This window comes from Streptomyces sp. NPDC057877, assembly GCF_042796855.1.
In the GTDB taxonomy this organism is placed as follows: domain Bacteria; phylum Actinomycetota; class Actinomycetes; order Streptomycetales; family Streptomycetaceae; genus Streptomyces.
Map to the genome: position 1 here is coordinate 511,882 of NZ_JBHVMS010000006.1, position 56,064 is coordinate 567,945.

At 71.4% G+C, this 56,064-nt stretch carries 56 protein-coding genes (1 of these 56 only partly in view); 23 read left to right on the plus strand and 33 right to left on the minus strand.

What is annotated here, in order from left to right; all coding sequences use genetic code 11:
* Positions 1-271 precede the first annotated feature (271 nt).
* Entirely contained in the window at positions 272-1,396 is a 1,125-nt protein-coding gene (locus tag ACFVQG_RS20855) for an adenylate/guanylate cyclase domain-containing protein (RefSeq protein WP_383385141.1), read from the minus strand.
* A gap of 228 nt (positions 1,397-1,624) precedes the next feature.
* Positions 1,625-2,494, minus strand: a complete 870-nt coding sequence (locus ACFVQG_RS20860) for a biotin--[acetyl-CoA-carboxylase] ligase (RefSeq protein WP_383385144.1) — start codon at positions 2,492-2,494, stop codon at positions 1,625-1,627.
* 144 nt (positions 2,495-2,638) lie between these two features.
* Here ACFVQG_RS20860 and ACFVQG_RS20865 point away from each other — a divergent pair, with 144 nt between their 5' ends.
* From ACFVQG_RS20865 to ACFVQG_RS20880, 4 genes are all read left to right on the plus strand, one after another.
* Positions 2,639-4,234 carry an acyl-CoA carboxylase subunit beta gene (locus ACFVQG_RS20865; protein ID WP_383385147.1) on the plus strand — a complete coding sequence of 532 codons (1,596 nt, stop codon included), beginning with the start codon at positions 2,639-2,641 and terminating at the stop codon, positions 4,232-4,234.
* A 10-nt stretch (positions 4,235-4,244) separates the two neighbouring features.
* Positions 4,245-4,454 carry an acyl-CoA carboxylase epsilon subunit gene (locus ACFVQG_RS20870; protein WP_383385149.1) on the plus strand — a complete coding sequence of 70 codons (210 nt, stop codon included), beginning with the start codon at positions 4,245-4,247 and terminating at the stop codon, positions 4,452-4,454.
* A 53-nt stretch (positions 4,455-4,507) separates the two neighbouring features.
* Complete coding sequence (gene mmpB / locus ACFVQG_RS20875) at positions 4,508-4,636, plus strand: morphogenic membrane protein MmpB (protein ID WP_383385152.1); 129 nt, start codon at positions 4,508-4,510, stop codon at positions 4,634-4,636.
* 92 nt (positions 4,637-4,728) lie between these two features.
* Positions 4,729-5,340 carry a Maf family protein gene (locus tag ACFVQG_RS20880; RefSeq protein WP_383385155.1) on the plus strand — a complete coding sequence of 204 codons (612 nt, stop codon included), beginning with the start codon at positions 4,729-4,731 and terminating at the stop codon, positions 5,338-5,340.
* Here the strand turns inward: ACFVQG_RS20880 and ACFVQG_RS20885 are convergent.
* Entirely contained in the window at positions 5,318-5,767 is a 450-nt protein-coding gene (locus ACFVQG_RS20885; protein WP_383385578.1) for a hypothetical protein, read from the minus strand. The genes ACFVQG_RS20880 and ACFVQG_RS20885 overlap by 23 nt on opposite strands.
* Before the next feature lie 338 nt (positions 5,768-6,105).
* Between ACFVQG_RS20885 and ACFVQG_RS20890 the strand changes: the two genes are divergently transcribed.
* Positions 6,106-7,878 carry an acetyl/propionyl/methylcrotonyl-CoA carboxylase subunit alpha gene (locus ACFVQG_RS20890; protein WP_383385158.1) on the plus strand — a complete coding sequence of 591 codons (1,773 nt, stop codon included), beginning with the start codon at positions 6,106-6,108 and terminating at the stop codon, positions 7,876-7,878.
* A 121-nt stretch (positions 7,879-7,999) separates the two neighbouring features.
* Here ACFVQG_RS20890 and ACFVQG_RS20895 read toward each other — a convergent pair whose 3' ends face one another.
* Entirely contained in the window at positions 8,000-8,965 is a 966-nt protein-coding gene (locus tag ACFVQG_RS20895; RefSeq protein ID WP_383385161.1) for a DeoR/GlpR family DNA-binding transcription regulator, read from the minus strand.
* A 166-nt stretch (positions 8,966-9,131) separates the two neighbouring features.
* A complete protein-coding gene (locus ACFVQG_RS20900) occupies positions 9,132-10,679 on the minus strand; it encodes an NAD(P)H-quinone dehydrogenase (protein ID WP_383385164.1) in 1,548 nt (515 codons plus the stop codon).
* Between ACFVQG_RS20900 and ACFVQG_RS20905 the strand changes: the two genes are divergently transcribed.
* The 3 genes from ACFVQG_RS20905 to ACFVQG_RS20915 all read left to right on the plus strand — a co-directional run bounded on the left by ACFVQG_RS20905 (position 10,678) and on the right by ACFVQG_RS20915 (position 14,047).
* The gene (locus ACFVQG_RS20905) at positions 10,678-11,118 is read left to right on the plus strand and encodes a gamma-glutamylcyclotransferase (RefSeq protein ID WP_383385167.1); all 441 of its coding nucleotides are present in this window, start codon (positions 10,678-10,680) and stop codon (positions 11,116-11,118) included. The two genes, ACFVQG_RS20900 and ACFVQG_RS20905, sit on opposite strands and share 2 nt — an antisense overlap.
* Before the next feature lie 92 nt (positions 11,119-11,210).
* Positions 11,211-12,035: a purine-nucleoside phosphorylase gene (locus tag ACFVQG_RS20910; protein ID WP_383385170.1), complete on the plus strand. Its 825-nt coding sequence runs from the start codon at positions 11,211-11,213 to the stop codon at positions 12,033-12,035.
* 374 nt (positions 12,036-12,409) lie between these two features.
* A complete protein-coding gene (locus ACFVQG_RS20915; RefSeq protein ID WP_383385173.1) occupies positions 12,410-14,047 on the plus strand; it encodes a phospho-sugar mutase in 1,638 nt (545 codons plus the stop codon).
* A 15-nt stretch (positions 14,048-14,062) separates the two neighbouring features.
* Here ACFVQG_RS20915 and ACFVQG_RS20920 read toward each other — a convergent pair whose 3' ends face one another.
* From ACFVQG_RS20920 to ACFVQG_RS20965, 10 genes are all read right to left on the minus strand, one after another.
* A complete protein-coding gene (locus tag ACFVQG_RS20920) occupies positions 14,063-15,331 on the minus strand; it encodes a lytic murein transglycosylase (protein WP_383385176.1) in 1,269 nt (422 codons plus the stop codon).
* A gap of 62 nt (positions 15,332-15,393) precedes the next feature.
* Positions 15,394-16,275: a phosphate ABC transporter ATP-binding protein gene (locus tag ACFVQG_RS20925; RefSeq protein WP_383385178.1), complete on the minus strand. Its 882-nt coding sequence runs from the start codon at positions 16,273-16,275 to the stop codon at positions 15,394-15,396.
* 29 nt (positions 16,276-16,304) lie between these two features.
* Positions 16,305-17,243 (minus strand): sortase, encoded by a 939-nt coding sequence (locus ACFVQG_RS20930; RefSeq protein ID WP_383385180.1) that lies wholly within the window; start codon positions 17,241-17,243, stop codon positions 16,305-16,307.
* A gap of 99 nt (positions 17,244-17,342) precedes the next feature.
* Positions 17,343-18,788 carry an Ig-like domain-containing protein gene (locus ACFVQG_RS20935; RefSeq protein ID WP_383385183.1) on the minus strand — a complete coding sequence of 482 codons (1,446 nt, stop codon included), beginning with the start codon at positions 18,786-18,788 and terminating at the stop codon, positions 17,343-17,345.
* A gap of 106 nt (positions 18,789-18,894) precedes the next feature.
* Entirely contained in the window at positions 18,895-19,902 is a 1,008-nt protein-coding gene (locus ACFVQG_RS20940; RefSeq protein WP_383385186.1) for a hypothetical protein, read from the minus strand.
* 168 nt (positions 19,903-20,070) lie between these two features.
* Positions 20,071-22,548: a hypothetical protein gene (locus tag ACFVQG_RS20945; protein ID WP_383385189.1), complete on the minus strand. Its 2,478-nt coding sequence runs from the start codon at positions 22,546-22,548 to the stop codon at positions 20,071-20,073.
* Entirely contained in the window at positions 22,545-24,296 is a 1,752-nt protein-coding gene (gene pstS, locus ACFVQG_RS20950; RefSeq protein WP_383385192.1) for a phosphate ABC transporter substrate-binding protein PstS, read from the minus strand. The genes ACFVQG_RS20945 and pstS overlap by 4 nt, the downstream gene beginning before the upstream one ends.
* Positions 24,293-25,672: a phosphate ABC transporter permease PstA gene (pstA, locus tag ACFVQG_RS20955; RefSeq protein ID WP_383385195.1), complete on the minus strand. Its 1,380-nt coding sequence runs from the start codon at positions 25,670-25,672 to the stop codon at positions 24,293-24,295. Before pstA ends, pstS begins: the two co-directional genes overlap by 4 nt.
* A 13-nt stretch (positions 25,673-25,685) precedes the next feature.
* On the minus strand, positions 25,686-26,705 hold the full coding sequence (gene pstC, locus ACFVQG_RS20960) for a phosphate ABC transporter permease subunit PstC (RefSeq protein ID WP_383385198.1): 1,020 nt from the start codon (positions 26,703-26,705) through the stop codon (positions 25,686-25,688).
* A 251-nt stretch (positions 26,706-26,956) separates the two neighbouring features.
* Positions 26,957-27,238 carry a hypothetical protein gene (locus tag ACFVQG_RS20965; RefSeq protein ID WP_383385201.1) on the minus strand — a complete coding sequence of 94 codons (282 nt, stop codon included), beginning with the start codon at positions 27,236-27,238 and terminating at the stop codon, positions 26,957-26,959.
* Positions 27,239-27,758: 520 nt separating this feature from the next.
* Here ACFVQG_RS20965 and ACFVQG_RS20970 point away from each other — a divergent pair.
* A complete protein-coding gene (locus ACFVQG_RS20970) occupies positions 27,759-28,523 on the plus strand; it encodes a DUF5707 domain-containing protein (protein ID WP_383385204.1) in 765 nt (254 codons plus the stop codon).
* A gap of 355 nt (positions 28,524-28,878) precedes the next feature.
* Here ACFVQG_RS20970 and ACFVQG_RS20975 read toward each other — a convergent pair whose 3' ends face one another.
* Entirely contained in the window at positions 28,879-29,577 is a 699-nt protein-coding gene (locus ACFVQG_RS20975; protein ID WP_383385207.1) for a PH domain-containing protein, read from the minus strand.
* 112 nt (positions 29,578-29,689) lie between these two features.
* On the opposite strand from ACFVQG_RS20975, the gene deoC reads away from it, so the two are divergent.
* From deoC to ACFVQG_RS20990, 3 genes are read left to right on the plus strand one after another with little or no spacing between them, the layout of a single operon-like run.
* Entirely contained in the window at positions 29,690-30,667 is a 978-nt protein-coding gene (gene deoC / locus ACFVQG_RS20980) for a deoxyribose-phosphate aldolase (protein ID WP_383385581.1), read from the plus strand.
* A gap of 3 nt (positions 30,668-30,670) precedes the next feature.
* Entirely contained in the window at positions 30,671-32,101 is a 1,431-nt protein-coding gene (locus ACFVQG_RS20985; RefSeq protein ID WP_383385210.1) for an aldehyde dehydrogenase family protein, read from the plus strand.
* Positions 32,094-32,978, plus strand: a complete 885-nt coding sequence (locus ACFVQG_RS20990; RefSeq protein ID WP_383385213.1) for an aldehyde dehydrogenase family protein — start codon at positions 32,094-32,096, stop codon at positions 32,976-32,978. The genes ACFVQG_RS20985 and ACFVQG_RS20990 overlap by 8 nt, the downstream gene beginning before the upstream one ends.
* 67 nt (positions 32,979-33,045) lie before the next feature.
* Here the strand turns inward: ACFVQG_RS20990 and ACFVQG_RS20995 are convergent, their stop codons facing one another.
* Positions 33,046-33,294, minus strand: coding sequence for a hypothetical protein (locus tag ACFVQG_RS20995; RefSeq protein WP_383385219.1), 249 nt, complete (start codon positions 33,292-33,294; stop codon positions 33,046-33,048).
* 167 nt (positions 33,295-33,461) lie between these two features.
* Between ACFVQG_RS20995 and ACFVQG_RS21000 the strand changes: the two genes are divergently transcribed.
* Both ACFVQG_RS21000 and ACFVQG_RS21005 read left to right on the plus strand, forming a co-directional pair.
* Positions 33,462-34,310: a helix-turn-helix domain-containing protein gene (locus ACFVQG_RS21000; RefSeq protein ID WP_383385222.1), complete on the plus strand. Its 849-nt coding sequence runs from the start codon at positions 33,462-33,464 to the stop codon at positions 34,308-34,310.
* A complete protein-coding gene (locus tag ACFVQG_RS21005) occupies positions 34,289-34,498 on the plus strand; it encodes a DUF397 domain-containing protein (RefSeq protein ID WP_383385225.1) in 210 nt (69 codons plus the stop codon). Before ACFVQG_RS21000 ends, ACFVQG_RS21005 begins: the two co-directional genes overlap by 22 nt.
* On the opposite strand, the gene ACFVQG_RS21010 is transcribed toward ACFVQG_RS21005, so the two are convergent.
* Positions 34,470-34,898, minus strand: coding sequence for a hypothetical protein (locus ACFVQG_RS21010; RefSeq protein WP_383385228.1), 429 nt, complete (start codon positions 34,896-34,898; stop codon positions 34,470-34,472). The two genes, ACFVQG_RS21005 and ACFVQG_RS21010, sit on opposite strands and share 29 nt — an antisense overlap.
* 125 nt (positions 34,899-35,023) lie before the next feature.
* On the opposite strand from ACFVQG_RS21010, the gene ACFVQG_RS21015 reads away from it, so the two are divergent.
* Entirely contained in the window at positions 35,024-35,659 is a 636-nt protein-coding gene (locus tag ACFVQG_RS21015) for a uridine kinase (RefSeq protein ID WP_383385231.1), read from the plus strand.
* A gap of 272 nt (positions 35,660-35,931) precedes the next feature.
* Here ACFVQG_RS21015 and ACFVQG_RS21020 read toward each other — a convergent pair whose 3' ends face one another.
* Complete coding sequence (locus ACFVQG_RS21020; protein WP_383385239.1) at positions 35,932-36,693, minus strand: SigE family RNA polymerase sigma factor; 762 nt, start codon at positions 36,691-36,693, stop codon at positions 35,932-35,934.
* Between the two features lie 183 nt (positions 36,694-36,876).
* Here ACFVQG_RS21020 and afsQ1 point away from each other — a divergent pair, with 183 nt between their 5' ends.
* The 5 genes from afsQ1 (at position 36,877) to ACFVQG_RS21045 (ending at position 40,748) form a co-directional block, all read left to right on the plus strand.
* Entirely contained in the window at positions 36,877-37,554 is a 678-nt protein-coding gene (gene afsQ1 / locus ACFVQG_RS21025) for a two-component system response regulator AfsQ1 (protein ID WP_189702231.1), read from the plus strand.
* Complete coding sequence (locus tag ACFVQG_RS21030) at positions 37,551-39,167, plus strand: ATP-binding protein (RefSeq protein ID WP_383385242.1); 1,617 nt, start codon at positions 37,551-37,553, stop codon at positions 39,165-39,167. The genes afsQ1 and ACFVQG_RS21030 overlap by 4 nt, the downstream gene beginning before the upstream one ends.
* A complete protein-coding gene (locus tag ACFVQG_RS21035; RefSeq protein ID WP_383385245.1) occupies positions 39,167-39,784 on the plus strand; it encodes a hypothetical protein in 618 nt (205 codons plus the stop codon). The genes ACFVQG_RS21030 and ACFVQG_RS21035 overlap by 1 nt, the downstream gene beginning before the upstream one ends.
* 94 nt (positions 39,785-39,878) lie before the next feature.
* On the plus strand, positions 39,879-40,442 hold the full coding sequence (locus ACFVQG_RS21040; RefSeq protein ID WP_383385247.1) for a VanZ family protein: 564 nt from the start codon (positions 39,879-39,881) through the stop codon (positions 40,440-40,442).
* A 102-nt stretch (positions 40,443-40,544) separates the two neighbouring features.
* Entirely contained in the window at positions 40,545-40,748 is a 204-nt protein-coding gene (locus ACFVQG_RS21045; protein WP_383385585.1) for a PspC domain-containing protein, read from the plus strand.
* An 82-nt stretch (positions 40,749-40,830) separates the two neighbouring features.
* Here ACFVQG_RS21045 and ACFVQG_RS21050 read toward each other — a convergent pair whose 3' ends face one another.
* Entirely contained in the window at positions 40,831-41,190 is a 360-nt protein-coding gene (locus ACFVQG_RS21050) for an ATP-binding protein (protein ID WP_383385249.1), read from the minus strand.
* Positions 41,191-41,348: 158 nt separating this feature from the next.
* The gene (locus tag ACFVQG_RS21055) at positions 41,349-42,521 is read right to left on the minus strand and encodes an adenosine deaminase (protein WP_383385252.1); all 1,173 of its coding nucleotides are present in this window, start codon (positions 42,519-42,521) and stop codon (positions 41,349-41,351) included.
* A gap of 113 nt (positions 42,522-42,634) precedes the next feature.
* Here ACFVQG_RS21055 and ACFVQG_RS21060 point away from each other — a divergent pair, with 113 nt between their 5' ends.
* Positions 42,635-43,399, plus strand: coding sequence for an alpha/beta hydrolase (locus ACFVQG_RS21060; RefSeq protein WP_383385255.1), 765 nt, complete (start codon positions 42,635-42,637; stop codon positions 43,397-43,399).
* 7 nt (positions 43,400-43,406) lie between these two features.
* Here ACFVQG_RS21060 and ACFVQG_RS21065 read toward each other — a convergent pair whose 3' ends face one another.
* The gene (locus tag ACFVQG_RS21065) at positions 43,407-44,369 is read right to left on the minus strand and encodes a LysR substrate-binding domain-containing protein (RefSeq protein WP_383385258.1); all 963 of its coding nucleotides are present in this window, start codon (positions 44,367-44,369) and stop codon (positions 43,407-43,409) included.
* A gap of 63 nt (positions 44,370-44,432) precedes the next feature.
* Between ACFVQG_RS21065 and ACFVQG_RS21070 the strand changes: the two genes are divergently transcribed.
* Together ACFVQG_RS21070 and ACFVQG_RS21075 are read left to right on the plus strand one after the other, a co-directional pair.
* Positions 44,433-45,707, plus strand: a complete 1,275-nt coding sequence (locus tag ACFVQG_RS21070) for an MFS transporter (protein ID WP_383385260.1) — start codon at positions 44,433-44,435, stop codon at positions 45,705-45,707.
* 166 nt (positions 45,708-45,873) lie between these two features.
* Positions 45,874-46,893: a sigma-70 family RNA polymerase sigma factor gene (locus ACFVQG_RS21075; RefSeq protein WP_383385263.1), complete on the plus strand. Its 1,020-nt coding sequence runs from the start codon at positions 45,874-45,876 to the stop codon at positions 46,891-46,893.
* Here the strand turns inward: ACFVQG_RS21075 and ACFVQG_RS21080 are convergent.
* The 11 genes from ACFVQG_RS21080 to ACFVQG_RS21130 form a co-directional block, all read right to left on the minus strand.
* On the minus strand, positions 46,777-47,163 hold the full coding sequence (locus tag ACFVQG_RS21080; protein WP_383385590.1) for an STAS domain-containing protein: 387 nt from the start codon (positions 47,161-47,163) through the stop codon (positions 46,777-46,779). The two genes, ACFVQG_RS21075 and ACFVQG_RS21080, sit on opposite strands and share 117 nt — an antisense overlap.
* Entirely contained in the window at positions 47,159-47,743 is a 585-nt protein-coding gene (locus tag ACFVQG_RS21085; RefSeq protein WP_383385265.1) for a Uma2 family endonuclease, read from the minus strand. The genes ACFVQG_RS21080 and ACFVQG_RS21085 overlap by 5 nt, the downstream gene beginning before the upstream one ends.
* A gap of 97 nt (positions 47,744-47,840) precedes the next feature.
* Positions 47,841-49,124 carry a thymidine phosphorylase gene (locus tag ACFVQG_RS21090; protein ID WP_383385268.1) on the minus strand — a complete coding sequence of 428 codons (1,284 nt, stop codon included), beginning with the start codon at positions 49,122-49,124 and terminating at the stop codon, positions 47,841-47,843.
* Between the two features lie 66 nt (positions 49,125-49,190).
* Positions 49,191-49,583, minus strand: coding sequence for a cytidine deaminase (locus tag ACFVQG_RS21095; protein WP_383385271.1), 393 nt, complete (start codon positions 49,581-49,583; stop codon positions 49,191-49,193).
* Entirely contained in the window at positions 49,580-50,854 is a 1,275-nt protein-coding gene (locus tag ACFVQG_RS21100; RefSeq protein WP_383385273.1) for an ABC transporter permease, read from the minus strand. Before ACFVQG_RS21100 ends, ACFVQG_RS21095 begins: the two co-directional genes overlap by 4 nt.
* Positions 50,851-51,975, minus strand: a complete 1,125-nt coding sequence (locus ACFVQG_RS21105) for an ABC transporter permease (protein ID WP_383385278.1) — start codon at positions 51,973-51,975, stop codon at positions 50,851-50,853. The genes ACFVQG_RS21100 and ACFVQG_RS21105 overlap by 4 nt, the downstream gene beginning before the upstream one ends.
* Positions 51,975-53,600, minus strand: a complete 1,626-nt coding sequence (locus ACFVQG_RS21110) for an ABC transporter ATP-binding protein (RefSeq protein ID WP_383385280.1) — start codon at positions 53,598-53,600, stop codon at positions 51,975-51,977. The genes ACFVQG_RS21105 and ACFVQG_RS21110 overlap by 1 nt, the downstream gene beginning before the upstream one ends.
* Positions 53,601-53,753: 153 nt before the next feature.
* Entirely contained in the window at positions 53,754-54,803 is a 1,050-nt protein-coding gene (locus ACFVQG_RS21115; RefSeq protein ID WP_383385282.1) for a BMP family protein, read from the minus strand.
* Between the two features lie 338 nt (positions 54,804-55,141).
* Positions 55,142-55,333: a hypothetical protein gene (locus tag ACFVQG_RS21120; protein ID WP_383385285.1), complete on the minus strand. Its 192-nt coding sequence runs from the start codon at positions 55,331-55,333 to the stop codon at positions 55,142-55,144.
* Entirely contained in the window at positions 55,330-55,563 is a 234-nt protein-coding gene (locus tag ACFVQG_RS21125; RefSeq protein WP_383385288.1) for a hypothetical protein, read from the minus strand. The genes ACFVQG_RS21120 and ACFVQG_RS21125 overlap by 4 nt, the downstream gene beginning before the upstream one ends.
* Positions 55,564-55,714: 151 nt before the next feature.
* Positions 55,715-56,064, minus strand: partial view of a helix-turn-helix domain-containing protein gene (locus ACFVQG_RS21130; RefSeq protein WP_383385291.1) — the 3' end only. Its footprint extends 856 nt past the window's final position; the window shows 350 of its 1,206 coding nt (coding positions 857-1,206); its start codon lies off the right edge, out of view — the gene reads right to left on this strand; its stop codon occupies positions 55,715-55,717.

A 56,064-nucleotide genomic window follows, 5' to 3' on the forward strand; every position in this document is an offset into this window, starting at 1 on the left:
CCACCAGAGCCCCTGCGGAAACCCGCCCATCCCCTACGGCTCGGGGGACCGAGACCAGCGCCGTTCCTTCCGCGACCGTCCCCCTGAGCACGCCTTCCCCTCAGGCACCCGCAGCCCCCACAACCCCAGCGGAAAGCCCCGCCCCGACCCGTGCACCGAGCACACCAGCCCCGGCAGCGCCCTCACCCCCCGAGACCACCCCAGACTTCTGCGTCCCCGTCATCGACCTCTGCCTGGCCCCGGACCCGCTCCTGTGAAGCGAGGCCGGGGCCTACGCTCCGCCGTCCCGCCGCATCAGCAGCCAGGGCTCCACGACACCCAGCCCGCGCACCGGCCGCTGCCACATGGGCTGAAGGGCGAAACGGTACGTCGGAGGCTCCTCGCCCTCCTTCTCCGCCGCCGCGGCGGCCTCGGCGGCCTCGGTCTCGGAGGCGGGGGCCTCCTGGGTGCGGACCAGTTCCTCGGCGAAGGCGCTGTCGACGAGCACGGCGTCGCGGGGAGCTATCGAGGTGAGCCGGGAGGCGAGGTTCACGGTGGTGCCGAAGACGTCGCCCATCCGGGTGGTGACCGTGCCGAAGGCGATACCGACGCGCAGTTCGGGCATCGTCTCGTCGTTCGCCATGGTGTCGATGAGCCGCAGCGCGATCTCGGCGGCCACCCCGGCGTCGTCGGCGCTGTAGAGCACCTCGTCGCCCAGGGTCTTGATCAGCCGTCCGCCACGGGCGGCGACGAGATCGGCGGCGGTGGTCTCGAAGGCCTCGACGAGTTCGCCGAGTTCCTCCTCCTCCAGGCGGCGGGTCAGCCGGGTGAAGCCGACGAGGTCGGCGAAGCCGACCGCGAGCCGCCGGTCGACCATCTCCTCGTCGTCCGTGGCCTGCACGACCCGGCCGGTGGCGGCGGCGAGCTGACGGCGCCAGACATAGACGAGGAACTCCTCCAGCTCCGGCAGCAACAGCTCCACCAGGGGATACGTCACCTCGGTGCGGGTCATGCCGGGCTCGGGGGGCTCGGTGAGGCCCTCCAGGAAGGAGTCGATCTGCCAGTCCGCGAGCCGGGCGGTGGTCTGCCCGGTGGACCGGGCCACCTGCACGGCCATGGCCTCGCTGAGCAGGCCCGCCTCGACCAGACCCGCGAGACGGCGCAGGGCCAGGACGTCGGCCTCCGTGAGGGCCTTGGCCTGCCCGATGTCCGCGAAGCCCATGGCCCGCCAGAAACGGGAGGCCAGTTCCATGGAGACACCGGCACTGCGGGCCGCCTGGAACGGGGTGTAGCGGCGCTCGGCGCCCAGGATGAGCTGTTCGAGACGCAGGGCGAGCGGGTCCTCGCCGGGGTCGGCGGACTTCGGCTCCAACCGGCCTTCCCCGTCCGTGCCGGAGCCCGTGTCGTCGACGGTCACGCCTGTTGCCCTTCCGATCTGCCGCGGTCAGGTACGACCGGCCTCAACTCTACGGCAGATGTGCCGCAGCTCACTCCGTGAGAAAAGCCGGATGCGCTGGTCCGCACGGGTCGCCCCACCTGCGCGCCCCTTCTCCTCAGGGGGCCCGCCGCCCGTCCGCCCGGTGCCGCGTACCCGCGGCCCACGACTCCATCCGCGCCGCTGCGTGCACTTCCCGCGCACCCTCCCCTACGCCGGGCGCAGGTGCACGATGTCCCCCGCCCCCACGGGCTCCCGCATCCCCTCCTCGGTGGCGAGCACCAGCCGTCCGTCGCCGTCCACCGCGACCGCCTCGCCGACCACCGACCGCTCCCCGGGCAGTTCGGCCCGTACCAGGCGCCCCAGGGTCGCGCAGCCCGCGGCGTAGGTCTCCTGGAGGCCGCAGGCGGCGGCGTCGCCACCGGCCGCGCGCCACTTGCCGTACCACTGCTCCAGCGCGCGCAGCACGCCCCGCAGCAGCGGGTCGCGGTCGGTGCTGACCGCTCCGGCCAGCGCGATCGACCCGGCGTGCGGGACCGGCAGTTCGTCCGCGCGGAGGGTGACGTTGACGCCCACGCCGATGACGACGCCGTCGTCCCCGGCGCGTTCGGCGAGGATGCCGCCCGCCTTGCGCTCCTCGCCGCCGACGGTGACCAGCAGGTCGTTGGGCCACTTGAGCGCCGTATCGACCCCGGCCGCGCGGGACAGCCCGGTGGCGACCGCGACGCCGGTGAGCAGGGGCAGCCAGCCCCAGTGGGCCACCGGCACGTCGGCGGGGCGCAGCAGCACGGAGAAGAAGAGGCCGGAGCGGGCCGGTGCCGTCCACTGCCGGTCGAGCCGCCCCCGTCCGGCGGTCTGCTCCTCGGCGACGAGGACGGTGCCCTCGGCCGCCTTGCCCTCGGTGGCCAGCGCGACCAGGTCACCGTTGGTGGAGCCGGTGCGCTGCACCACCTCCACCCCGGTCCAAAGGCCGCCCTCGCGGAGCAGCCCGCGGCGCAGGGCGGTGGCGTTCAGCGGCGGCCGTTCCAGGTCGGACCAGCGACTGCCGTTGTTCGCGTCTGATGCATCGTGCGGCGTCATGCAAGCCAGCCTAGGTGTGGTAAATGCCGCACTGCCGATCGGTAGGCCCCCCATTACGCTACGGATGAGTAGCCCATCCCCCTTCTGAGCACCCTTCTGAGCACACCCTCACATCCCACTGAGCAGGCAGGGAGCAGCATCCCGATGTCCGAGCCGGAAGAGCTGGCGCAGCAGCCCGACATCCACACGACCGCGGGAAAGCTCGCGGATCTACAGCGCCGTATTGACGAGGCGACGCACGCCGGCTCGGAGCGCGCCGTCGAGAAGCAGCACGCCAAGGGCAAGCTGACGGCGCGTGAGCGGATCGCCCTGCTGCTGGACGAGGACTCGTTCGTCGAGCTGGACGAGTTCGCGCGGCACCGCTCCACCAACTTCGGCCTGGAGAGGAACCGGCCGTACGGCGACGGTGTCGTGACCGGGTACGGCACGGTCGACGGCCGTCCGGTCGCCGTCTTCTCCCAGGACTTCACCGTCTTCGGCGGCGCGCTGGGTGAGGTGTACGGCCAGAAGATCGTCAAGGTGATGGACTTCGCGCTGAAGACCGGCTGCCCGGTCATCGGCATCAACGACTCCGGCGGGGCGCGGATCCAGGAGGGCGTGGCCTCGCTCGGCGCGTACGGGGAGATCTTCCGCCGCAACACCCACGCCTCGGGCGTGATCCCGCAGATCAGCCTGGTCGTCGGCCCGTGCGCGGGCGGTGCGGTGTACTCCCCCGCGATCACCGACTTCACGATCATGGTCGACCAGACCAGCCACATGTTCATCACCGGCCCGGACGTCATCAAGACGGTCACCGGTGAGGACGTCGGCTTCGAGGAGCTGGGCGGCGCCCGCACCCACAACGCCACGTCCGGGGTCGCCCACCACATGGCGGGCGACGAGAAGGACGCCATCGAGTACGTCAAGCAGCTGCTGTCCTACCTGCCGTCCAACAACCTCTCCGAGCCCCCGGCCTTCCCCGAGGAGGCGGACCTCGCGGTCACGGACGAGGACCGTGAGCTGGACGTGATCGTCCCGGACTCGGCGAACCAGCCGTACGACATGCACACGGTCATCGAACACGTCCTCGACGACGGCGAGTTCTTCGAGACGCAGGCGCTGTTCGCGCCGAACATCCTCACCGGGTACGGCCGGGTGGAAGGGCGCCCGGTCGGGATCGTCGCCAACCAGCCGATGCAGTTCGCGGGCTGTCTGGACATCACCGCGAGCGAGAAGGCCGCCCGCTTCGTGCGCACCTGCGACGCCTTCAACATCCCGGTGCTGACCTTCGTCGACGTGCCCGGCTTCCTGCCCGGCGTCGACCAGGAGCACGACGGCATCATCCGCCGCGGCGCCAAGCTGATCTACGCCTACGCCGAGGCGACCGTCCCCCTGATCACGGTCATCACCCGCAAGGCCTTCGGCGGCGCGTACGACGTCATGGGCTCCAAGCACCTGGGCGCCGACCTGAACCTGGCCTGGCCCACGGCCCAGATCGCCGTGATGGGCGCCCAGGGCGCGGTCAACATCCTGCACCGCCGCACCATCGCCGAGTCGGACGACCCGGAGGCCACCCGCGCCCGTCTGATGCGGGAGTACGAGGACGCCCTCCTCAACCCCTACACGGCCGCCGAGCGCGGGTACGTCGACGCGGTGATCATGCCGTCGGACACCCGCGCGCACATCGTCCGCGGCCTGCGCCAGCTGCGCACCAAGCGTGCCTCCCTGCCGCCGAAGAAGCACGGCAACATCCCCCTGTAAGGAGCCCGCTGTGACTATCAAGGTCGTCCGGGGCAACCCGACCCCCGAGGAGCTGGCCGCCGCCCTGGCGGTCGTCCGCGCCCGCGCCGTGGCGGCGGCGTCCGTGCCGCCCGGCGCGCCCGGCCCCCGCGACTCCTGGGCCGACCCGTCCCGCATCGCCGCCCACCACGTGCCCCACCCGGGCCCGACGTCCTGGAGCCGCACGTACTGGCCCGCCTGATTTGAGTACGCGTACTCAGGCGCCCGCCCGCCCCTCGCCGGACCATGGCAGACATGCTGTGGTCCGACCCGGAGAACGAGCCCCCCAAAGAACTGCGCGACATGCAGACCATGCTGCGCCGCTTGGGGGTCCTCCTGGCCTTGGCCATGCTGCTGGCGATGATCGTCACCGGCCTGAGATGAGGGGGGCGGCGCGGGCCGGGCGGGCCCCGGCACCCGGCACCCGGCACCCGCCCGGCGTGAGTCCCCCCGCCCCACCCCACTAACCTGGCCGTATGACTGATCAGCCGCGTCGTCGACTCGTACTCGCCTCCCAGTCACCCGCCCGGCTGGGCCTGTTGCGGCAGGCGGGGCTGGATCCCGAGGTGATCGTCAGTGGGGTCGACGAGGATGCCGTCAGCGCGCCGACCCCTGCTGAGCTGGCGCTGGCGCTGGCCGAGGCGAAGGCGTCCGTCGTGGCGGCGAAGCCGGAGGTCAAGGGGGCGTTGGTGATCGGGTGCGACTCGGTGCTGGACCTGGACGGTCAGGCGCTGGGGAAGCCCGCCGACGCCGAGGAGGCCACCGCGCGGTGGAAGGCGATGCGCGGGCGGGCGGGGACGCTGCAGACGGGGCACTGCGTCTACGACACCCTCAGCGGCCGCTACACCTCCGCCGTCGCCTCCACCGTCGTCCGCTTCGGTGAACCGACCGATGACGAGATCGCCGCGTACGTGGCCTCCGGGGAGCCCCTCTACGTCGCCGGGGCGTTCACGCTCGACGGGCGCTCGGCGCCGTTCATCGACGGCATCGACGGCGACCACGGCAATGTGATCGGCATCAGCCTGCCCCTCGTACGCCGTCTGCTGGCGGAACTGGGCGTGGGGATCACGGAGTTGTGGGCGCCGTAGGAGACGCGACGGCGTCGGCGGGCTCTCCCGGGGCGTCGTAGGTCATCAGCAGCAGGATGACGAGGGCGAGCACGGCCGCCATGAACAGGAACGCGTGCCAGCCCACCAGCCCCCAGGTGAAGGCGCCCAGCAGCCCGTGCACGACCGCCGCGCTGATCAGCAGGACGCGCCCGAACCCGGCGGGCCGCCGGTCCCGGAGGGCGACCAGGAGGGCGACCAGACCGCACAGCGCGAAGTAGAGGCCGAAGACCACTCCACCGATCTTCGAGGACGTCGACATCACGTCCGGGTCCAGGCCCGCCAGCGACATGTCCTGCCGGTCCACGACAACACCGAGGAACCAGTTCAGCGCCGCGACGCCGAGCGCCTCCGCGAACAGCACGACCGCCACCACCCACGCCACCGGCCTGCGCACCACTGCTCTCACCACCCCTGTTACCGCAAGTACCGTTCAGTCAGCGCGAGGCTACTAACGGGTAAACCCCGGGACAAGGGTTCGACGGAGGGCAAAGATTCGTTGGGCCATTCGTAGGGACTCCACAAAGAAACGGAGTGGGCCGCAGCACGCCCTCACAGAGACCTTGACCACACGGGGGGACTAGGGTTTTCCGGAGCAGTCCAGCGCACCGCGGTGCGACAAGGGATTTCGCAGGTCGAGCGAGCCTCGAATCACGCTCCGTGTGGGCAAGCTCACCATTGGGGACGGGTCGAAGTGCCGTGTCGGCAGTCCCTAAACTCGGCTTGTTTCAAGGAGGGAGCCTCATCGTGCGCAAGGTGCTCATCGCCAACCGTGGCGAAATCGCTGTCCGCGTTGCCCGGGCCTGCCGGGACGCCGGTATCGCGAGCGTGGCCGTATACGCCGACCCGGACCGGGACGCTCTGCATGTCCGCGCCGCGGATGAGGCGTTCGCCCTGGGCGGTGACACCCCGGCCACCAGCTATCTGGACATCGACAAGGTCCTGGGCGCCGCCCGCGAGTCCGGTGCGGACGCCGTCCACCCCGGTTACGGCTTCCTCTCCGAGAACGCCGAGTTCGCGCAGGCCGTGCTGGACGCCGGGCTGATCTGGATCGGCCCGCCGCCGCAGGCCATCCGCGACCTCGGCGACAAGGTGGCCGCCCGGCACATCGCCCAGCGCGCGGGCGCCCCGCTCGTCGCGGGCACCCCGGACCCGGTGTCCGGCGCGGAGGAGGTCGTGGCCTTCGCCGAGCAGCACGGGCTGCCGATCGCGATCAAGGCCGCGTTCGGCGGCGGCGGCCGTGGTCTGAAGGTCGCCCGCACCCTGGAAGAGGTGCCCGAGCTGTACGACTCGGCCGTCCGTGAGGCCGTCGCCGCCTTCGGCCGGGGCGAGTGCTTCGTGGAGCGCTACCTGGACAAGCCCCGGCACGTGGAGACGCAGTGCCTGGCGGACCAGCACGGCCACGTGGTCGTCGTGTCGACCCGTGACTGCTCGCTGCAGCGCCGCCACCAGAAGCTCGTCGAGGAGGCCCCGGCGCCCTTCCTCTCCGAGGAGCAGGTCGCGCAGCTGTACAGCGCCTCCAAGGCCATCCTGAAGGAGGCCGGGTACGTCGGCGCGGGCACGGTGGAGTTCCTCGTCGGCAACGACGGCACGATCTCCTTCCTGGAGGTCAACACCCGTCTCCAGGTGGAGCACCCGGTCACCGAGGAGGTCGCCGGGATCGACCTGGTCCGCGAGATGTTCCGCATCGCCGACGGCGAGGCGCTCGGCTACGACGACCCGCCGCTGCGCGGCCATTCCTTCGAGTTCCGCATCAACGGCGAGGACCCGGGCCGCAACTTCCTGCCCGCCCCCGGCTCGGTCACGGCCTTCGCGCCGCCGTCCGGCCCGGGTGTCCGGCTGGACGCGGGCGTGGAGAGCGGCTCGGTGATCGGCCCGGCGTGGGACTCCCTGCTGGCCAAGCTGATCGTCACCGGCCGCACCCGCAAGGAGGCGCTCCAGCGGGCGGCCCGCGCCCTGGACGAGTTCCAGGTCGAGGGCATGGCCACCGCCATCCCCTTCCACCGCGCGGTGGTCCGCGATGCCGCCTTCGCGCCCGAACTGACCGGCTCCACCGACCCCTTCACGGTCCACACCCGCTGGATCGAGACGGAGTTCGTCAACGAGATCAAGCCGTTCACGGCCGCCGTCGACACCGAGGCGGAGGAGGAGACGGGCCGCGAGACGGTCGTCGTCGAGGTCGGCGGCAAGCGTCTGGAGGTCTCGCTGCCGTCCTCGCTGGGCATGTCCCTGGCCCGCACCGGCCTGGCGGCGGGCGCCAAGCCCAAGCGGCGCGCGGCGAAGAAGTCCGGCCCCGCGGCCTCCGGCGACACCCTCGCCTCTCCGATGCAGGGCACGATCGTCAAGATCGCCGTGGAGGAGGGCCAGGAGGTCAAGGAGGGTGACCTGATCGTCGTACTCGAGGCGATGAAGATGGAGCAGCCCCTGAACGCCCACCGGTCCGGCACGGTCAAGGGCCTGGCCGCGGAGGTGGGCGCGTCCGTGACCTCCGGCGCGCCGATCTGCGAGATCAAGGACTGAGCAACGGGCACCACCCGGAAGCGCCCGGCGGCACGCTACGGCAAGCCCGCCGGGCGCTTCCCCATGTCCGCACCGGACATGACCGCACCCGACCGCTCACCCACCCGCTCCCTGTGGCGCGTCACCGCCGCCGGAGATCGGCGACCCTGGCCCCCCGCTCGCTCCCGGGCCCCTGCTCACCGAGGCTGCGGAGCGACGGTGCCGCCCCCTGGACCTGACCGCGGCGCGGGGAGGGGAGCGGCACGTCCCGGCGCTGCTGGCGTGCCGGGGCGGGCTCACCCCCCGCGACGTTTCCCGAGCCGCCCTGCGTACCGGCCACGGCGATCTGGACGCCCTGGTCGGCCAGGGCCTGCAGCTCGGTGGCGGCCCGGTCGTCATGGCCGGGGGGCTCGTCGGTCACCAGCCGGGTGATCACATCGGTGGGCACCGTCTGGAACATGGTGTCCGTGCCGAGCTTGGTGTGGTCGGCGAGGACGACGACCTCGGCGGCGGCCTGCACCAGGGCCCGGTCGACGGAGGCGGAGAGCATGTTGGAGGTGGACAGCCCGCGCTCGGCGGTCAGCCCGCTCCCGGACAGGAACGCCCGGGACACCCTGAGCCCCTGGAGCGACTGCTCGGCCCCGCTGCCCACCAGGGCGTAGTTGGAGCCGCGCAGGGTGCCCCCGGTCATCACCACCTCCACCCGGTTGGCGTGGGCCAGCGCCTGGGCCACCAGCAGGGAGTTGGTGACGACGGTCAGCCCCGGCACCCGTGCCAGCCGACGGGCCAGCTCCTGGGTGGTGGTCCCGGCCCCGACCACGATGGCCTCGCCCTCTTCGACGAAGCCCGCGGCGAGATCGGCGATGGCCGTCTTCTCGGCGGTCGCGAGATGTGACTTCTGCGGAAAGCCGGACTCCCGCGTGAACCCGCCCGGCAGTACCGCACCGCCATGTCGGCGGTCGAGGAGTCCTTCTGCCTCCAGTGCGCGCACGTCCCGCCGTACGGTCACTTCGGAGGTCTGGACGACGCGGGCCAGCTCCCGGAGCGACACGGCTCCGTTTGCTCGCACCATTTCGAGGATCAATTGGCGACGTTCTGCAGCGAACACGAAACTGACAGTAACCCCAACGACCGTCTGGTTTCAGCAGTTTGCGCCGAATAACAGAAGTTGTTCGCACGGTAGGGGCGGAAGTGGTATAGAGGTCCGGCCCGGCCGCCCCTCCCGACCCCCGCCCCGCAACTCCCCGTGACCAGGGAAGAGTTGCTTTCGGCCGTCAGGCCTCGGCGCCCGCCTTACGGGTGTGCAGCTGCCGTGCGACCTCGGCGATCGACCCCGACAGGGAGGGGTACACGGTGAACGCGTTCGCGATCTGTTCGACGGTCAGGTTGTTGTCGACAGCAATCGAGATCGGGTGGATCAGCTCGGAGGCGCGCGGCGCGACGACGACACCGCCGACCACGATCCCGGTCCCGGGCCGACAGAAGATCTTGACGAACCCGTCCCGGATGCCCTGCATCTTGGCGCGGGGGTTGCGCAGCAGCGGCAGCTTCACCACCCGGGCGTCGATCTTCCCGCCGTCGACATCGGCCTGGCTGTACCCGACGGTCGCGATCTCCGGGTCCGTGAAGACGTTCGAGGAAACGGTCTTCAGGTTCAGCGGAGCGACCGCGTCACCCAGGAAGTGGTACATGGCGATCCGCCCCTGCATGGCGGCGACGGACGCGAGGGCGAACACGCCGGTGACGTCCCCGGCCGCGTACACGCCGGGAGCGGTGGTCCGCGAGACCTTGTCGGTCCAGATGTGCCCGGAGTCCCGCAGCCTGACCCCCGCCTCCTCCAGCCCCATCCCGGCGCTGTTGGGGATGGCGCCCACGGCCATCAGACAGTGCGACCCGGCGATGACCCGCCCGTCGGCGAGGGTGACCTCGACCCGGTCCCCCACCCGCTTGGCGGACTGGGCACGGGACCGCGCCATCACGTTCATCCCCCGGCGGCGGAAGACCTCCTCGAGCACGGCGGCGGCGTCCGGGTCCTCACCCGGCAGCACCCGGTCGCGCGAGGACACCAGCGTCACCTTGGAGCCGAGCGCCTGGTAGGCACCGGCGAACTCGGCGCCGGTGACACCGGAGCCGACGACGATCAGTTCCTCGGGCAGTTCGTCGAGGTCGTAGACCTGGGTCCAGTTGAGGATCCGCTCCCCGTCCGGCCGGGCGTCCGGCAGCTCGCGGGGGTGCCCACCGGTGGCGACGAGCACCGCGTCCGCCGTGAGGGTCTCCTCGCTGCCGTCGGCGGCGGTGACGACGACCTTCCGGGACCCGTCGAGGGCCTGCATGCCCTCCAGCCGCCCCCGGCCGCGCATGACCCGCGCGCCCGCACGCGTCACGGCGGCGGTGATGTCGTGGGACTGCGCGAGCGCGAGCCGCTTCACACGCCGGTTGACCTTGCCGAGGTCGACGCCCACCACCCGGGCGGCCTGCTCGACATGGGGGGTGTCGTCGGCGACGATGATCCCCAGTTCCTCATAGGACGAATCGAAGGTGGTCATCACCTCGGCCGTGGCGATGAGGGTCTTCGACGGCACGCAGTCGGTGAGCACCGACGCCCCGCCCAGACCGTCGCAGTCGACGACGGTCACCTCCGCGCCGAGTTGCGCGGCCACCAGGGCCGCTTCGTATCCGCCGGGTCCGCCACCGATGATCACGATCCGAGTCACGTACTCCATTGTCCCGCACGCCCCACCCCGCGGCCCCCTCGGGGCCCGCCCCGCGCCCCTTCCGTTACCGGAGTGACGCACGTGCCGCCTGCCGTACCCTCTCCCCATGTCGCTCTACGCCGCGTACGCCGGCAATCTCGACGCGCGGCTGATGACGCGCCGCGCCCCGCACTCGCCGCTGCGCGCCACCGGCTGGCTGAACGGCTGGCGGCTGACGTTCGGCGGCGAGCACCTGGGCTGGGAGGGCGCGCTGGCGACGCTGGTCGAGGACCCGGTCAGCCAGGTCTTCGTCGCGCTGTACGACATCGCCCCGATGGACGAGGAGTCCCTCGACCGCTGGGAGGGCGTGGGCCTGGACATCTACCGCCGCCTGCGCAACGTACGCGTCCACACCCTGGACGGCGAGGAGCAGGCCTGGACCTACGTCCTCGACACCTACGAGGGCGGCCTGCCCTCCGCCCGCTACCTGGGCGAAATCGCCGACGCGGCGGAATCCGCGGGCGCGCCCCACGACTACGTCATGGAACTGCGCAAACGCCCCTGCTGACGGGGGTCTCGTCGAAACCGACAAAACAACAACCGGCATCCCGTGAGGTCTGTCATCTACGCGCGTAGGCCGAGACCGGCTACCCTCATCCCGTGAACGCATCTCTTCTTCCGGACGACATCCAGGGCGACCCCCACGCCGCCGCCGACGCCGCCGCAGCTCGCCTGCGCGAACTCACGGGCGCCGAGTCCCACGACGTCGCCCTCGTGATGGGCTCCGGCTGGGCCCCGGCGGTGGACGCCCTCGGCGCCCCCGAGGGCGAACTCCAGGTCACGGACCTGCCCGGCTTCCCCCCTCCGGCGGTCGCGGGCCACGGCGGCAAGGTCCGCTCGTACCGCATCGGCGACAAGCGTGCCCTGGTCTTCCTCGGCCGCACCCACTACTACGAGGGCCGGGGCGTCGCCGCGGTCGCCCACGGCGTCCGCACCGCCGTCGCCGCGGGCGCCAAGACGGTGATCCTCACCAACGGCTGCGGCGGTCTGCGCGAGGGCATGCGTCCCGGCCAGCCGGTCCTGATCAGCGACCACATCAACCTCACCGCGGTCTCCCCGATCATCGGCGCGAACTTCGTCGACCTCACCGACCTGTACTCCCCGCGCCTGCGCGCCCTGTGCAAGGAGATCGACCCCACGCTGGAGGAGGGCGTCTACGCCCAGTTCCCCGGCCCGCACTACGAGACTCCGGCGGAGATCCGCATGGCCCGGGTCATCGGCGCGGACCTGGTCGGCATGTCGACGGTCCTCGAGGCGATCGCCGCGCGCGAGGCGGGGGCGGAGGTGCTGGGCATCTCCCTGGTGACCAACCTCGCCGCCGGGATGACGGGCGAGCCCCTCAACCACGAGGAGGTCCTCCAGGCGGGCCGCGATTCGGCTACGCGGATGGGGGCGTTGCTGGGGCAGGTGCTGGGGCGCCTGTGACCCGGCGTGTCGGCTGGCCGTGGGTGGGTGCCGCTGCGCCCACCCACGACTGCCCGCAGCGACGGCGGGTACAGCGGCACTGCGACGGCCCGCAGCCAAGCGGGAGGCGGCTGCCCGTGGCTGAGCCGGACGGGCCGACGGGCCGCAGGCGCCGTACTACGGAAGGGGACGTGTCGGGGGGTGTCCGCCCGCGGTGGTTCGCGCGGGAAGCATCCTGAACGCATCCAGTCGGCAGTCCGCGCGGTTCCGAGGACGGACACCCCCCGGCGCGGCCCCGACCCGACCACCGGCGGGCAGCGCTACGCACGCCACGACGCGACCCGCGCAGGCCGCCGCCAGGCATACCCACCACACACCGAGAGGTTGGACCGAACGTGCACGACGATCTGCTCGCACGGGCCCAGGCATGGCTGGCCGAGGACCCCGACCCCGAGACCCGCGACGAGCTGGCCAAGCTCCTTGACGCGGGCGCCACCGACGACCTGGCCGCCCGCTTCAGCGGCACGCTCCAGTTCGGCACGGCGGGCCTGAGGGGCGAACTCGGCGCGGGCCCCATGCGCATGAACCGTTCCGTGGTCATCCGCGCCGCGGCCGGTCTCGCCGCGTACCTCAAGAAGCACGGCCACACCGGCGGCCTCGTCGTCATCGGCTACGACGCCCGCCACAAGTCCCTGGACTTCGCCCGCGACACCGCCGCCGTCATGACCGGCGCCGGACTCAGGGCGGCCGTGCTCCCCCGCCCCCTCCCCACGCCGGTCCTCGCCTTCGCCATAAGGCACCTCGGCGCCGTCGCGGGCGTGGAGGTCACCGCCAGCCACAACCCGCCCCGCGACAACGGCTACAAGGTCTACCTGGGCGACGGCTCGCAGATCGTCCCGCCCGCGGACGCCGACATCGCCGCCGAGATCGGCGCCATCGAGAGCCTCTCCGCCGTCCCCCGCCCCACCACCGGCTGGGACACCCTCGACGACGGCGTCCTCAACGCCTACCTCGCCCGCACGGACGCCGTCCTCACCCCCGGCACCCCCCGCACCGCCCGCACCGTCTACACCGCGATGCACGGCGTCGGCAAGGATGTCCTCCGCGCCGCCTTCGCCCGCGCGGGCTTCCCGGAACCGGCCCTCGTCGCCGAACAGGCCGAGCCCGACCCGGACTTCCCCACCGTCGCCTTCCCCAACCCGGAAGAGCCCGGAGCGATGGACCTCGCCTTCGCGAAGGCCGCCGAGACCGACCCGGACCTCGTCATCGCCAACGACCCGGACGCCGACCGCTGCGCCGTGGCCGTCAAGGACGACGGCGCCTGGCGCATGCTCCGCGGCGACGAGGTCGGCTCCCTCCTCGCCGCCCACCTGGTGAGCCAGAACGCGCGGGGCACCTTCGCGGAGTCGATCGTCTCCTCCTCCCTCCTCGGCCGCATCGCCGAGAAGGCGCACCTCCCCTACGAGGAGACCCTGACCGGCTTCAAGTGGATCGCGCGGGTCGACAACCTCCGCTACGGCTACGAGGAAGCCCTCGGCTACTGCGTCGACCCCGACGGCGTACGCGACAAGGACGGCATCACCGCGGCCCTCCTCGTCACGGAACTGGCCTCCGTCCTCAAGGAGGACGGCCGCACCCTCCTCGACCTCCTCGACGACCTCGCCGTGGAGCACGGTCTGCACGCCACGGACCAGCTCTCCGTCCGCGTCCAGGACCTGTCGGTCATCGCCGACGCCATGGCCCGCCTGCGCGAGCACCCGCCGACCCGGCTCGCGGGCCTGCCCGTCACCCGGGCCGAGGACCTCACCCGGGGCACGGCCACCCTGCCGCCCACGGACGGCCTGCGCTACACCCTCGACGGCGCCCGGGTCATCGTCCGTCCGAGCGGCACGGAGCCGAAGCTGAAGTGCTACCTGGAGGTGGTGGTCCCGGTCTCCGGCCACACCGCGCTCCCGGCGGCCCGCGCGAGGGCGACGGACCTCTTGACGGCACTCAAGCGCGACCTCGCGACGGCGGCGGGGATCCAGGGCTGACCCCGTATCAGCCGCTCACCCGGCCGTCGTACCGTCCGGGCTCTCCACCGGGGTCGGCGACACCGTGGACGGCTCGGGCACGGGGACGCTCTCCGACACGGACGGCTCGGGGTCCGGACCGGTCGGGGTGGGCGTCCCGGAGGGAGACGGCTCGGCGGACGGCCCCGCGGTCGGCTCCGTGGCGGAGGGACTCACGGTCGGCCGCGCCGACGGGGAAGAAGACGGCGAGGACGAAGGCGCGGGAGACACGGACGGAGACGGAGAGGCGGAGTGGGACGGCGACGGTGACGGAGCCCCGGGCCGATCGGCCCCACCCCGCCCCGGCTCCCCGCCTACGCTCCCGCCCCCGTCTTCGTCCCCGCCCCCGTCTTCGTCCCCGCCCCCAGGTCGGGCCGCCCCGGGACTCACCGGCACCACACCCGCCCCGTCCGGAACCGTGTGCACACCCCGCAGATAGAACTCCATCCACCCCAGCACCAGGTTCAGATAGTCGCGGGAGTGGTTGTAACTGAGGACGGCCCGCTCCAGCCCCGCCCCCGTCCGCAGATCCCGCTCACCGGCACACAGATAGTGCCCCGCGGCCAGCGCCGCGTCGTGGACGTTGTTGGGGTCGGCGGCCCCGTCGCCGTTCCCGTCCGCTCCCCACGCCTTCCAGGTGGTCGGCAGGAACTGCATGGGCCCGACGGCCCGGTCGTAGACCGCGTCACCGTCCCAGGCGCCGTCCTCGCTGTCGAGGATGAGGGCGAAGCCGTTGCCGTCGAGAGCGGGCCCGGTGATCCGGGTGAGCGTGTCACCGTTCGCCGCGACGGCGCCACCGCCCGCGTGCCCGGACTCCACCTTGCCGATCGCGGCGAGCAGTTCCCACCTCAGCCCGCACCCGGGATCCGTACGGCCGACGGACCGCGCGGCCTTCCGGTAGGCGGCGAAGACGGTCGTCGGCAACCCCGCCGCCACGGCACCCCGCCGCTCCGAGGCCGCCGAGCCGTCCGAGGCCTTCGAGAGCCCCTCACCCCACACCTTCTCCGCAGCCGTGACCCCCTCCAGCGGCGGCAGCCCGACGTGGTACGAGCCGTCACCCTGGGACGGCACGTCCGGCAAGGGGGCGTCGGGGGCCACGAACCCGCCGGGTACTCGTACCTCGTCGTCCGTCGGTGATCCCGCGACCACCGGGGACCCCGGCCCGGACGACCCAGCGGTGAGCAGTGCCGTGACGAGGGTGGCGGCCGTGGCGACGACGGTGCCCCGCACGCCACGACGGGCGGCACCGCTGAACGGACTGGGCATGGGCGGACTCCTGACGTCGGACGTTCTGGGGCGGGGACTGCACGCGGACCGGGCGGACGGGATCAGCCGAACCGCCCGTTCACGTAGTCCGCCGTGCGGGAGTCCTGCGGGCTGCCGAACATCGCGTCCGTCGGCCCGTGTTCGACGATCACGCCCGGTGTCCCCTGTTCCGCGAGGAAGAACGCGCACTGCTGGGAGACCCGGGCCGCCTGCTGCATGTTGTGGGTGACGATGACGATGGTCACCTCGCCCGACAGTTCGTGGATGGTCTCCTCGATCCGCCGTGTGGAGGTCGGGTCGAGCGCCGAGCACGGCTCGTCCATCAGCAGCACCCGGGGCCGTACCGCCAACGAACGCGCGATGCACAGGCGTTGCTGCTGGCCGCCGGAGAGGGCGCCGCCGGGCTGCCGCAGGCGGTCGCGGACCTCCTTCCACAGACCTGCCTTGGTGAGGCACTCCTCCACCAGCCAGTCCTTGTCCGCCTTGCCCGCCTTGATGCCGCCGAGCTTCAGCCCGGCGGTGACGTTGTCGTAGATGGACATCGCGGGAAAGGGGTTGGGCTTCTGGAAGACCATGCCGATCTGGCGGCGGGCGTGGGTGATGCGGCGGCCACGGTCGTAGATGTCGTCGCCGTCGAGCAGGACCCGGCCCGCGAGGGAGGCGGAGCCGACCAGTTCGTGCATGCGGTTGAGGATCCGCAGGAAGGTGGACTTGCCGCAGCCGGAGGGGCCGATGAGCGCGGTGACCATGTGGGCGGGCATGGTGAGCGAGACCCGTTCCAGGACCTTGTGGTCGCCGAACCAGGCGGAGATGGCGTCGGCCTCCAGGGTGGCCGGGTTGCCCACCGCGCCGGTGCCGCGCGGCGCCCTGTCGGCCACGGCGGCCTTCGTCCGCCGGGTGGGGTCGAGGATCTCGTCGACGAGCGTGTCGGCGGTGTCGGACATGATGGCGTGACTCCTCGTCAGAGCGGCGTTCAGATCAGGTTGGGCAGCAGCCGGGTGGCGGCGCCGGAGACGGCGAGGCCGAGGGCGGCCAGCACGGGCGCGCCGACGATCCAGGTCTGCCACCGGCCCCACACGCGGTAGGCGGCCATCGTGAGCAGCGCCGCGGCCAGCAGCGCCTGCGACCACAGGAAGACCGGCAGCCAGGCCGCGCCCTCGGTGCCCAGGGACTGCTCGGACTCGTCGATCCAGCCGGGGGCCAGCGGGCGCGGCGGGGCGGGCTGGACGTCGCTCGTCAGTTCGGCGTCGACGCGCAGGGTCCCGGACGGGGTGTAGGGGCCGCCCTCCGCGGTGATGAGGGTGAGCCTGCCCCGGCCCTCCGCCAGTACGGGAGGCAGCGGGTCGCCCTCGCGGCGGACGGCGGTGACCCGGTAGACGGCGGTGCCCTGGCCGGTGGTCACCCGGATCTCACTGCCGGGCGGTAGCTGGTGCAGGTCGTTGAAGGGGCTGCCGTACCCCCACTGACGGCCCATGATCACGCTGGTGCCCGCCTGGCCGGGCAGCGGGGTGTCCCGGCGGTGTCCGGGGCCGGACATCAGCACACCGGAGGTGGTGCCCTCGCCGACGACCTCCTTCAGGCCCAGCACCGGGATGCGCAGCAGCCCCACGGGGGCGCCGGGTGCCAGCAGGTCGCCCTCGTACGTCCGCTGGCCCACCGGGGCGATCCCGAGGGCGAGCTGGCGGCGCAGCTCGTCGTAGGCGGTCTCCTGGTCGCGGGCGTGCTGGAGGTGGCCGACGAGGGTGAGGTTGGCGGCGAAGCCGAGCAGCAGGGAGGCGAGCACGCACAGCGCGGCCCCGGCGAACGCCAGGCCGGGCCGCTCGCGCACCGTCCGCCGTGCGGTGGCGGGCGCGGGGGGCGGGGCCGGGGCCGGTGGTGCCTCGGCCGGCGGGGGCGGGGTCAGCACGGTCACGGGGTGCGCTCCTGGGAGAGGCGGGAGGGGAAGTCGTGGACGGGGAGGTGCGGGCGGCGCGGCCCGAAGCGCGCGCCGCCCGTCGCTGCCCGGGAGCCGCTACGCGCGGGGCTCGCCGAAGTGCAGCAGCCCGTTGCGGCGGCCGAACCGCACGAAGAACACACCGGCCGCGACGAGGACGATGGCGCCGATGCCGGAGATGAGCGCGAGCTGGCTGCCGGTGGAGGCGAGGCCACCGGTGGGCGAGGGGCCGCCCGTGCCGCCCGTGCCGCCGGAGTCGCCGCCGGTGCCGGACGGGTCACCGGTGGGGTCGTCGGTCGGGTCGTCCGTGGGGTCGTCGGTCGGATCGTCGGTCGGGTCGTCGGAGGGGTCGTCCGACGGGTCGTCGCTCGGCGACGGGGACTCGGACGACGACGGCTCGTCCAGGGTGAAGGTGACCACGCCGACGGAGTTCAGGCCCCCGCAGTCCGGCGCGGGGTCCCAGCCGTTCGGGCCCGCCACCGCGTCGTCGGGCACGGTCAGCTCCGGCCAGGTCACCGTTCCCTCGGCATCCGCCGTCGCGTCGGGGAACCGGGCCTCGCTGTTCTCGAGGGACATGGTGAGGGTGGCGCCCGGCTCACACCCACGGATGATGATCTTCACCGACTGGCCGCGCTCCAGCGTGGGATTGAGCGGCAGCCGCTGTCCCGACTCGTCGTGCATCTCCCAGCGCGGCAGTTGCACGGTCACGGTGTACGGCTCCAGGGACTCCGACGCCCCCCACGCGGCGCTGTCGGTGGGCGTGAAGCGGGCGACGATGTCGTGTCGTCCCACGGCCAGCGTGGACACCGTCAGTTCGGCCCTGCCACCGGAGACGGCGGCCTCGCCCAGCGAGGTGTCGCCGTCCAGGAAGGTGACGCTGCCGACCGCCTCCGCGGGCGAGACGGTGGCGCTCAGCTTGGCCGCCCCTCCGGGCTCGATCACCTGTGGTTCGGCCGCGACCGTGACACTGGTGGCCTCCGCGCCCTCACCGACCGCCCAGGTGTCGCCGGTGACGGTGATCTTCTGGGTCCAGTACGGGTCACCGGGGACGATCGAGTCCGGCGGCACGGCCCAGTCGTAGTTGTCCACGCACCGCACGCGCAGCTCGTAGGTGCCGTCGCCGGTGATGACGCCTTCCAGGGAGTTCACCGCGAGGCCCGGGTTGTCCGTGGCGGACAGTGAGATGTCCGAGGTCGTCGCCCCCGTGTACGGGCCGCCCTCGGTGATGCCGCCGAGGGCCACCGCCTCGGTGCCGTCGGCCTTCACCACGTACAGGTTGAGGACGCTGTTCCAGTTGATGTCCTCGATGGTGGCGTCGGGACACGCACCCGGAATGCCGAGGGCACCTGCCAACGGCTGCGGGTCGCTGAGCTGCCCGGTGCCGGGCGTCAGGGTGAACTCACCGAGGGACGCGGCCCGGGCAGGCTGGGACTGGGACATGGCCAGGGCCACCAGGCTCACGGCGAGCAGAGCGCAGGCGGCCAGTACGGCGGCCGTTCTTCGCAAGGGATGCGGTACTGACATTTCGTAGCCCCCCGGGGGCGGTCGACGGTCGGACAGGGACAGCACGTCGGGCCGGGCACCTGGGAGGTGCCCGGCCGTCACGCGTGGTTCACAGGACGATCACTGGTCAGCGCTCGGCCTTCAGGGTCACGGCGCCGCAGTTAGCGACGGTGCCGAAGCCGTAGTTGGTGATCGTGGTGGACGCGGCGCAGACCTTGGAGGTCGAGCCCTGGAAGGTCTCGATGATGACGGCGTTGGGGTTCGCGCCACCGGTCAGCTTCGCGGTCTCGACGACGTTGTAGACGTCACGCAGGAAGTTCGGGGTGAAGCCGGTGTTGAGCGCGAGCGCGGTGCCCGAGCCCGTGGTCGGGGCGGTGCCGTTGATGCTGCGCAGCCGCGACTCGCCGCGCCGGTTGGGGACGTCGGCGAAGCCCTTGCCCTGCGCGATCCACTGGGCGATCGAGTACGGCATGATCTGGTTGCCGTTGGCGATGGCGACGCCGTCGTGCTCCTGGACGTTGCCGTTGACGCAGGAACCCAGCTGGGCCTCGGTGACACCGATGGCCTGCAGCCAGAAGGCGCGGGTGCCGGAGCCGGACTGGGGCAGCAGCGGCTGGGCGTTCGGGTACGCCGTGGAGGTGCACTTGTAGATGTCGGCGAGCTGCGCCGTGGTCAGGTTGGTCGGCAGGGTGCTGCCCAGGTCGGTGGCGTAGGTGACACCGTCCTTGGCGAAGGGGATGAAGGTCAGGTGGTTGGTGCTGGTGTCGGCCGGACCGCGCGAGGAGCGGGCGAAGTCGACGCAGTTGACCAGGGCGTTGTCGATGTCCGCGTTCAGCGCGTTGATACCGGCGGAGGAGCCGTTGGGACGGGCCACGCTGTCGCAGCCGGTCGCCTTGGTCTTCACCGTGGCGGTGCCGGTGGCGTTCCAGGACGCGATGATCTTGCCGTTGGCGTTGGTGACGGCCTCGCCCAGGCCGTTGACGACGTACTGCGTGGTGTCGGAGCCGACGCCCGCCAGCTGACGGTAGTCAGTGACCGGGCTCGGGTCCGCCGACGCGGGAGCCGCCAGGATGCCGAGACCGAGAGCCGCGGCGCCGACAACGGCACCGATCTTGGCGCGAGACTTGACGTTCACTTCTGAACCCCTTGTTTTGGATTACTGAAAGCTGGACGTTCAAGCTGAATCCGGATTCTCTTGCTGCCGACCCGTCGACCGGCCACGCAATACATTTCCAAATTTCCTTACCGCGGCCAACCAATTCCCCAAGAGGGGAAGGTTACGAGCAAGCTTCCTAGATGTCTCCTAGGGAGTCCGCCGATGGGCGAAACGCAGCATCACCGGACCCGAAAGTCCCGCCGCCCCACCGATGAAGAGAACCACCAGAAGAATCCAGCGAATAATTCCCAGTACGTCTTTGGGGGTGAATCCGCTCGCTTCCGCGACCTTCTGCTGTGCCTCCGGGGAGGCGGACGCGTCCGCGTCGGCCGCCGCGGGACCGGATGCCGACGGATCGGCGCCCGGACCGCCGTCGCCGCCCGTGCCACCGCCCGCCGCGCCGCCGCCCGTGCCGCCCGCGGTGGCGCCGCCCGCCGCGCCGAGCCCCGCTGAGCCGCCCCCTCCGGCGCCGCCGTCCGAGCCGCCCGACCCGCCCGGTCCCGGGGGCTCGTCGCTCGTGCCCCGCTCCAGCGCGTCCGCGGCCTGCGCGGCCCGGGTGCGCAGCGCGGTCGGCAGGGGCGCGTACCCCGGTGGCAGCTCGCCCGCCGCGACGCCCGTCGTCTGGCCCGGCCCCGCGGCGTAGCGGATGAACTCCGCGTACGCCTTGCGGGTCCCGGCGCCCTGGCCGGTCGAGGCCGCCGCGTAGGCCACCGCCGTCAGCGGGTACGCCCCGCCCTTGGCGCGGGCCGGATCCGGCGCGAGGACGGCGGCGTCCACGGACGACGGCCGCAGGGCCGCGGCGCCCGCCGTGAGCGAGTCGGCCGAGGGTTCGACGAAGGTGCCGTCGGCGTTGCGCAGGGCGGCCGTGGCCAGTCCGTAGCGCTCCGCCGACACCGCGTCCACGATCGCCATCACCGCGCGGCGGCCCGACACGGGAGGGTCGTTGATGAGCTTGGCGGGCACCTGGCCATCACCCGGCGCCCACTGGATGGTGCGGTTGTTGTTGCCACGGCGGGTGCGTACGGCACCGTCGTGCAGGTCGGACGTGTAGGGGTCGAGGTCGGTGATCCCGTAGGTGAGCGGGGGCGTGCTGTTGGCCAGTGCCGGTGTCGTCGTGGGGTCCACCTTGGGGAAGTCGGCCAGCGTGGTGTTCTCCGCCAGGTTCAGGTCCTCGAAGTGCGGGTTGATCCGCGTTCCCCAGGCGTCGGGCTGTCCGGCGAGGAATTCCTTGGCCTCCTGGTCCGACTGGAGCCAGTTCCAGATCAGCCGGGTGGTGTCGGAACTCTGCAACGGCACCATCAGGGTCCGCAGCTGGCGTGCGTCCACCTCGGGGAATTCGGGGTTGACTTTCTTGAATTCCTCGTCGTCGAGGATGGACGCGGGGTTTCCCCGCACATGTTCGGGGGGCTCGGCCAGACTCACGTCGTCCGTATAGGAATGCGTGAGCATTTTCGCCACGAGCCGCGGTGTGAGTTTCATGTCCTGCACCACGCCGGACGGGGTTTCGACGAAGAACACGATCGCGAGTCCCGACACCGCCACCGGCGCGTGCACGATGTCCGGCGCGCCCTCCGCCTGGGCCACCGGGTCGACGGTGAAGCCCAGCACGGGTGTCTCCTCGGAGGTGCTCAGCACCTCGTTCCTGGCCTCTTCCTCCCCCCGCTGGGTGAAGGCGTAGGCCCGGTCCGCGACCGAGCACAGCCTCGGCTGCCAGGAGGTGACGGCGTCGGTGACCAACTCCGAGCCGGACATGGGCAGTTCCGCCTGGCCCGCGGTGCAGAACTCGCCGACCGGCTGGAAGTCGAGCGGTACGACCATCCGCTGCGCCCAGTTCGTCGTGGACAGCGGCGAGGACGACAGGTGCGGGGACCGGCCGTCACCCGGGTTCGTGACGTCCGTCCCGTCGGCCTCGTGGACCCCGCGGGGCACGATGACCAGCCAGCACCGCCGGGGGTCGGGGGCGCCACCGGCGCGGGCGGTGTCCGTGCCGCAGCCGAGGTGGGGCGCTTCGATGCCGTCCTGCACCTCGAAGGTGACCTCGCCGCGGCCGTTGCCGAAGGTCCGGTTGGCGACCTGCTCGTTGGTGTCCAGCGGACCGAAGTAGGTGGGGTCCCGCTCGGAGGTGGTGGCCGGGAGACCGCCGACCGGCTGGAACGGGACGAACGCGCGGGAACCGGTGTACTCCGTCTCGTCCGGGTCGTTGCCGTAGGTGTCCTGGTCCGTGTTGACGCCCCGGGAGGTGGTGAAGGCGCCCGGGACCGACCCCGTGCCGGTGCCGCCGAGGACGCACTGCTCCCGGTCCGGCCCGTCCGGGTCGTCCCCCCAGCACTGCATGATCTGGAGGAAGTTGTAGTTGAAGGTGCCCGCCGGAGTGGGCTCCCCGCCCTCCCAGGTGATCCGCACGCCCTGCGAGCGCAGCTCCCGGGTCTGGTGGACGGTCACCTTCAGGTCGGAGAAGTCGTCGTACTCGCCCTTCTTCCCGGTCACCGTGACCGCGGAGCCGTCGGCCGCCTGGGCGGTCGTGGTCGCGGACGGCAGCGGCAGCAGGGCCACCACGAGCCCGGCCAGCAGACAGGCCACCCCGCCGCGCACACGCGGCCGGGCCCGGGTCCCCGCGCCCGTCATGCCGCACCCCCGCCGCGCCGGGCCCGGCCCGCCATCAGCCGGGCGACCAGCGGTGGCCCGATCACGATGCCGACCAGCAGGACGGCCGACAGTGCCATCAGGGCGGTGCGCAGTCCGAGGGCGTCGCCGGAACCGAGGGTGACCGGGTTGGCGACGACGGAGCTGTCCCCGGCGGCCTGTTCGGCGTTGAGCACCTCACCGGTGTCGGGGTCGACGACCGTCCCGCCGGTGGTGTCGCCGGTGCCGCCGCTCGATCCCGCCCCGCCGGTGTCACCGGCGCCGCCGGTCGTGCCGTCGCCTCCCGTCGCGCCGGAACCTCCCGTCGTACCGGAGCCGCCGGTCGACCCGCCGCCGCCCGAACCCGAGCCGGAGCCCGAACCGGAGCCCGAGCCGGAGCCGCCACCACCGCCGCTGCCGCCGCTCGGCGAGGTGGGCTGCTTGGCACCGCCGGTGCCGGTGGCGCACTGGTCCGCGCCCTTCTTGTCGCACGCCTGCGGATACGGGGCGTTCCTGGCGAGCACGTTCGTCCCGTCGGAGGAGAACGTCGGGTTGTTGCACTTGCGGATGTTGATGTTCTCGGTCTCCGCGCCGGGGATCTTGCGCACCTGCTCCATGGCCGCTTCCACCAGGTTGATCGGCAGCGGTGAGTAGCCGAGCCGGTCGGCCTGCTGCTGGCCCTCGCAGAGGAAGTAGTTGCTGAACGCGCTCAGCGAGGCGCCCTTGGCCTTGGTGAAGCCCATCTCCTCCCTGGTCGGGATGATCATGTAGCTGTAGCTGGAGAGGGGGTAGGTGCGCCGGTCGGAGTAGGAGTAGACGCCGTCGAGGTTCTGCGTCAGATAGCTCGCGGAGCGCGGGTCGTTGTTGATGCGGGCCTTGGTGAGCGCGACGGCCACACTGGAGGCGGTCGGCTCGACGTAGTAGCCCGACCGGTTGAGGACCTTGGCGACGGGGAAGCCCGCGTTCCTGGCGTAGGAGTACTCGACGTAGGTGATGGCGCCCTCGGCCTGCGGCTGCTTGGTGTAGCCCGCGACGCCGAGCGAGCCGGACTGGGCGACGAAGCCGGAGCCGGGGATGTTGGGGAAGTACGACGTCAGACCGCACGGCGTGGGCTTGTTGGCGCGGCGGCAGTAGTCGTTCCACAGGCTGCCGTACTGCTTGGACATCCACAGCGTGAACTGGGCGGTCGTACCGGAGCCGTCGGAGCGCACGACCGGCACGATCCGGCGGGCCGGGAGGGCCAGCTTGGGGTTGTCCGCCCTGATCTCCGGCGCGTTCCACATGGTGAGCTTGCCGGTGAAGATCTTGGTGAGGACCTCGCCGGAGAGCCGCAGGTTGGTGACCTGCCTGCCGCCGATCTTCAGGTTGTACATGAACGACGTACCACCGGCCACGATCGGCATGTACGCGTACTTGCGCCGGGGCGGGGTGTCCGTGGTGCCGAACTCGGTGAGCCCGTACGGGATCTCGGAGACGCCGAAGTCGGAGGTCCCGTTGGCGAACTGGTTGCGGCCGACCGTGGAGCCGACCGAGGAGTAGTTGACCGTGATGCCCAACTGCTTGGAGTTGCGGCGCCACTGCTCGATGGCGTTGGCGCTCCAGGTCGAGCCGGAGCCGCTGATCTTGACGTAGGTGGCCGCGAAGGCGCCCGGCGGATGGACGGCCAGCAGCACGCACACCAGGGCGACGAGCAGCGCCAGCCCCTGGGACACGCGCACGGCGCGCGGGCAACGGACAGGTGCGGGTATCACGGGGTGCTCCTCGTCGGTGCGGGACTCGTCGGTGCGGAACTCGTCGGTGCGGAACTCATCGGTGCGGAGCGGTCTGACGGCTGGCCCGCGGTGGCGCGCGCCGCGAAGCGCCGGGCGTCCCGGCGCGAGGCCCGGACCCGGCGGTGCTCCTGGCGGCGGGTCAGCTGGCCCGGTCCCCGGCCGCCGATGACACGGGCGATGACGAACAGGATCAGCACCAGCACCAGCAGCACCGACCCGGTGCCGAAGCCGCGGGCGATGTAGGTCGGCTCGGGGGACTTGACGAGTTCGAAGGTCGCGAGCGGCAGCGACACCATCGGGCCCTCGAACGGGTTGGTGTTCATCTCCGCGGTGAACCCGGCGGTCAGCAGCACCGGCGAGGTCTCCCCGATGCCGCGGGCCGTGCCGAGGATGACCGCCGTGGTCAGTCCGGACCGGGAGGTGGGCAGCACCACGTGCCACACGGTGCGCCACCGCGAGGTGCCGAGCGCGTACGACGCCTCGCGCAGGGTGCCGGGCACCAGCCGGATCACCACGTCCGCCGCGCGGATGATGATCGGCAGCATCATCACCGAGATCGCGAGCGCCGCGGCGAGCCCGGACCGTTCGAAGCCGAGGCCCAGGATGAAGGTGGCGTAGATGAACAGACCGGCCACGATGGACGGCAGCGCGGTCATCGCCTCGACGATGGTGCGGACGAACCGGCTGAACGGGCCCGGCACCTCGTTGAGGAAGACCGCGCAGATCAGCCCGACCGGGATGCAGAGCGCCAGGGCGATGCCGATCTGCCACAGCGTGCCGACGACGGCGTGCAGGATGCCACCGACGCTGAGCGGCTCGACCGGGCCCGCGTCGGACATCGACTGGGTGTAGAAGTTCAGGTGTGGCAGCGCCTCGCGGCCCTCGTAGAAGGTGTAGACGACCGCGAAGACGAGCGAGGCCAGCATCACCAGCCCGATGCCCCGGATGATCCCCGCGGCCACCCGGTCCCGGACCGCGGGACCGTCCTCGTCGAACGAGACCAGCAGCGCGTAGGTGCCGAGGAAGAGCACGGCCGCGATGACGACGAACCCGAGCGTGCCGTTGAACGGCAGCAGCCGTTCGTAGATCACTAAGGTCACCGCGAGGGCGGCGGCGCCCGCGCCGAGCATCGCGTAGACGTCGGTGGCCCGCAGCAGGGACAGGTTGCGGCGGGACTCGCTGGGTGCGGCGGGGCCGAGGGTGCTGCGGGGTGCGGGCAGGGTGGTCGCGGGGGGCGTGGTGGTCACGGTGCCCGTGGTGCTGGGCGCGGGCGGTCGGGCGTGGTCCTGGCGGCCGGGCCCGGTGCCCGGCCCCGGCTCCCCCGGCGGTGGGCTCTGTGCGGCGGTGACGGTCATCTGGCTCGTCTCCTCAGGAGTCGCTCGCCGCGCCGGAACGGCTGCGGGCGACGATCGACGATGCGGCGAAGTTGACGACGAGGGTCATCAGGAAGAGCGCGAGGCCCGCGGCCATCAGCGCCGACATGCCGCGTTCGGTCGCCTCGCCGTAGCGCAGGGCGATCAGGGAGGAGACCGAGCTGGTGCCGTTCTGGAGGATGTGCGGCTGGATCACGAAGACCGGCGAGATGATCAGGTAGACGGCGATGGTCTCGCCGAGCGCCCGGCCGAGGCCGAGCATCGTGCCGCCGATCATGCCGCCCTTGCCGAAGGGGAGGACGACGCTGCGGATCATGCCCCAGCGGTTGGCGCCGAGCGCGTACGCGCCCTCCCGCTCACCCACCGGCGCCTGTGAGAACACCTCACGCATCACCGAGCAGATGATCGGCGCGACCATCAGGGACACCACCATGCCCGCGATGAAGGTCGAGGAGGTGAAGACGGTCGCGGTGGCGAGCGGGTCCGTCGGATCGGCGCCGTCGACCGCGAAGAGGGGGATCCAGCCGAAGTAGGTGGAGATCCAGCGGGAGAGGGTGACCACCTCGCCCTGGAGGTAGAACAGCCCCCACAGGCCGTAGACCACCGACGGCACGGCGGCCATCAGGTCCACCACGCTGATCAGGCTCTGCCGGATCCGCGGCGGGGCGTACTCCGAGATGTACAGGGCCGTCCCGAGCGCGAGCGGCACGGCGAACACGATGGCGACCAGCGCGATCAGCACCGTCCCCACGAGCACCGCGGCGATGCCGAAGTTGCCGCCGTCCGGCTCCCAGGCCTCGGTCGTGATGAACCCCCACCTCGCGACCGACAGCGCCTGCCAGGCCCGGTACGTCAGGAAGCCCCCGACAAGGAGCATGATCGCCAGCACGAGGGCACCGCCGCCGCGCAGGACGCCCCGGAACACCCGGTCGGGCATCCCGGAGTCGGCGTACAGGCGTCTCGGAGGGTCGTCCGCCGGGGGTACGGCGGACAGCTCATGGATTCGGGTCGTCACATGGAACGACGCTCCTGAGGTGTCATGGACGCCCGCGCACATGGATGTGAACGAGGCACCCCTGAGGGGCAACTTCCATGGTTGGCGTGAACGCGGCGACTGGAACACACCCAGGAGGCACACCGAAGACGCAGGTCACACGGGCACACAAAAAGGGGCCTGGGCCCGCCCTGGTCGGCGGGTCCGGCCCCCGGGCCTGTCCGGCCCCTGTGCTCACGCCCCCGTTCGCGCGTCCTCGCCCACGCCCGTCCTCACGGCGCCTCGTCCCACGGAATCGCCTCGGCCGCCCCCAGATCGGCCAGCAGCGCACGGAACCGGTCGTAGGCGGACTGGCACGTGGAGTGCCGCTCATAGGCGCGCGCCGACACCGCCAGCGCGCCCCCGCCCGGATCACGCAGCCGCCAGACCCAGCCGTTGCCCCCCGAGGTGTGGTGCACACCCCCGGGCAGCCGCCCGACCTCGGCGCACAGCCACTCGAACGCCGTCCGGCACTCGTCGTGACCCGGATAACTACGCGCGGCGATGGCCACCACGCGCCCGTTCGGAGCCGTGAGGCGCCATGAGTAAGTCCCGTCCCCGCCAATGTCTATGTGACAGCGCGTGCCGGATACGGCCGCGCCCCCCTGTCTTGCCGTCATCCATCCCCACCCCTTGTTCGCCGTTCAAGCAGCATCCGCAGATTAGTGAACCGGATGTGAAACGCGATCCTGATGGTTAAGTGCCTTCGACATGCTTCATGTGGAAGTTGCCCCTTGTTCATGGAGTCGGACCAAGGCGAACGGCGGCCCCACACGGGCCCGTTGGGCACGGCACGGTCCGCCCAGGTGGTCGCCAGGTCCGCTGAAATTTGCACCGAATTTCCCCCTCGGTTTTCCGCCGAAACGACCCGCCGGATATTCACGCGCGTTTCTCTGTGAACCGGAATCCGTAACCCTGATAAACCAGCACTCCGCACATTCCAAAATCCCCACGCCGTGAGTACGCTGCACTCGTCAATTCGGGCCGGACCGGTCACAAATGGCCGGGCCGTGGCATTCACATTGGGGAATTCTCATGCGCATGAACTCCGCCGTCGCCGTCGCCTGCGGCGTCGTGGCCCTGTCCGCCCTCGCCGTTCCGGCCGCGTCCGCGGACGAGCGGTTCGGCGACACCGACATCACCGCCGTCGTCGTGAACGACGGCGCCCCCGTGGTCCTCGGCACCACCGCGAGAACCGTCACCGTCGAGGTCACCGCGTCCGACCCGTCCGGGCTCGAGCAGATCAACGCCACCCTCTACCGCGGCTCCTACGACGCCCCGACGGCCGCCGTCGCCTCGGACGCCGCCTGCGGCCCCACCGCCGCCACCAGCACGACCTGCACCCTGACCTTCACCCTGACCCCCGGCACCGCCCCGGCCGACGGCTCGCAGGCGGGCACCTGGAACGTCAGCGCCTACGCGATCGCGCCGGACAGCGACGCCGTGTTCCTGGACAGCGCCGCCACCTTCCCCCTCCAGCGCGCCAGCTCGCTCACCGTCGACGCCACCCCGGAGCCGGTGAAGCGGGGCAGGACCCTCACCGTCAAGGGCGACGTGCGGCACGCCGACTGGGCCACCGGGACGTCCGTGGCCGCCGCGGCCGGGGAGCCGGTGCGGCTTCAGTTCCGCAAAGCGGGCAGCTCCACCTATTGCACCGTACGCACCGTCCTGACCGCCGCCGACGGCACCGTCTCCACCACCGTCCGCGCGGGCACCGACGGCACCTATCGCTGGTCGTACGCCGGTACGAACGAGACCGCCGGGGCGGTTTCCGAGGGCGACTTCGTCGACGTGCGCTGACCCCGGACGACAGCCGCCGGGCGGCCCCGCGAACGGCCGTCCGGCGCAGCCCCCGCCCGGTCACCCGGACCGTTCCCACCGACCGCGGCGCCCTCTGACCCACGACTGGCTCCCAGGCGCCCGCCGACCCCAGGAACCGACCGGTCACCCCGTAGCTTCGGCCCCCGGCAACCGGACCCACCATCTCCGGAAACCCCGGTCTGTCAACGCGGCGCCCGGCCGAGCGCTCGTAACCGGTCACTCCGGGGACCGCGACGGACCCCCCGTCACCACATCACCCACACCAACCGCGGGCGACCAGCCCCGCTCACCCCACCGCGACCAGCACCGCTCACCCCACCGCGACCAGCCCCGCTCACCCCACCGCGAGCAGCACCGCCAACAACACCGCCCCCGCCGCCGCGGGCCCCATCACCTCATAGGCCCACCGCACGGAGACCTCCCCCTGCGCCTCCGCCGCCTTCTCCCGCGCCGCGTGGATCTCCCGCAGCTCGTGCATCACCTGGTCGGTCTCGGCCCGCACCGGCCCGTCCCCGACGGACGGGTCCGCCCCGCCCAGGCCCCCGAAGCCGCCCCCGAACCCGAGGCCCCGGCCGCGTCCGCGCCGCTCGCCCCTGGCCTCCGCCTCCCGGTGGGCCTGCTGCCGGGCGGCCTTCTTCCGCCCGCGCAAGGACACGGGAACGGACCACAGCTGGTACTTGGCGCCGGACGTGGTGACCACCTCGTTGGTGTACCCGGAGCGCAGCGAGGCGACCTCGCCCCACGGCACCACCACGACCCGGAAGGGATTGCGCACCCGCAGCCGGTCCGCACCGGCGAACACCGCGGGCCGCAGGGTGAAGGCGACCACCAGCGGCACCGCCAGCAGCAGCACGGCGAGCGCCACCCAGGGGGTACGCCCCTCCCCCGTCAGGACGGCGTCGCCGCCCAGCCAGCCGCCGACCGCGAGCAGCAGCACCCCGCCCACGAGAGCGGCCGGTGACCGGTAGATCCGGTCCCGGGCGGCGGGCGACTCGGGCCGCGGCCCAGGTGACTGATTCTCGGGGGTCGTCATGCTCCCGATTCTGCCCGACGCCTCCGGCGGGCCCGGTACGCGGCCACGCCCACCGACCGCTCCCCGGGGGCTGTACAGCCGCTACGCGCGTAGATATGCTCGTCTGGTGACCATGCCCACCTCTGCACCCACCCCAGCGGCCACCGCGGCGGCGAGCCCCCTCAAGGACGTCACCGCGTCCGACAGCACGCTGCGCCGCTTCCTCCACGGGCTGCCCGGCGTCGACCCGGTCGGCCTGGAGGCGCGCGCGGCCTCTCTCGGCACCCGTTCCATCAAGACGACCGCCAAGGCGTACGCCATCGACCTGGCCATCTCGATGGTCGACCTGACGACGCTGGAAGGCGCGGACACCCCCGGCAAGGTCCGGGCGCTCGGCGCCAAGGCGGTCCACCCGGACCCGACCGACCGCACGACCCCCGCCACGGCCGCGGTCTGCGTCTACCCCGACATGGTGGCCACCGCCAAGGAGGCCGTCGCGGGCTCCTCGGTGAAGGTCGCCTCGGTCGCCACCGCCTTCCCGGCGGGCCGCGCGGCGCTCGACGTCAAGCTGGCCGACGTCCGGGACGCGGTCGCCGCGGGCGCCGACGAGATCGACATGGTCATCGACCGCGGGGCGTTCCTCGCGGGCAGGTACCTGAAGGTGTACGACGAGATCACCGCCGTGAAGGAGGCCTGCGGGACGAGCGCCCGCCTGAAGGTCATCTTCGAGACCGGCGAGCTGTCGACGTACGACAACATCCGCCGCGCGAGCTGGCTCGGCATGCTGGCGGGGGCGGACTTCATCAAGACCTCGACCGGCAAGGTGGCGGTGAACGCGACCCCGGCGAACACCCTGCTGATGCTGGAGGCCGTACGCGACTTCCGCGCCACCACCGGCGTCCAGGTGGGCGTGAAGCCCGCGGGCGGCATCCGCACGACCAAGGACGCGATCAAGTTCCTGGTCCTGGTCAACGAGACCGTCGGCGAGGACTGGCTGGACAACCACTGGTTCCGCTTCGGCGCGTCCTCGCTCCTGAACGACCTGCTGATGCAGCGTCAGAAGCTGGCCACGGGCCGCTACTCCGGCCCCGACTACGTTACGGTGGACTGACACATGGCATTCGAGTACGCTCCCGCGCCCGAGTCGCGCGCGATCGTCGACATCGCCCCGTCGTACGGCCTGTTCATCGACGGGGAGTTCGTCGAAAGCTCGGGTGGGGGTCTTGGCAAGACGGTCTCTCCGGCCACCGAAGAAGTACTCGCCGAGTACACGCAAGCCAATGAGGAAGACGTCGACCGCGCCGTCAAGGCCGCCCGCAAGGCCTTCGCCACGTGGTCGGCGCTGCCCGGCGCCGAGCGCGCGAAGTACCTCTTCCGCATCGCCCGGATCATCCAGGAGCGCAGCCGCGAACTGGCCGTCCTGGAGACGCTGGACAACGGCAAGCCGATCAGGGAGACGCGGGACGCGGACCTCCCCCTGGTCGCCGCGCACTTCTTCTACTACGCGGGCTGGGCGGACAAGCTCGACCACGCCGGTTTCGGCGCGAACCCGCGGCCCCTCGGCGTCGCGGGCCAGGTCATCCCCTGGAACTTCCCCCTGCTGATGCTGGCGTGGAAGATCGCCCCGGCGCTCGCGACCGGCAACACGGTCGTCCTCAAGCCCGCCGAGACGACCCCCCTCTCGGCACTCTTCTTCGCGGACATCTGCCGTCAGGCAGGCCTGCCGAAGGGCGTCGTCAACATCGTCACCGGCGACGGCCGCACGGGCGCCGCGCTGGTCGCGCACCCGGACGTGGACAAGGTCGCCTTCACCGGCTCCACGGCGGTGGGCAAGGAGATCGCGCGCACCGTCGCCGGTACCCGCAAGAAGCTCACCCTGGAACTGGGCGGCAAGGGCGCCAACATCGTCTTCGACGACGCCCCGATCGACCAGGCCGTGGAGGGCATCGTCAACGGCATCTTCTTCAACCAGGGCCAGGTCTGCTGCGCGGGCAGCCGCCTGCTGGTGCAGGAGTCGGTCCAGGACGAACTGCTGGACTCCCTCAAGCGCAGGCTCTCCACCCTCCGCCTGGGCGACCCCCTCGACAAGAACACGGACATCGGCGCGATCAACTCCGCCGAGCAGCTGGCCCGCATCACCGCGCTGGCCGACCAGGGCGAGGCGGAGGGCGCCGAGCGCTGGTCCCCGGCGTGCGAGCTGCCCTCCTCGGGCTACTGGTTCGCGCCGACCCTCTTCACCAACGTCACCCAGGCGCACACCGTCGCCCGCGACGAGATCTTCGGCCCGGTCCTCTCGGTCCTCACCTTCCGCACCCCGGACGAGGCCGTCGCCAAGGCCAACAACACCCCGTACGGCCTGTCGGCGGGCATCTGGACGGAGAAGGGCTCGCGCATCCTGGCGGTCGCGAACAAGCTCCGCGCGGGTGTCGTCTGGTCCAACACGTTCAACAAGTTCGACCCGACCTCGCCGTTCGGCGGTTACAAGGAGTCGGGCTTCGGCCGCGAGGGCGGTCGCCACGGCCTGGAGGCGTACCTCGATGTCTGACCGACTGACCGTACTGAAGACCTACAAGCTGTACGTCGGCGGGAAGTTCCCGCGTTCGGAGAGCGGCCGGGTGTACGAGGTGACGGACGCAAAGGGCAACTGGCTGGCCAACGCGCCCCTGTCGTCCCGCAAGGACGCCCGGGACGCCGTGGTCGCGGCCCGCAAGGCGTTCGGCGGCTGGTCCGGCGCCACGGCCTACAACCGCGGCCAGGTCCTCTACCGCGTCGCGGAGATGCTGGAGGGCCGCCGGGACCAGTTCACGCGCGAGGTCGCCGACGCGGAGGGCCTGTCGAAGTCGAAGGCGGCGGCGGTCGTCGACGCCACGATCGACCGCTGGGTCTGGTACGCGGGCTGGACGGACAAGATCGCCCAGGTCGTGGGCGGCGGGAACCCGGTCGCGGGCCCGTACTTCAACCTCTCCTCGCCCGAACCGACGGGCGTGGTCGCGGTCCTGGCTCCGCAGGAGTCGTCGTTCCTGGGCCTGGTGAGCGTCCTGGCCCCGGTGATCGCCACGGGCAACACGGCGGTCCTCGTGGCCTCCGAGAAGTCGCCGCTCCCCGCCCTCTCCCTCGCTGAGGTGCTCGCCACCTCCGACGTCCCCGGCGGTGTCGTCAACGTCCTCTCCGGCCGTACGGCGGAGATCGCGGCGCCCCTCGCCGCGCACCAGGACGTCAACGCGGTCGACCTGGCGGGCGCGGACGCCGACCTGGCGAAGGAGCTGGAGATCGCCGCGGCCGACAACCTCAAGCGGGTACTGCGTCCACAGCCTGTGGATTACTTCGAGACGCCCGGCATCGACCGCATGACGGCCTTCCTGGAGACCAAGACGGTCTGGCACCCGACGGGCTCCCTGGGCGCGGGCGGCTCGTCCTACTGACGACCGCCCCCGAGCAGGGCCGCGGCTCCTCTCCGTCCGGAGGAGCCGCGGCCCTCTTCGCCGCCCGTCAGAGCACCTCCCCCCTGCTACGGGCGTTGGCCCTGGCCACCCGCGCCAGCATCAGGGCCTCCGCCCGCTCACGGACGTGCATCGGCTGTACGTCCTCGGGCCGCGCGGTCCACTCCGTCCCCCCGCCCTCGGGACGCAGCCACACCAGCCCGTCCTGGTGGTCCATGACGACCCCGCGCCGTTCCCGACGGGTGTCGTACGCGAGTTGGCCGACCGGAAGCGTCGTCGTGGGTCGTCGGCTTGCCAAGGGTGCCTCCTGGAGCGCTCTTGCTGTTCGCACACCCAGCGAAACGGCCGACGTCCCTGGCCGGACAGGGTGACGGCGTTCCAGGACACGTCACGGAACAGCCTGGCACCCCTCGGTCTTCACCGTTCGTACCCACTCGGTCACCGAACGCGATTACCGTGGACGCCATGACCCAGCCGACCCGCGGCCTCGACCCCGCCCGCTCCGCCCGCGACCTGTACGGCGTCGAACTCCGCCGCCAACGCCAACTGACGGGCCTGTCCCTGGACCGGCTCTCCGACATCGTCAACTACAGCAAGACGCATCTGCATGGAGTGGAGACGGGGGAACGGCTCCCGCTGCCGCCGATCTCCGAGAAGTTGGACGCGGCGTTCGGAACGGGGGAGTTGTTCCAGGGCCTGTGGGGGGCGGTGAAGCGGGAGCACACGCCGAGGCGGTTTGATCAATGCTTGGAGCTGGAGGCGAGGGCGGCGCGGATTCAGGAGTTCAGTGCGAGCGTCATCCCTGGTCTGCTTCAGACTCCGGCGTACATGCGGACGCTGTTCACGAAGGGCCATCCAGGTATCGGTTCCAAGGAGATCGACGGCTTGGTGGGCGCCCGCCTGGGTCGGCAGGAAGTCCTGCGGAACGACAGCCCGCCTGACGCCTGGTGGATTCTCGGCGAAGCGACCCTGCGCCAAGCCGTGGGCGGCCCAGAAGTGATGCGTGAACAGCTCGCGGCCTTGCTGTCGCTGGTCGAAACCCGCCACACCACGATTCAGGTCCTCCCGTTCGAGGCGGGCGCCTGCACCCTGATGAGCGGCACGCTCATCCTGCTGACCCTGCCGGACAACTCGACAACCGTGTACCAGGAAGGGCCAAGGAACGGCGAGATCTTCGACGACCGGGAGACGGTCATGCAGCGCGTGCGAGAGTACGATCGGATGAAGGCCAGCGCCCTCCCACCGGAGGAGTCCTGGGCGCTGATCAAAGCGACGATGGAGACGTACGAGCCATGCGAGCCACCCCAGACCTGAGCACCGCCCGCTGGCGCAAGTCCTCCTACAGCGGCAACCAGCAGGGAGACGCCTGTGTGGAGGTCTGCGACGACTCCCCCGGCACCATCCCCGTCCGCGACAGCAAGCACCCCAACGGCCCCATCCTGATCCTGGCCGGGGCCGCCTGGCGACCGTTCGTCAACGGCGTCCGGACTGGGGTCCTGTAAGCAGCCCCGTCACCTGCCCCACCCCCGGCACGCTCCCCACCGACGGCGCCTGCGCGACCGGGCGGGTGAGCTGCTGGGAGGTCAGGGGCTTGAAGTCGGCGAGCTGGGTGCCCACGCCGTTGTCGAGGGGGTCGACGCCCGTACCGGCGAGGGGGTTGGGCTTGAGGCCCGAGACCGGGCCGGTGACGTACCCCACGGCGCCCGACAGCGCCTGGAGACCGGCCTGGGGGTCGATCTTGCCGAGCGAGGTGGGCCGGTAGTTCACCATGCCGAGCATCTGCTCGGCCTCCGCCGCCGTGGCCGTGGTGGCGCCCGAGCCCAGGACCACGCCCGCGGTCGCGAGTACGGCGAACGCCCGCCGGGGGGTGGACTGGGGGAAGTAGTCGTTGCGGTCCGTCATTGCCGCCACCTTCTGCTGCGCTGAGTAATCGTGTCGACACGAAGGGTATTTGACATGTGACGCGGGCTTCAAAGCCGACCCGCTGAGTCGTTGCCGGGCCGGGGGATGCCTCACACTGGTGTCCCGTGAGTGCCCATCCGTCCATACCCACGCGAGTCGTGCTGCTCTGCGGCCCTTCCGGCTCCGGCAAGTCCCTCCTCGCGGCCCGCTCCGGTCTCCCGGTGCTGCGGCTCGACGACTTCTACAAGGAGGGCACCGACCCGACGCTGCCGCTGGTCGCGGGAAGCTCGGACATCGACTGGGACCACCCCGACTCCTGGGACGCGGACATCGCCGTAGCCGCGATCGTCGAGCTGTGCCGCACGGGCCGTACCAAGGTCCCCGTGTACGACATCGCGCTCAGCGCGCGCACCGGTGAGGACGGCGTCGACATCGGGCGGACGCCGCTGTTCATCGCGGAGGGCATCTTCGCCGCCGAGATCGTCACGCGCTGCCGCGAGCTGGGCGTCCTCGCCGACGCGCTGTGTCTGAGCCGCGGCCCGGTGAAGACCTTCCGCCGCCGCTTCCTGCGGGACCTGAGGGAGGGCCGCAAGTCGGTGCCGTTCCTGCTGCGCCGCGGCTGGCGGCTGATGCGGCAGGAACGCGTGATCATCGCCCGCCAGACGGCGCTCGGCGCGCACGCCTGCGACCGGGACGAGGCGATGGGCCGCCTGGCCGCCGCGGCGGCGGGCCGGTGCGCCACCACGCATACGGCGGCCTGACAGCCGTAGAGAGTCAGAGAGCAAGAAAAGCGGGACTGGACGGACCCCCCGGCCCTCCAGTCCCGCTCTCTGCGGGGCTCCCCCGAACCCCTGTGGTGCTTCCCCCGTGTCCCCCGTGCTTCCCCCGTGGTGCTCCCCCGTGGAGCGGGAGATGGGGTCCCCCCAGGTTCCCCGTCCCCGTAGTCAGGAGTCCCGGACTCCCCCCGTGATACACCCGGGCTCCGACTTCCCTGAAGTTTTTTCCCGGCGCCCGTCCTCAGCGCCCCCCGGCCTCAGGCGACCAGTTCCCCGAACGCGTCCTCCTCGTCACGGCCGAAGCTGAGGACCTCGTCCTCGCGCAGCCGCCGCAGCGAGCGCCAGATGCTGGACTTCACCGTGCCGACGCTGATGTCGAGGATGTCCGCGATCTCCGGGTCCGTGCGGCCCTCGTAGTAGCGCAGGACCAGCATGGTGCGCTGGAGTTCGGGGAGCCGGGCCAGCGCCTGCCACAGGACCGCGCGCAGTTCCGTGCCGCGCATCGCGTCCGTGTCGCCGACGGTCTCCGGCAGTTCCTCGGTCGGGTACTCGTTCAGCTTGCGGCGGCGCCACGCGCTGATGTGCAGGTTGGTCATGGTGCGGCGGAGGTATCCACCGACGGCCGCCTTGTCACTGATCCGGTCCCACGCCTTGTACGTCGAGAACAGGGCGCTCTGCAGCAGGTCCTCGGCCTCGAAGCGGTCGCCGGTGAGGTGGTAGGCGGTGGCGTACAGGGAGGCGCGGCGCTCCTGGACGTAGGCCGTGAACGCGGCTTCGGCGTCCCCGGTCCGTGTCGCCGGACGGCGCTCCCCCGCTTCCTCCCTGTACGCGGGTCCCCCGTGCTGCTCCCCCGTGTCCCCCGTGATCGCGTCAACCACCGTCATGTACCCGGTGTGCTGACGCCCGGCGCCGCGAGCGCACCCCCGCCCGCTCACGGCACCGGACTTCTCGGAACCCCGGCCCACGTCGTGCAGCCGAGTGATCACTGCGCTGGTGCTGTTGCCGTGCAGCGTGTTCATCTCGCGCCCCCCGTCGTGGACTTCCGGTGTTCGGTCTGGCTTCCGTGCTGTGTCGAACAGCTTGCCCAAGCCACTTCATCGCCGTGTCCGTCGACTGTCACAGACCTGTCACAGGGGTGCGTCGTGGGGCCGTACCCGTACAGGTGTCGAAACCGCCACCCCCCATGGGCCAGAATGACCCCCGTGCCTTCCCTGTTGCTGATCGAGGACGACGACGCCATCCGTACGGCCCTGGAACTGTCACTGACGCGCCAGGGACACCGAGTGGCGACCGCTGCCAGCGGTGAGGACGGTCTGAAACTGCTCCGTGAGCAGCGGCCGGACCTGATCGTGCTGGATGTGATGCTGCCCGGAATCGACGGGTTCGAGGTGTGCCGCCGGATCCGGCGCACCGACCAGCTCCCGATCATCCTGCTGACCGCGCGCAGCGACGACATCGACGTGGTCGTGGGCCTGGAGTCCGGCGCCGACGACTACGTGGTCAAACCCGTGCAGGGACGGGTGCTGGACGCCCGGATCCGGGCCGTGCTGCGGCGCGGGGAGCGGGAGGCGAACGACGCCGCCACCTTCGGCAGCCTGGTGATCGACCGGGCGGCGATGACCGTCACGAAGAACGGGGAGGACCTCCAGCTCACGCCGACCGAGCTGCGGCTGCTCCTGGAGCTGAGCAGGCGGCCGGGCCAGGCGCTGTCGCGGCAGCAGTTGCTGCGGCTGGTGTGGGAGCACGACTACCTCGGTGACTCCCGGCTGGTGGACGCCTGTGTCCAGCGGCTGCGCGCCAAGGTCGAGGACGTGCCGTCGTCGCCGACCCTGATCCGTACCGTGCGTGGTGTCGGCTACCGGCTGGATCCGCCTCAGTGACACAAGAGCACCAGGGGCACGGGGGGCCGCGCGGCTGGACCGCCGCCCTCACACGCAAGGGGATATGGTCGCGGCTGCGTTTCACCAGTCTGCGGCTGCGGCTGGTCGTGGTGTTCGGGCTGGTCGCGCTGACCGCGGCGGTGTCCGCGTCGGGGATCGCGTACTGGCTCAACCGTGAGGCGGTGCTCACCCGCGCGCAGGACGCGGTACTGCGGGACTTCGAGCAGGAGATGGAGAACCGCGCGGGCACGCTGCCGGAGCATCCCACCCGGGACGAACTCCAGCGCGCCGCGGGCCAGATGGCCACCGGCGGTCAGCACTTCACCGTGCTGCTGGTCGCCGAGGACGTGAGCGGTCAGCCGGTGTACGGCGGTTCGGGCGGCCTGAACGGCTTCACGCTGGCCGATGTGCCCAAGTCGCTGCGCACCGCGGTCAACAAGGAGCAGCAGGTCAACTCCGGCAACAAGTCGCCGTACCACCTGTACTGGCAGCGGATCGTGGACGACGGCACCCCGTATCTGGTGGCCGGGACCCGGGTGATCGGGGGCGGGCCGACCGGTTACATGCTGAAGTCGCTGGAGCCGGAGGCGAAGGACCTGAACTCGCTGGCGTGGTCGCTCGGTATCGCCACCGGCCTGGCGCTGATCGGCTCGGCGCTGCTCGCGCAGGCCGCCGCGACGACCGTGCTGAAGCCCGTGCACCGTCTCGGCGTGGCCGCGCGGCGGCTCGGCGAGGGCAAGCTGGACACCCGGCTGCGGGTGTCGGGGACGGACGAGCTGGCCGATCTGTCGCGGACGTTCAACAGCGCGGCCGAGGCGCTGGAGAAGCGGGTGGACGACATGGCCGCGCGGGAGTCCGCCTCGCGGCGGTTCGTGGCGGACATGAGCCATGAGCTGCGGACACCGCTGACCGCGATCACCGCTGTCACCGAGGTGCTGGAGGAGGAGCTGGACTCCGAGAGCGGCGGTCTCGATCCGATGATCGAGCCCGCGGTGCGGCTGGTGGTCAGCGAGACCCGGCGCCTGAACGACCTGGTCGAGAACCTGATGGAGGTCACCCGCTTCGACGCGGGCACGGCCCGGCTGGTCCTGGACGACGTCGACATCGCCGACCAGATCACCGCCTGCATCGACGCCCGCGCCTGGCTGGACGCGGTCGAGCTGGACGCCGAGCGCGGCATCCACGCGCGGATCGACCCGCGGCGGCTGGACGTCATCCTCGCCAACCTCATCGGCAACGCGCTCAAGCACGGGGGTTCGCCGGTGCGGGTGTCGGTACGGGTCCGGGCTCAGGAGGCTCAGGGGGACGAGATCGTCATCCGGGTGCGGGACCACGGGCCGGGGATTCCGGAGGACGTGCTGCCGCATGTCTTCGACCGGTTCTACAAGGCGAGCGCCTCCCGGCCGCGTTCCGAGGGCAGCGGGCTCGGCCTGTCGATCGCCCTGGAGAACGCGCACATCCACGGCGGCGAGATCACCGCCGCCAACTCGCCGGACGGTGGTGCGGTGTTCACGCTGCGGCTGCCGCGGGACGCCTCCACCGTCGTGCTGTCGGCCGAGGGGGAGGCCGCGGGCGGCGGGGAGAAGGGCGCGACGAAGAAGGGGGACGCTTGATGGGCGTACGGCGGAGGACGGCACTCCTCCCCGTGCTGGCCGGGCTGGCCGCGGTGCTCGCCGGATGCGGGATCCGGCCCACGGAGGTGCCGACGGACTTCGGTCCGGCGCCGTCGCGGGCACGGTGTTCCCTCGCCGAGCCCGATGTCACCACGCAGTCCTCGCGCGGCATGCCGGTGCAGGTGTTCCTGCTCTGCGGCTCGTCGCTGGTGACCGTGGACCGGACGCTACGGGTCCCGGAGGGCGACTCGGAGACCGAGCGGCGGGTGCTGGTGGCACAGGGCCTGCTGGACGAGCTGGCCCGCACACCGTCGGCCACCGCGAAGGAGGCCGGGTACGCCACGGACGTACGGCCCGCCACGAGGGTGACCGGGCCGCGCCGCGGGGACCCCGAGGACGCGCTCCGGCTGAGCAGCGCGCCCGGCGACCTGTCGGCGTACGCGCTCGCGCAGATCGTGTGCACCTTCTCGGACTCGGAGGCGGCGGGCGAGGTCGACGGTTCGGTGGTGCTGGGCGGCCCGGAGGCGAGAACGCTGCGGCGGTACGAGTGCACCGAGGGGGTGCGGGCCCGGCCGGGGGCGGGGGAACCGCCGTCCAGTGAGGTCACGGCCGGGTGAGAGGGGGGTGCGGTACGCGATGTGGCGCATGCCTCATGGGGCCGGAGGGCGACAACCCGGAACCGATCGTGCCGAAGGCCGCGTCTAGGGGGGCGTGCAGCGTCAAGGCTCCATGGGCGGCAGCGCCGCGATCCACGTCCGTGTGACAGGGGGTGTCCTCCTCGTCGCCTATCTCGCGTTCGTCGCCTGGTTCACGCTGCGTCCCCTGAACGTCCCCTGGGTGATGCCCGCCAATCTGCGTCCCTTCGCCGGGATCCGCGCCGATCTGGCGCTGGGCTGGCCGGAGGCGGCGCGGCGGATCGGTGAGGGGCTGGCGCTGCTCGCGCCGCTGGGGGTGCTGCTGCCGCTGGCGGGCGGCAGGCTGACCGTGTCGCCGTGGGCGTCGCTGTTCCGTACGGTCGCGGCGGGGGCGCTGCTGTCCCTGTCGATCGAGCTGCTGCAGACCGGGGTCCCCGGGCAGGTCGTGGACGTGGACTCGCTGCTGCTGAACACCGCGGGCGTGGGGCTCGCGCATCTCGCCGTGGTGCCCGCGGGGCGCTCGTGGCTGCGGCGCAGGTCGGCGTCGGAGTCGGCGTCGGGACCGAGGGTTCCGCCCCCGCAGGACGAGCTGAGTCAGGGTCGGACCCCGACGATTCCCAGGGTCGGGATCGCTCCGTAGAGCGACGCTTTGCCCGCTTCGTTTCCTTACCGTGGACGGTAGATGAGCGACGCTCGGCCGACCTTCGGCCGACGCTCGGCCGACCTCGACGAAGGAGCAGCCATGTCCCGCCCCGCCCGCCCCACCAACGGCCGCGTGATCGGCGGCGTGTGCGCCGCGCTGGCCCGGCGCTTCGGCACCTCCGCGACGACGATGCGGGTGATCTTCCTGGTCTCCTGTCTGCTGCCGGGCCCGCAGTTCCTGCTCTATCTCGCGCTGTGGATCCTGTTGCCGTCCGAGGACAAGGCCGCGCGTACGGCCTGGTGAGCCTCGTGATGTCGTGGTACGCCGATGGGGCGCCCCTGGTACAGGGTGCGCCCCATCGCCGTACGCGTGCCGGGTGGCCTGGTCAGCCGCCCAGCGGGATGCCGTTCACGGGCGTGCCCTGGACGGGCAGGCCCTTCGTGGGCAGACCGCCGAGGAGCGCGGCGGCCGGGCCGGTCGGGCCCTCGGCGAGCAGCTGCTGGACGGCGGGCTGCGCGGCCGTCACCCCGGCGCGCAGCGCCCGCTGCCCCTGGGCGAGCGCCTGGCTGCTGCCCGGCACCGCCTTCTCGACGTTCTCCGCCGGCAGCGTCCTGGCAACGGTGTCCAGCGCCTGGTTGCTGACGTTGGCGAGGTCCGGAGCGGCGTTCGCGGCACCCGCCCCGGCGGCGGCGAAGGCGGCACCGAGCGCGGCGACACCGAGGGACTTTGCAGCAGACTGCTTCATGGTGAATGACGTCCTTGGGAACGAACTGAATGGGAGCGGTCCAGGAACGTAAACACGGCAGGCCGTCCGTCGCAAACATCGAAATGCGGACGGATGGTGAATGCCGGGCGGGGTGGACGATTATTTCGACCAGCGACGGGACCAGGTAAAGCCCCTGGTCAGCGCCCCGCCAAGCCCTTTCCGAGGAACAGCCATTCGGATTTCAGGGCCGCATATCCGGGCTTGATCACGTCATTGATCATTGCCAGTCGTTCATCGAAAGGGATGAATGCTGACTTCATAGCATTGACCGAGAACCACTGCATGTCGTCGAGCGTGTAACCGAACGCCTCGACAAGGTGCTCGAATTCCCGGCTCATGGTGGTGTGGGACATCAGCCGGTTGTCCGTGTTCACCGTGGCCCGGAAGTGCAGCTTCCGCAGCAGCCCGATCGGGTGCTCGGCGTAGGAGCTGGCGGCGCCGGTCTGGAGGTTGGAGCTGGGGCACAGCTCCAACGGGATGCGCTTGTCGCGGACGTAGGAGGCCAGTCGGCCGAGGGTGACGGTCCCGTCGTCCCGCACCTCGATGTCGTCGATGATGCGGACACCGTGTCCGAGCCGGTCCGCGCCGCACCACTGGAGGGCCTGCCAGATGGAGGGGAGCCCGAACGCCTCACCGGCGTGGATGGTGAAGTGGTTGTTCTCCCGCTTGAGGTACTCGAAGGCGTCCAGGTGCCGGGTGGGCGGGTAGCCCGCCTCCGCGCCCGCGATGTCGAAGCCGACGACGCCCAGGTCCCGGTAGCGGTTGGCGAGTTCGGCGATCTCCAGGGCGCGGGCGGCGTGCCGCATGGCGGTGAGCAGGGCGCCCACGCGGATGCGGCTGCCGTTCTCCTGGGCGCGCCGTTCACCTTCCCGGAAGCCCTCGTTGACGGCCTCGACGACCTCTTCGAGGGTGAGTCCGGCGGCGAGGTGCTGTTCGGGGGCGTAGCGGACCTCGGCGTAGACGACACCGTCCGCGGCCAGGTCCTCGGCGCACTCGGCGGCGACCCGGACCAGGGCGTCGCGGGTCTGCAGGACGCCGACGGTGTGCGAGAAGGTCTCCAGGTACCGCTCCAGGGAACCGGAGTCGGCGGCATCCCGGAACCAGACGCCGAGCTTCTCCGGGTCGGTCTCGGGGAGGTGGGTGTAGCCCGTCTCGCGGGCCAGGTCGACGACGGTGCCGGGGCGCAGGCCGCCGTCGAGGTGGTCGTGCAGCAGGACCTTGGGGGCGCGGTGGATCTGGTCCGGGGTCGGGGAGTTGGCTGTCCTGGCGCCCGTCCTCGCGGTGTCGGTCGGGTCAGTCTGGCTCGTCATTTCCGCACTCTAACTCCTACGCGCGTAGATCGCTCGTTGTACAGTTCCGCCGATACGTAACAGTGACCCCGCGGACGGGTCGCGTACACCGGCGCTTCTGACACTGTTCTGTCATGGCACAGCAAGCGACGGCGGTTCGCAGAGCCCGGCTCGGGCGGGCGTTCGGTCCGGAGCCGACGGCGGTGAGCGGCGTGGCGCTGCTGCTGCCCGGCGGCGACGAGGTCTCCGGCCGCAGGCCCTCTCCCCTGCTCGCGACCGCCTCCGTACGCGCGTTGGGGCGACGGCTGGCGCGGGTCGGCCACGCGGAAGGGCTCGCCGTCCATGTCGTCCACTACCGCTACCGCGGCTGGAACGGCAGCGAGGCGCATCTCGCGCAGGACGCCACGTGGGCCGCCGACGAGGCCGTACGCCGCTATGGCGACGTCCCCCTCTGCCTCGTCGGGCGTGACATGGGCGCACGGGCCGCGCTGCACGCGGGCGGGCACGAGGCCGTCGACTCCGTGCTGGCGATCGCGCCCTGGCTGCCGGAGGACGATGTGGCGGCGCCGCCCGAGCCGGTGAAGCAGCTCGTGGGGCGGCGGGTGCTGATCGTGCACGGCACGAACGACGAACGCACCGACCCCGAGCTGTCGTTCCGGCTGGCGGCGCGGGCGAAGAAGGCGAATCGGGAGGTGTGCCGGTTCGAGGTGCACTCCGATCGGCACAGGCTGCAGCAGCACCGCAGTGAAGTGCTCGCGCTCGCCGAGGACTTCGTGATGGGGACGCTGTTCGGGCGGGCGTTCTCGCGTCCGGTGCGGGACGCGTTGGCGGCGCCGCCGCCGCTGGGGTTGCGGATGCCGCTGGCGGCGGGGTTCGGGGGGAGTTGGGGGCGCAGGTAGCCGTCGGTCACGGCAGCAGGTTGCCCCTCCTGGAGAGCAGGAACTTCTTGAACGCGGCCACCGGTGGGGTGTCCGGGTGACCCTCGAGCCAGGCGACGCCGATCTCGCGGGCCGCGCGGGGTGCGGTGACGGTCAGTTCGACGACGCCGGGGCGGGCCACGGCCGGGGGCGGCAGCAGCGCCACGCCCAGGCCCGCGGCGACCAGGCCCCTGAGCGTCTCGGCCTCCTCGCCCTCGAAGGCGACGCGCGGCTTGAAGCCCGCCTCCTTGCACAGGTCGTCCGTGATGCGGCGCAGGCCGTAGCCGGGTTCCAGGGTGACGAAGGCCTCGTCGGCGGCCTCGGCGAGGCGGACGCGTCTGCGGGCGGCGAGGCGGTGGTCGGCCGGGACGACGAGGCGCAGCTTCTGCTCGTCGAGGCGGCGGGCGACCAGGTCGGGCGCGGCGGGGACCGGGGAGGTCAGGCAGAGGTCCAGTTCCCCGGCGCGCAGGCGTTCGAGCATGGCCTCGCCGTAGTTCTGGACGAGGCTGAAGCGGACGCGCGGGTGGTCGGCGCGGAACGCCTGGATCAGGCCGGGTACGGTCTCGGCGCCCATGGTGTGCAGGAAGCCGAACGCGACCTTGCCGGTGGCCGGGTCGGCGTCGGCGCGCACCTCCTCGGCGGCGCGGGCGACCTCGGCGAGGGCGCGTTCGACGTGGGTGAGGAAGGTGCGGCCCGCGGAGGTGAGGGAGACGGTACGGCCACGGCGGGTGAACAGGTCCACGCCGAGGTCGTGTTCGAGGCGGACCATGGCCCGGGAGAGCGTGGACTGGGGGACGTTCATCTCCTGGGCGGCACGGGTGACGTGCTCGGTGCGGGCGACTCCGGCGAAGTGGGCGAGGCGGGGGGCGAGGCGGGCGACGATGTCTTCTGCGTCACCTGTTGTGTCACTGGTTGGTGACAGGCGGGGCCGGGAGCTGGGTTGATGCGTCACGGGAACGATTATGGGGGTTCTGTGCATTGGACGGATGAAAGGGAGCGTACGTACCTTCGAGGCATGTCTCCCGCCAGTACCGGGGCGTCCACGGTCGTGGCCGCCACCTCCGCCCCTGTTCCCTCCTCTCTTGTCGACGACCGAATGGCGCCGGGCGGACCCGGTTACCGTCGGATGAGCTTCGCGTTGTTCCTGGCCGGGGTCGCGACGTTCGCGCTGCTGTACTCCACGCAGGCGCTGCTGCCGTTGATCTCCGGGGAGTTCGGGGTGACGGCGAGCGCGGCGAGCTGGACGGTGGCGGCGGCGACGGGTGGGCTCGCGCTGTTCGTGCTGCCGATGAGCGCGCTGTCGGAGCGGTTCGGGCGGCGTGCGGTGATGACGGCGTCCCTCGCGGTGGCGGTGGCCGTGGCGGTGGTGGTGCCGTTCGCGCCTTCGCTGCCGGTGCTGGTGGCGTTGCGGGCGGTGCAGGGCGCGGCGCTGGCGGGGCTGCCCGCGTCGGCGACGGCGTATCTGGCGGAGGAGGTCCGGCCGAGGGCGCTGGTCACGGCGATCGGCCTGTTCGTCGCGGGCAACAGCGTCGGCGGGATGAGCGGCCGGGTCATCACCGGGTGGGTCGCGCAGGAGTGGGGCTGGCGGGTCGCCGTCGGGGTGATCGGGGTGCTCGCGGTCGTCTGCGCGGTGGCGTTCCGTCTCCTGCTGCCGACGCCGCGGCACTTCGTGGCGGGGTCGCTGCGGCCGGGGGTGCTCGTGCGGACGGTGCGGGAGCATCTGGGGAATCCGTTGCTGCGGCGGCTGTACGCGATCGGCGCGCTGTTCATGACGGTGTTCGGCGGCATCTACACGGTGATCGGCTACCGCCTGACCGCCGAGCCGTTCTCGCTCCCGCAGGGTGTGGTGGGCTCGGTCTTCCTCGTCTACCTGGTCGGTACGGTCTCTGCCTCCACGGCCGGTCGGCTGGTGGGACGCCTGGGCCGCAGGGGCGCGCTGTACCTGTCCGGCGGGACGACCGCCGCGGGCCTGCTCCTCTCCCTGGCCGACTCCCTCGGCGCCGTGCTGCTGGGCCTGGTCCTCATCACCGCGGGCTTCTTCGCGGGCCACGCGGTCGCCTCCTCGGCGGTCAGCAAGACGGCGACACGGGGACGCGCGCAGGCCTCCGCGCTGTACCAGTCCGCGTACTACATCGGCTCCAGCGTCGGCAGTACGGCGGGCGCGGTGGCCTTCCACGGCGGGGGCTGGGCAGGCACGGTGGCCGTGGGGCTGACGGCGGTCGCGGGGGTCGTGGCGATCACGGCGGCGGGGTCCCGGGCGGCGGCTCGGGGGGCGGCTCGGGGGGCGTAGGGCGGGGGTGCGCCCACCCGCCCCCGGCGGCCACCCCACCACACTCACCCCTCCCCACCAGCCACTTCCCCTCTGCGGACGCCATTGTCAGTGGCCTGCGGTAGCTTCCAAGGTGCCGGGCGCGAAGACGCGCGACAGGGATGCCACAGGGGTGGGTGGACGCACAATGAGCAACGGCACGGCGACGACGACAGACCTCGAGCAACAGCTCGAGAAGTACCGCGTCGAGCTGACCGGTTACTGCTACCGCATGCTCGGCTCCGCCTTCGAGGCCGAGGACGCGGTGCAGGACACGATGGTCCGCGCCTGGCGGAGCTACGAGAAGTTCGAGGGGCGCTCCAGCCTCCGGTCATGGCTCTACCGCATCGCGACGAACGTGTGCCTGGACCTGCTCACCGCGGGCAACAAGCGCGCCAGACCGATGGACCTGACGGCGGAGGCCACCCCGCTGGCGCAGGCGGCGCTGTCGCCGCGCCCCGATCACACCTGGCTGGAGCCCATGCCCGACACCCGTGTGCTGCCGACGACCGCGGACCCGGCGGAGGCCGCCGTCGCCAAGGAGTCGGTGCGGCTCGCCTTCATGGCGGCCCTGCAGCAACTGCCGCCCAAGCAGCGCGCGGTGCTGATCCTGCGCGAGGTGCTGGCCTGGAAGGCGAGCGAGGTCGCCGAACTGCTCGGCACCACGGTGGCGTCGGTGAACAGCGCCCTCCAGCGGGCCCGCGCCACCCTCGCCGAGCGGGCGGACAGCGGCGCCGACGCGTCCGTGTCCGATCCGCTGGACGAGGAGCAGCAGAAGCTGCTTGAGCGCTATGTCGCCGCCTTCGAGGGGTACGACATGACCGCCCTGACGGCACTCCTGCACGAGGACGCCGTCATGACGATGCCGCCGTTCGACCTGTGGCTGCTCGGCCCCTCGGACATCACCGGCTTCATGACGACGCTGGGGGCGGCGTGTGCCGGGTCGCGACTGCTGCCGGTGCAGGTGAACGGGCTGCCCGGGTTCGCCCAGTACAAGCCGGACGAGGAGGCGGGCGGCTTCACTCCCTGGGCGGTGCAGGTGCTGGAGATCTCAGGAGGGCGCATCACCGGTTTCCACTGCTTCCTGGACACCGAGCGGTGGTTCCCGCTGTTCGGGCTGCCCCTCCACCTCGAAGCGGAGCCCGACCAGATCGAGGAGCGCGCGTAGCGCCGGATCGGGACCCCGGAGACGGATGCGGCCCCCGGCCCGTTTCGCCGTCAGTTGGAGGCGGGCCAGGAGGTCGACCGTGGTGAGGCCGGGTGGGCCCAGTCCCGCGACGTCGCATACGACGACTCTGGCGCCGGTCCCCTCCAGTCGCGCCCGTACGTCGTCACACAGTCCCGTCACCTCGTCCCTGGTGACGGGGCCTACGAGCACGAGTACGGCGGGTGTCTTGGCGTCCACGACCGGTAGACCGGGGGGACGCCTTGAACTAATCGGCGGGGAACTCCGACGTGTCGATGACCAGGTCGAAGGGGGCGGGGAGCTTGATGGCCTCGCCGAACTTGGCCGTGCTCAGCGGGCGGTACACATCGCCCTTGGGTTCTCCGTAGAGCGTCGCCGTGGCGCCTTCGGGGGCCCAGCGGTCGACCAGGAGGTAGAGGGGAATCCCGGCCACGGCGTAGGCGGCGGGTTTGCTGATGCGGTCATGCCGGGCGTTCGATTTGGAAGTGATCTCCACGACCAGTTCGGCCAGGGACGCCGGGATGTGGTTCTCCGCCTCGCCGCACAGCGGAACCGGGGCAACGACCAAATCCGGGATGAACATGCCCAGGCGGGAGGGCACGGCGATGGACAGGGTCTGGAAGATCCCCCAGTCATCGGGGATGACGGAGTAGAGGCGACGCTGGATTCGGTCCGCGATCAGGTTGTGGTGGGTCGCGGGAGCGGGTGACACGGTGATGATCCCCTCGATGATCTCCACCTTGCTGCCCTCAGGCCATTCCATCTCCTCCCAGAACTGAACCAGGTCGTCCCAGCTCTGCCCGGGGTCGTGGCCGACGGTGAGTGCGCTCATGGCGGTCTCCTTATCGGTGCGTCACCGAGTCCAGCATGCCGAACGGGATCGGCGGTGGTCCACCGATCCCGTTCACCCGACTGAGGAAAACCGCAGGTCAGGCGATACGTTCCAGCACTACGGGGGACGCCGTGAAGTCGGTTCCCGGCGCCGCGATGTCGTAGGCCCCGGTCAGGGATTCCAGGGCGTACGCGAAGCGTTCCGGGGTGTCCGTGTGGAGGGTCAGGAGGGGCTGGCCCTCGGTCACGGTGGCGCCGGGCTTGGCGTGCATCTCGATGCCCGCGCCCGCCTGGACCGGGTCCTCCTTGCGGGCGCGGCCCGCGCCCAGACGCCAGGCGGCCACTCCGATGTCGTAGGCGTCGAGGCGGGTGAGGACGCCCGACGCCGGTGCCTTGACGACGTGCTGTTCGCGGGACGTGGGCAGGGGGGCGTCCGGGTCGCCGCCCTGGGCCTGGATCATGCGGCGCCACACGTCCATCGCCGAGCCGTCGGCCAGGGCCTTCGCCGGGTCGGCGTCGTGGATGCCCGCCGCCTGGAGCATCTCGTGGGCCAGGGCGAGGGTCAGTTCGACGACGTCCTTCGGGCCGCCGCCCTGGAGGACCTCCACCGACTCGCGGACCTCCAGCGCGTTGCCCGCCGTCAGACCCAGGGGGGTGGACATGTCCGTCAGGAGGGCCACCGTACGGACGTTGTGGTCCGTGCCCAGGCCCACCATCGTGGCGGCCAGTTCGCGGGCGTCCTCGATGGTCTTCATGAAGGCGCCGGTGCCGACCTTGACGTCCAGGACCAGGCTGCCCGTGCCTTCCGCGATCTTCTTGGACATGATCGAGGAGGCGATCAGGGGGATGGCCTCCACGGTTCCGGTGACGTCGCGGAGGGCGTAGAGCTTCTTGTCGGCGGGGGCCAGGCCGTCGCCCGCCGCGCAGATCACCGCGCCCGTACCTTCCAGAACGGCGAGCATCTCCTCGTTCGAGAGCAGTGCCTGCCAGCCCGGGATCGACTCCAGCTTGTCCAGGGTGCCGCCCGTGTGGCCGAGGCCCCGGCCGGAGAGCTGGGGGACCGCCGCGCCGCAGGCCGCCACCAGGGGGGCCAGCGGGAGGGTGATCTTGTCGCCGACGCCGCCCGTGGAGTGCTTGTCGGCGGTGGGGCGGGAGAGGGCGGAGAAGTCCATGCGCTCGCCGGAGGCGATCATCGCGGCGGTCCAGCGGGCGATCTCGCGGCGGTCCATGCCGTTGAGCAGGATGGCCATGGCGAGCGCCGACATCTGCTCGTCGGCGACCTCGCCGCGCGTGTACGCGTCGATGACCCAGTCGATCTGTTCGTCACTGAGTTCGCCGCGGTCCCGCTTGGTGCGGATGACGGAGATGACGTCCATGGCCATGGTGTTCCTTCCGGGTGGTTCAGGAAGTACGCGGCCCCTCCGGTCTTCCGGAGGGGCCGCTCGGTGCTACTGCGTGAGGTGGTCCGGGCCGAAGGCCTGGGGCAGCATCTCGGAGAGCGGCAGGATGCCCGCCGGGGTCTCCAGGAGGAGGTCCGGGCCGCCGTGCTCGTACAGGAGCTGGCGGCACCGGCCGCACGGGACGAGGATGTCGCCCTTGCCGTCCACGCAGGTGAAGTGGGTGAGGCGACCGCCGCCGGTGCGCTGCAGTTCCGAGACCAGGCCGCACTCGGCGCACAGGCCCAGGCCGTACGAGGCGTTCTCCACGTTGCAGCCGGAGACCGTGCGGCCGTCGTCCACACGGGCCGCCACGCCGACCGAGTAGCCCGAGTAGGGGGCGTAGGCGTGGGTCATGGCCTCGCGTGCCACCTCGCGCAGGGCGTCCCAGTCGGCCGCCGTCACTTGCCCTGTCCCTTCCGGTAGGGCAGGCCGTCCGCCTTCGGCATCCGCAGGCGCTGCGCCGAGAGGGCCAGGACCAGGAGCGTGATGACGTACGGGGTGGCGGAGACGACCTGGTTCGGGACCTCGTTCGTGCCCGCGTACCAGGCGAAGACCGCCGCGCCGACGATCAGCGTGATCACCGCGTGGACGTACTTCCTGCGTACGGCGAGGTAGATCGCGCCGATCAGCAGGAGCAGCGCGCCCAGCAGGAGGAGCGCGTGGACGTTCTCCGAGCCGCCGCGCAGGTTGAGGCTGTCGGTGTAGCCGAACAGGCCCGCGCCGATCGCCAGACCGCCCGGCATCCAGTTGCCGAAGATCATCGCGGCGAGGCCGATGTAGCCGCGCCCGCTGGTCTGGCCCTCCAGGTAGAAGGGGTTGGCGACGATGGAGAGGAAGACGCCGCCCAGACCCGCCAGGGCACCGGAGATGATCACGGCGATGTACTTGTACTTGTAGACGTTGACGCCGAGGGACTCCGCCGCCACCGGGTTCTCACCGCAGGACCGCAGCCGCAGGCCGAACGGGGTGCGCCACAGGACGTACCAGGTGCCGGGGATCAGGGCCACCGCGATCAGGGTCAGCCAGGAGACGTTGGTGACCAGCCCGCCGAGCAGGCCCGCGATGTCGGAGACGAAGAACCAGCCCTTGGCGTTCAGATCGCGCAGCCAGTCGGAGAGGCCCGGCACCGTGAAGTGGCCGAGGGACTCCACGGGCGGGGACTGCTTGGCCGAACCGCCCTGGTGGCCCTCGAAGGCGAGGGGGGCGAGGTAGCGGGTGGCGCCGAGGGCGAGGATGTTGATCGCCACACCGGAGACGATGTGGTTGACGTTGAAGGTGACGGTGACGAAGGCGTGCACCAGGCCGCCGATCGCGCCGCCCGCGATGCCGACCAGGATGCCCGTCCACGGGCCCCACTGGAATCCGGCCCAGGCACCGAACCAGGTGCCGAGGATCATCATGCCCTCGAGGCCGATGTTGACCACGCCCGCGCGTTCGGCCCAGAGGCCGCCGAGGCCCGCGAGGCCGATCGGGACCGCCAGCTGGAGGGCGGTGGACATCTGGCTGACGTTGGTGATGCCGTCGGCGCCGGTGATCAGGCGGACGATCGAGGTCAGCGCCAGGGCTCCGGCGATGACCAGGAGCAGGACCGGCATGGAGAGGCGGCGGCCGGTGGGCGCCGCTGGCGTCAGCGTCGGCTGGTTGACGTCGGTCGCTGAGGTCGGCGCGGTCATCGGCCAGCCACCTCCTTCGTGGTGTTGTTGTCGGCGCCCAGGACGTTGCCCGCGGCCAGTTCGGCGCCGACGTGGCGCTGCTGGCGGCGCAGGCCCCATTCGCGTACGGCCTCGTAGGAGACGACGACGGCGAGGACGATGATGCCCTGCATGATCACCGCGATCTCCTTGTCGTAGCCGTGGAAGTCCAGCTCCGGCGAGGCCTTGTCGAGCCAGGCCCACAGCAGGGCGGCGAAGGCGATGCCGACGGGGCTGTTGCGGCCGAGGAGGGCGATGCCGATACCGAGGAAGCCGATACCGGTGGGGAAGTTGAGGCTGTAGGTGTGGGTGCCGCCCATGAGGATGGGCAGGCCCGCGAGGCCCGCGACACCGCCGGAGATCAGCATGGCGGAGAGCACCATGCGCTTGGGGTCCACACCGCTGGCCGCGGCGGCGGTCGACGAGGCGCCGGAGGCACGCAGGTCGAAGCCGAAGCGGGTGCGGTTGAGGACGACCCAGTAGCCGATGCCGAGGAACACGGCGAGGAAGACCAGGCCGTAGATCTCGCCCGCGGCGCCCAGGTCGATGCCGGGCACCCAGCCGGACTCGTGCATCTCGCCGGTGGTGTTGTTGTTGCCGACCTTGACGCCGAAGACGTCGGGGAGCCAGAGGTAGGCGATGACCGAGGTGGCGATCGCGTTCAGCATGATCGTCGCGACGACTTCGCTGACGCCCCGGGTGACCTTGAGGATGCCCGCGATGCCGGACCAGAAGGCGCCGGTGAACAGTGCCGTGAGGATCAGCAGCGGGATCTGGAGGGCGGCCGGGAGGTTCATGTGGGCGCCGACGATGGCGGCCATCATGGCGGCGAGCTGGTACTGGCCGTCGACGCCGATGTTGAACAGGTTCATCCGGAAGCCGATGGCCACCGCGAGCGCCGCGATGTAGTACAGCGAGGCCTGGTTGATGATCAGGACCTGGATGTCGGAGAACGTGGCCTGCTCGAACATCAGGCTGTACGGCTCGACCGGGTTCTTGCCCGACGCGATCAGGACGATCGAGGTCAGGGCGAAGGCCACGGCCAGCGCGATGACCGGACCGGCCACCGTCAGGAGCAGCCGCTCCTTGTCGAACTTCTTCATCAGCGGGCCTCGTCTTCCGGAGACTCGGGGGCCTTGGCCGGGGTCTCGGGGGTCTCTTCGTGTTCGAGGTGTCCGGAGGCCGCGCCCGTCATGGCGGAGCCCAGCTCCTCCGGGGTGATGGTGGCCGGGTCGGCGTCCGCGACCAGCCTGCCGTTGTAGATCACCCGGAGCGTGTCCGACAGGCCGATCAGCTCGTCCAGGTCGGCGGAGATCAGCAGCACGGCCAGGCCCTCGCGGCGGGCCTCGCGGATGTGGTCCCAGATGGCGGCCTGGGCGCCGACGTCCACGCCCCGGGTGGGGTGGGCGGCGATCAGGAAGCGCGGGTTGCTGCTCATCTCGCGGCCGACGATCAGCTTCTGCTGGTTGCCGCCGGACAGGGAGGCGGCCGTGACGTCGATGCCGGGGGTGCGGACGTCGTAGTCCTGGACGATCCGGCGGGTGTCGGCCTGGGCCGCCTTCGGGTTCAGCCAGACGCCCTTGGCGTTGGGGGCCTCGGTGACATGGCCGAGGATGCGGTTCTCCCAGAGGGGGGCCTCCAGGAGCAGGCCGTGGCGGTGGCGGTCCTCGGGGATGTAGCCGATGCCCTGCTCACGGCGCTTGCGGGTGGCCCAGCCGGTGATCTCCTCGTCGGCGAGGGTGATCGTGCCGGAGTCGGCGCTCTTGAGGCCGATGAGCGCGTCCACGAGTTCGGTCTGGCCGTTGCCCTCCACGCCCGCGATGCCGAGGACCTCGCCCGCGTGGATGGTGAAGGTGATGTCGTCCAGGAGGGCCTTGCCGCCGGGGGCCGCCAGGCGCAGCTTGTCGACGGTGATGACCGGGCGGTCGGTGACCGTGGACTCGGCGGTCTCGGGGGTGGGGAGTTCGCTGCCGACCATCATCTCCGCGAGCTGGCGGGGGGTGGTCTCGGCGGGGATGGCGGTGCCGACCGTGGTGCCGCGGCGGATGACGGTGATCTCGTCGGCGACGGAGAGGACCTCGCCCAGCTTGTGCGAGATGAAGATGACCGACAGGCCCTCGGCGCGCAGCTCGCGCAGGTTGGCGAAGAGGGCGTCCACCTCCTGGGGGACCAGGACCGCGGTGGGCTCGTCGAGGATCAGGGTGCGGGCGCCGCGGTAGAGGACCTTGAGGATCTCCACGCGCTGGCGGGCGGCGACGCCGAGTTCCTCCACGAGGACGTCGGGGCGCACGCCCAGGCCGTAGCGGTCGGAGATCTCCTTGATCTTGCGGCGGGCCTTGGCGCCGATGCCGTAGAGCTTCTCGCTGCCGAGGACCACGTTCTCCAGGACCGTGAGGTTGTCGGCGAGCATGAAGTGCTGGTGCACCATGCCGATGCCACGGGTGATGGCGTCGGCGGGCGAGGAGAGCGTGACCTGCTCGCCGTCGATGGTGATGGTGCCCTCGTCCGGCTTCTGCATACCGTAGAGGATCTTCATCAGCGTGGACTTGCCGGCGCCGTTCTCGCCGACGAGGGCGTGGACGGTGCCCTTGCGGACGCTGAGGTGGATGTCGTGGTTGGCCACGACGCCGGGGAAGCGCTTGGTGATCCCGGCGAGTTCGACGGCGGTCTGCTGACCGTTGACCGCCGCTCCGGCCGGAGGGCTGCTGGACGCGTTGATGGCGCACACTCCTGGGGACGGGGGTCGTCTACGCGCGTAGCGCCCCTACGGCATTCAAAGGGGCGACGCACCGCTGACAACGGGGTACGGGGAGCAAGCCTCCCCGTACCCCGTTGAGCGGACGTAACCCCGCGGTTACACGCTGCTCAGGGTCTTGCTCAGTCAGCTCGACTTGACCTTGATCTCGCCGCTGATGATCTTCTCCTTGGCCGTCTCGATGGCCTTCTGGAGGTCGGCGTCGTCCTTGAACACGGGGTTCGAGTCCGACAGGCCGACCTCACCCGTCTTCAAATCGCCCTTGACGATACCGGTCGCGGGGCTTCCGTCCTCGACCGACTTCGCCAGGTTGTAGACCGCCTTGGCGACGTCCTTCATCGCCGAGGTGAGGATCGAGTCCTTGTACGCGGCGAGGGCTTCCTGCTTGTACTGGTCGGAGTCGACGCCGATCGCCCACACCTTGTTGGCGGCGGCGGCCTCGATCACGCCCTGACCGGAGAGACCGGCCGCCGCGTACACGACGTCGGCCTTCTTCTCGATCTGGCCCTCGGCGGCCGTCTTGCCCTTGTCGGGGCTGGAGAAGCCGCCCTCCTCCGCCGTCTGGGTCAGGTACTGCGAGAGCACCTTCGCCTTCGGGTTGGTGTCCTTCACGCCCTGCTCGAAGCCCGCCTGGAACTTGTGGATCAGCGGGATGTCCACGCCGCCCACGAAGCCGACGGTGTTCGTCTTGGTGGACTTGGCCGCGGCGACACCGGCCAGGTACGAGGCCTCCTCCTCGGAGAAGACCAGGTCGGCGACGTTGTCCGCCTCGATGGTGGAGTCGTCGACGATGCCGAAGGTGGTGTTGGGGTACTTGGCGGCGGCTTCCTTGACGGCGGTCGCGTACGCGTAGCCGACGCCGACCACCGGGTTGTAGCCCTGCTTGGCCAGCGACGTCAGGCGCTGGGTCTTGTCGGCGTCCGTCTCGCCCTCGGTGGGCTCGATGTCGGCCGTCTCGTAGCCGAACTCCTTCTTCGCCTGCTCCAGGCCCGCGTACGCGGCGTCGTTGAAGGACTGGTCGCCCTTGCCACCGACGTCGTACGCGATGGCGAGACCCTTGTCGCCCTTCGACTCCGAGGAGGCGCTCTCGGAGGAGGTGCCGCCACAGGCGGAGAGGGCGAGGGCCAGAGAGGCGGTCGCTGCGCCTGCGACGGTGATCCGGGAAATCCGGCGCATGGTGGTGCTCCTGTCGTACTAGCGGGTCCGGGGAAGGCACGGGGGTAGCCCGCCCGTCTCCGGGGTCGCATAGCGCCGGACGGTTCAGCTACGGCGCTGGCTTCGTCGCAGATTAACGCGCGTAGACAAGCCTGAAAACCCCTTCTGTCCGCCTTGTTATGTCCCCGTGTTCAAGGGGGCCTGAGGCCTTGGTCACAGGGTTGCGGTGGGCGCAGGGTGGGTGGCGGTGGGTGATACCGGTGCCGGGCGGGGACGGGCCGGAGGCCCCGCTTGCGCGAGGCCGTCCCGCCGGGGGCTCCCGCGCGTGCCGCCCGCCGTGACGGTGTGGGCCCTCGGGCTCAGGCGGGCGGTGCGGAACCCTCTCGGGAGGCGTGGCAGGCGCAGCCGCAGCGGGGCTGGAGGAGGATGCCGCCGCCGTGGGGAAGCGGGATGTCCTCGGTGCGGCGGCAGTCGGCGTGGAGGGTGCGGTACTCCGGCCGCCGCGTCGCCAGCGCGCACTCCGCGGACCGTTCCGCCGGGGGCGCGGTCACGCCAGCTCGCCGCGGGAGCGGGCGTTGGCCGCGGACACTCCGGCGCGGAGGGCTTCCGCCGGGGAGACCGGCCGGAGGTTCTCCGGGTGCGCGTCCCACTCGGTGCCGCCGCCGATGGGGCGCAGTTGCGCGTACGGGCCGAGGAAGCCCATCACCTTGCCGATCCGGTTCGCCTGGGCGTCCCGGACCGTGTCCCCGATGCGGGGGGCGGCCTCGGTCGGGTCGTTCATGGTGTCGACGCTCCTTCGCGGAGTGGGCCACAGCCCCGGGCCGGTCACACGGTCGCGGGGTCCTTGCTGCGCTCCATCCTGGCCACGCGAAAGGGCTCTGCTGTTGACCAGTTGGCAACAGCAGAGCCCTTGACGCAGAGTAGCGGGCGCGCTACACGCCGCACCACTGAGCGAACGCGACGACGGGATCCGGGGCCTTGGCCCGTGCCCGTAGGAGAGTCGACACCGTCTCGTGTACGGACGGCTGGTAGCGCGTCTGCTGGGGTGCCGCCTGCCGCGCGTTCTGGAGCGACCTGATCGCGTCCTCCGGCCGTGCGGTCCACGCCTCGGCGCGTGCTCGGTCGGTCCAGTAGTGCGCCGCCCGCGCGGCCGGGTAGTCCTCCGGCAGGCGCACCTTGCGGGCCTGTTCCAGCGCCCTGGCGTGCCGGTCGCGGTCGCTCGCGGCGGCCATGCCGTGGATCGCCACGTTGACCGGGCCGAACACCAGCCCGTAGTCACGGG

Excerpts from the sequence above, each read along its gene's own strand:
- ACFVQG_RS20860 (WP_383385144.1), bottom strand. The coding sequence starts at position 2,494 with ATGACGCCGCACGATGCATCAGACGCGAACAACGGCAGTCGCTGGTCC.
- ACFVQG_RS20865 (WP_383385147.1), top strand. The coding sequence starts at position 2,639 with ATGTCCGAGCCGGAAGAGCTGGCGCAGCAGCCCGACATCCACACGACC.
- mmpB (WP_383385152.1), top strand. The coding sequence starts at position 4,508 with ATGCTGTGGTCCGACCCGGAGAACGAGCCCCCCAAAGAACTGCGCGAC.
- ACFVQG_RS20880 (WP_383385155.1), top strand. The coding sequence starts at position 4,729 with ATGACTGATCAGCCGCGTCGTCGACTCGTACTCGCCTCCCAGTCACCC.
- ACFVQG_RS20905 (WP_383385167.1), top strand. The coding sequence starts at position 10,678 with ATGTCGCTCTACGCCGCGTACGCCGGCAATCTCGACGCGCGGCTGATG.
- ACFVQG_RS20900 (WP_383385164.1), bottom strand. The coding sequence starts at position 10,679 with ATGGGGAGAGGGTACGGCAGGCGGCACGTGCGTCACTCCGGTAACGGA.
- ACFVQG_RS20920 (WP_383385176.1), bottom strand. The coding sequence starts at position 15,331 with ATGCCCAGTCCGTTCAGCGGTGCCGCCCGTCGTGGCGTGCGGGGCACC.
- ACFVQG_RS20925 (WP_383385178.1), bottom strand. The coding sequence starts at position 16,275 with ATGTCCGACACCGCCGACACGCTCGTCGACGAGATCCTCGACCCCACC.
- ACFVQG_RS20935 (WP_383385183.1), bottom strand. The coding sequence starts at position 18,788 with ATGTCAGTACCGCATCCCTTGCGAAGAACGGCCGCCGTACTGGCCGCC.
- ACFVQG_RS20945 (WP_383385189.1), bottom strand. The coding sequence starts at position 22,548 with ATGACGGGCGCGGGGACCCGGGCCCGGCCGCGTGTGCGCGGCGGGGTG.
- pstA (WP_383385195.1), bottom strand. The coding sequence starts at position 25,672 with ATGACCGTCACCGCCGCACAGAGCCCACCGCCGGGGGAGCCGGGGCCG.
- ACFVQG_RS20970 (WP_383385204.1), top strand. The coding sequence starts at position 27,759 with ATGCGCATGAACTCCGCCGTCGCCGTCGCCTGCGGCGTCGTGGCCCTG.
- ACFVQG_RS20975 (WP_383385207.1), bottom strand. The coding sequence starts at position 29,577 with ATGACGACCCCCGAGAATCAGTCACCTGGGCCGCGGCCCGAGTCGCCC.
- deoC (WP_383385581.1), top strand. The coding sequence starts at position 29,690 with ATGCCCACCTCTGCACCCACCCCAGCGGCCACCGCGGCGGCGAGCCCC.
- ACFVQG_RS20985 (WP_383385210.1), top strand. The coding sequence starts at position 30,671 with ATGGCATTCGAGTACGCTCCCGCGCCCGAGTCGCGCGCGATCGTCGAC.
- ACFVQG_RS20990 (WP_383385213.1), top strand. The coding sequence starts at position 32,094 with ATGTCTGACCGACTGACCGTACTGAAGACCTACAAGCTGTACGTCGGC.
- ACFVQG_RS21000 (WP_383385222.1), top strand. The coding sequence starts at position 33,462 with ATGACCCAGCCGACCCGCGGCCTCGACCCCGCCCGCTCCGCCCGCGAC.
- ACFVQG_RS21005 (WP_383385225.1), top strand. The coding sequence starts at position 34,289 with ATGCGAGCCACCCCAGACCTGAGCACCGCCCGCTGGCGCAAGTCCTCC.
- ACFVQG_RS21010 (WP_383385228.1), bottom strand. The coding sequence starts at position 34,898 with ATGACGGACCGCAACGACTACTTCCCCCAGTCCACCCCCCGGCGGGCG.
- ACFVQG_RS21020 (WP_383385239.1), bottom strand. The coding sequence starts at position 36,693 with ATGAACACGCTGCACGGCAACAGCACCAGCGCAGTGATCACTCGGCTG.
- ACFVQG_RS21035 (WP_383385245.1), top strand. The coding sequence starts at position 39,167 with ATGGGCGTACGGCGGAGGACGGCACTCCTCCCCGTGCTGGCCGGGCTG.
- ACFVQG_RS21045 (WP_383385585.1), top strand. The coding sequence starts at position 40,545 with ATGTCCCGCCCCGCCCGCCCCACCAACGGCCGCGTGATCGGCGGCGTG.
- ACFVQG_RS21050 (WP_383385249.1), bottom strand. The coding sequence starts at position 41,190 with ATGAAGCAGTCTGCTGCAAAGTCCCTCGGTGTCGCCGCGCTCGGTGCC.
- ACFVQG_RS21055 (WP_383385252.1), bottom strand. The coding sequence starts at position 42,521 with ATGACGAGCCAGACTGACCCGACCGACACCGCGAGGACGGGCGCCAGG.
- ACFVQG_RS21060 (WP_383385255.1), top strand. The coding sequence starts at position 42,635 with ATGGCACAGCAAGCGACGGCGGTTCGCAGAGCCCGGCTCGGGCGGGCG.
- ACFVQG_RS21070 (WP_383385260.1), top strand. The coding sequence starts at position 44,433 with ATGTCTCCCGCCAGTACCGGGGCGTCCACGGTCGTGGCCGCCACCTCC.
- ACFVQG_RS21075 (WP_383385263.1), top strand. The coding sequence starts at position 45,874 with ATGAGCAACGGCACGGCGACGACGACAGACCTCGAGCAACAGCTCGAG.
- ACFVQG_RS21085 (WP_383385265.1), bottom strand. The coding sequence starts at position 47,743 with ATGAGCGCACTCACCGTCGGCCACGACCCCGGGCAGAGCTGGGACGAC.
- ACFVQG_RS21090 (WP_383385268.1), bottom strand. The coding sequence starts at position 49,124 with ATGGCCATGGACGTCATCTCCGTCATCCGCACCAAGCGGGACCGCGGC.
- ACFVQG_RS21100 (WP_383385273.1), bottom strand. The coding sequence starts at position 50,854 with ATGACCGCGCCGACCTCAGCGACCGACGTCAACCAGCCGACGCTGACG.
- ACFVQG_RS21105 (WP_383385278.1), bottom strand. The coding sequence starts at position 51,975 with ATGAAGAAGTTCGACAAGGAGCGGCTGCTCCTGACGGTGGCCGGTCCG.
- ACFVQG_RS21115 (WP_383385282.1), bottom strand. The coding sequence starts at position 54,803 with ATGCGCCGGATTTCCCGGATCACCGTCGCAGGCGCAGCGACCGCCTCT.
- ACFVQG_RS21125 (WP_383385288.1), bottom strand. The coding sequence starts at position 55,563 with ATGAACGACCCGACCGAGGCCGCCCCCCGCATCGGGGACACGGTCCGG.